The organism is Dyella sp. 01L423 (genome assembly GCF_056399945.1).
Window position 1 is genome coordinate 1 of record NZ_JBFTSI010000009.1, and the last position, 57,671, is coordinate 57,671.

47 protein-coding genes (1 of these 47 running past the window's edge) are annotated in these 57,671 nt (G+C 62.4%); 24 read left to right on the plus strand and 23 right to left on the minus strand.

All coding sequences use genetic code 11. The features are described from left to right. Positions 1-320: 320 nt before the first annotated feature. The 3 genes from AC1DMY_RS19240 to AC1DMY_RS19250 all read left to right on the plus strand — a co-directional run bounded on the left by AC1DMY_RS19240 (position 321) and on the right by AC1DMY_RS19250 (position 3,528). On the plus strand, positions 321-1,436 hold the full coding sequence (locus AC1DMY_RS19240) for an HD domain-containing phosphohydrolase (protein WP_477166474.1): 1,116 nt from the start codon (positions 321-323) through the stop codon (positions 1,434-1,436). 462 nt (positions 1,437-1,898) lie between these two features. Continuing rightward, positions 1,899-2,780 carry a hypothetical protein gene (locus AC1DMY_RS19245; protein WP_477166475.1) on the plus strand — a complete coding sequence of 294 codons (882 nt, stop codon included), beginning with the start codon at positions 1,899-1,901 and terminating at the stop codon, positions 2,778-2,780. A 511-nt stretch (positions 2,781-3,291) separates the two neighbouring features. Next, on the plus strand, positions 3,292-3,528 hold the full coding sequence (locus AC1DMY_RS19250; RefSeq protein WP_441601740.1) for a hypothetical protein: 237 nt from the start codon (positions 3,292-3,294) through the stop codon (positions 3,526-3,528). 687 nt (positions 3,529-4,215) lie between these two features. Here AC1DMY_RS19250 and AC1DMY_RS19255 read toward each other — a convergent pair. The 3 genes from AC1DMY_RS19255 to AC1DMY_RS19265 are packed head-to-tail and all read right to left on the minus strand — an operon-like array spanning position 4,216 to position 6,048. After that, a complete protein-coding gene (locus tag AC1DMY_RS19255) occupies positions 4,216-4,410 on the minus strand; it encodes a hypothetical protein (protein WP_441601741.1) in 195 nt (64 codons plus the stop codon). A gap of 36 nt (positions 4,411-4,446) precedes the next feature. Further along, the gene (locus AC1DMY_RS19260; RefSeq protein ID WP_441601742.1) at positions 4,447-4,884 is read right to left on the minus strand and encodes an ion channel; all 438 of its coding nucleotides are present in this window, start codon (positions 4,882-4,884) and stop codon (positions 4,447-4,449) included. A 60-nt stretch (positions 4,885-4,944) separates the two neighbouring features. Further along, on the minus strand, positions 4,945-6,048 hold the full coding sequence (locus AC1DMY_RS19265; RefSeq protein ID WP_441601743.1) for an AI-2E family transporter: 1,104 nt from the start codon (positions 6,046-6,048) through the stop codon (positions 4,945-4,947). Positions 6,049-8,038: 1,990 nt separating this feature from the next. On the opposite strand from AC1DMY_RS19265, the gene AC1DMY_RS19270 reads away from it, so the two are divergent. Further along, on the plus strand, positions 8,039-9,118 hold the full coding sequence (locus AC1DMY_RS19270; RefSeq protein ID WP_441601744.1) for an OmpA family protein: 1,080 nt from the start codon (positions 8,039-8,041) through the stop codon (positions 9,116-9,118). 1,455 nt (positions 9,119-10,573) lie between these two features. Here AC1DMY_RS19270 and AC1DMY_RS19275 read toward each other — a convergent pair. Next, the gene (locus AC1DMY_RS19275; protein ID WP_477166476.1) at positions 10,574-11,248 is read right to left on the minus strand and encodes a type 1 glutamine amidotransferase domain-containing protein; all 675 of its coding nucleotides are present in this window, start codon (positions 11,246-11,248) and stop codon (positions 10,574-10,576) included. A gap of 369 nt (positions 11,249-11,617) precedes the next feature. On the opposite strand from AC1DMY_RS19275, the gene AC1DMY_RS19280 reads away from it, so the two are divergent. Then, positions 11,618-12,298 carry a class I SAM-dependent methyltransferase gene (locus tag AC1DMY_RS19280; protein ID WP_477166477.1) on the plus strand — a complete coding sequence of 227 codons (681 nt, stop codon included), beginning with the start codon at positions 11,618-11,620 and terminating at the stop codon, positions 12,296-12,298. Positions 12,299-12,799: 501 nt separating this feature from the next. Here the strand turns inward: AC1DMY_RS19280 and AC1DMY_RS19285 are convergent. Then, positions 12,800-13,252 (minus strand): fasciclin domain-containing protein, encoded by a 453-nt coding sequence (locus AC1DMY_RS19285; protein ID WP_477166478.1) that lies wholly within the window; start codon positions 13,250-13,252, stop codon positions 12,800-12,802. A gap of 355 nt (positions 13,253-13,607) precedes the next feature. After that, the gene (locus tag AC1DMY_RS19290) at positions 13,608-14,294 is read right to left on the minus strand and encodes a TetR/AcrR family transcriptional regulator (RefSeq protein ID WP_477166479.1); all 687 of its coding nucleotides are present in this window, start codon (positions 14,292-14,294) and stop codon (positions 13,608-13,610) included. Positions 14,295-14,491: 197 nt separating this feature from the next. Here AC1DMY_RS19290 and AC1DMY_RS19295 point away from each other — a divergent pair, with 197 nt between their 5' ends. The 3 genes from AC1DMY_RS19295 (at position 14,492) to AC1DMY_RS19305 (ending at position 17,445) form a co-directional block, all read left to right on the plus strand. Further along, positions 14,492-14,992: a hypothetical protein gene (locus AC1DMY_RS19295; protein ID WP_477166480.1), complete on the plus strand. Its 501-nt coding sequence runs from the start codon at positions 14,492-14,494 to the stop codon at positions 14,990-14,992. A 170-nt stretch (positions 14,993-15,162) separates the two neighbouring features. Then, a complete protein-coding gene (locus AC1DMY_RS19300) occupies positions 15,163-15,660 on the plus strand; it encodes an SgcJ/EcaC family oxidoreductase (RefSeq protein ID WP_477166481.1) in 498 nt (165 codons plus the stop codon). A gap of 129 nt (positions 15,661-15,789) precedes the next feature. Further along, positions 15,790-17,445 (plus strand): serine hydrolase domain-containing protein, encoded by a 1,656-nt coding sequence (locus AC1DMY_RS19305; RefSeq protein ID WP_477166482.1) that lies wholly within the window; start codon positions 15,790-15,792, stop codon positions 17,443-17,445. Between the two features lie 6 nt (positions 17,446-17,451). Here AC1DMY_RS19305 and AC1DMY_RS19310 read toward each other — a convergent pair whose 3' ends face one another. Further along, the gene (locus AC1DMY_RS19310; protein WP_477166483.1) at positions 17,452-18,996 is read right to left on the minus strand and encodes a glycoside hydrolase family 30 protein; all 1,545 of its coding nucleotides are present in this window, start codon (positions 18,994-18,996) and stop codon (positions 17,452-17,454) included. Between the two features lie 497 nt (positions 18,997-19,493). Between AC1DMY_RS19310 and AC1DMY_RS19315 the strand changes: the two genes are divergently transcribed. Beyond that, complete coding sequence (locus tag AC1DMY_RS19315; RefSeq protein WP_477166484.1) at positions 19,494-20,006, plus strand: PepSY domain-containing protein; 513 nt, start codon at positions 19,494-19,496, stop codon at positions 20,004-20,006. A gap of 57 nt (positions 20,007-20,063) precedes the next feature. Here AC1DMY_RS19315 and AC1DMY_RS19320 read toward each other — a convergent pair whose 3' ends face one another. After that, the gene (locus AC1DMY_RS19320) at positions 20,064-22,262 is read right to left on the minus strand and encodes an alpha-N-acetylglucosaminidase (protein ID WP_477166485.1); all 2,199 of its coding nucleotides are present in this window, start codon (positions 22,260-22,262) and stop codon (positions 20,064-20,066) included. Between the two features lie 156 nt (positions 22,263-22,418). Continuing rightward, entirely contained in the window at positions 22,419-23,645 is a 1,227-nt protein-coding gene (locus AC1DMY_RS19325) for an MFS transporter (protein WP_477166486.1), read from the minus strand. 267 nt (positions 23,646-23,912) lie between these two features. On the opposite strand from AC1DMY_RS19325, the gene AC1DMY_RS19330 reads away from it, so the two are divergent. From AC1DMY_RS19330 to AC1DMY_RS19340, 3 genes are read left to right on the plus strand one after another with little or no spacing between them, the layout of a single operon-like run. Then, positions 23,913-25,562 (plus strand): serine hydrolase, encoded by a 1,650-nt coding sequence (locus AC1DMY_RS19330; protein WP_477166487.1) that lies wholly within the window; start codon positions 23,913-23,915, stop codon positions 25,560-25,562. Positions 25,563-25,612: 50 nt separating this feature from the next. Beyond that, a complete protein-coding gene (locus AC1DMY_RS19335) occupies positions 25,613-27,379 on the plus strand; it encodes a retroviral-like aspartic protease family protein (RefSeq protein ID WP_477166488.1) in 1,767 nt (588 codons plus the stop codon). Between the two features lie 10 nt (positions 27,380-27,389). Continuing rightward, positions 27,390-28,799, plus strand: a complete 1,410-nt coding sequence (locus AC1DMY_RS19340) for an FUSC family protein (protein WP_477166489.1) — start codon at positions 27,390-27,392, stop codon at positions 28,797-28,799. Here the strand turns inward: AC1DMY_RS19340 and AC1DMY_RS19345 are convergent, their stop codons facing one another. Then, complete coding sequence (locus AC1DMY_RS19345; protein ID WP_477166490.1) at positions 28,800-30,596, minus strand: family 43 glycosylhydrolase; 1,797 nt, start codon at positions 30,594-30,596, stop codon at positions 28,800-28,802. Positions 30,597-30,822: 226 nt separating this feature from the next. Between AC1DMY_RS19345 and AC1DMY_RS19350 the strand changes: the two genes are divergently transcribed. Continuing rightward, complete coding sequence (locus AC1DMY_RS19350) at positions 30,823-32,382, plus strand: GH39 family glycosyl hydrolase (RefSeq protein ID WP_477166491.1); 1,560 nt, start codon at positions 30,823-30,825, stop codon at positions 32,380-32,382. Positions 32,383-32,530: 148 nt separating this feature from the next. Further along, positions 32,531-33,673 carry a M23 family metallopeptidase gene (locus AC1DMY_RS19355; protein ID WP_477166492.1) on the plus strand — a complete coding sequence of 381 codons (1,143 nt, stop codon included), beginning with the start codon at positions 32,531-32,533 and terminating at the stop codon, positions 33,671-33,673. A gap of 121 nt (positions 33,674-33,794) precedes the next feature. On the opposite strand, the gene glnA is transcribed toward AC1DMY_RS19355, so the two are convergent. After that, positions 33,795-35,210, minus strand: a complete 1,416-nt coding sequence (gene glnA, locus AC1DMY_RS19360) for a type I glutamate--ammonia ligase (RefSeq protein WP_477166493.1) — start codon at positions 35,208-35,210, stop codon at positions 33,795-33,797. A gap of 323 nt (positions 35,211-35,533) precedes the next feature. Between glnA and AC1DMY_RS19365 the strand changes: the two genes are divergently transcribed. Then, positions 35,534-36,331, plus strand: coding sequence for an undecaprenyl-diphosphate phosphatase (locus tag AC1DMY_RS19365; RefSeq protein ID WP_477166494.1), 798 nt, complete (start codon positions 35,534-35,536; stop codon positions 36,329-36,331). 45 nt (positions 36,332-36,376) lie between these two features. Beyond that, complete coding sequence (locus AC1DMY_RS19370) at positions 36,377-37,942, plus strand: winged helix-turn-helix domain-containing protein (protein ID WP_477166495.1); 1,566 nt, start codon at positions 36,377-36,379, stop codon at positions 37,940-37,942. Here AC1DMY_RS19370 and AC1DMY_RS19375 read toward each other — a convergent pair. Beyond that, a complete protein-coding gene (locus AC1DMY_RS19375) occupies positions 37,939-39,057 on the minus strand; it encodes a serine hydrolase domain-containing protein (protein WP_477166496.1) in 1,119 nt (372 codons plus the stop codon). The two genes, AC1DMY_RS19370 and AC1DMY_RS19375, sit on opposite strands and share 4 nt — an antisense overlap. A gap of 116 nt (positions 39,058-39,173) precedes the next feature. After that, positions 39,174-40,124: a LysR family transcriptional regulator gene (locus AC1DMY_RS19380; protein WP_477166497.1), complete on the minus strand. Its 951-nt coding sequence runs from the start codon at positions 40,122-40,124 to the stop codon at positions 39,174-39,176. Between the two features lie 144 nt (positions 40,125-40,268). Here AC1DMY_RS19380 and AC1DMY_RS19385 point away from each other — a divergent pair, with 144 nt between their 5' ends. From AC1DMY_RS19385 to AC1DMY_RS19420, 8 genes are all read left to right on the plus strand, one after another. Further along, entirely contained in the window at positions 40,269-41,465 is a 1,197-nt protein-coding gene (locus AC1DMY_RS19385; protein ID WP_477166498.1) for an efflux RND transporter periplasmic adaptor subunit, read from the plus strand. A gap of 242 nt (positions 41,466-41,707) precedes the next feature. Next, positions 41,708-44,908, plus strand: a complete 3,201-nt coding sequence (locus AC1DMY_RS19390) for a multidrug efflux RND transporter permease subunit (RefSeq protein ID WP_477166499.1) — start codon at positions 41,708-41,710, stop codon at positions 44,906-44,908. Positions 44,909-45,095: 187 nt separating this feature from the next. Further along, entirely contained in the window at positions 45,096-46,484 is a 1,389-nt protein-coding gene (locus AC1DMY_RS19395) for an efflux transporter outer membrane subunit (protein WP_477166597.1), read from the plus strand. Between the two features lie 71 nt (positions 46,485-46,555). Then, complete coding sequence (locus AC1DMY_RS19400) at positions 46,556-47,245, plus strand: SDR family NAD(P)-dependent oxidoreductase (RefSeq protein ID WP_477166500.1); 690 nt, start codon at positions 46,556-46,558, stop codon at positions 47,243-47,245. Positions 47,246-47,384: 139 nt separating this feature from the next. Then, a complete protein-coding gene (locus tag AC1DMY_RS19405; protein ID WP_477166501.1) occupies positions 47,385-48,356 on the plus strand; it encodes a TolB family protein in 972 nt (323 codons plus the stop codon). A 123-nt stretch (positions 48,357-48,479) separates the two neighbouring features. Further along, complete coding sequence (locus AC1DMY_RS19410; protein WP_477166502.1) at positions 48,480-49,556, plus strand: sensor histidine kinase; 1,077 nt, start codon at positions 48,480-48,482, stop codon at positions 49,554-49,556. Further along, the gene (locus AC1DMY_RS19415; protein ID WP_477166503.1) at positions 49,553-50,326 is read left to right on the plus strand and encodes a LytR/AlgR family response regulator transcription factor; all 774 of its coding nucleotides are present in this window, start codon (positions 49,553-49,555) and stop codon (positions 50,324-50,326) included. The genes AC1DMY_RS19410 and AC1DMY_RS19415 overlap by 4 nt, the downstream gene beginning before the upstream one ends. A 128-nt stretch (positions 50,327-50,454) precedes the next feature. Beyond that, positions 50,455-51,432, plus strand: a complete 978-nt coding sequence (locus tag AC1DMY_RS19420) for a TolB family protein (RefSeq protein ID WP_477166504.1) — start codon at positions 50,455-50,457, stop codon at positions 51,430-51,432. On the opposite strand, the gene AC1DMY_RS19425 is transcribed toward AC1DMY_RS19420, so the two are convergent. From AC1DMY_RS19425 to AC1DMY_RS19470, 10 genes are all read right to left on the minus strand, one after another. Beyond that, positions 51,426-52,328, minus strand: coding sequence for an alpha/beta fold hydrolase (locus AC1DMY_RS19425; protein WP_477166505.1), 903 nt, complete (start codon positions 52,326-52,328; stop codon positions 51,426-51,428). The genes AC1DMY_RS19420 and AC1DMY_RS19425 overlap by 7 nt on opposite strands. Positions 52,329-52,397: 69 nt before the next feature. Then, positions 52,398-52,859, minus strand: a complete 462-nt coding sequence (locus AC1DMY_RS19430) for an N-acetyltransferase family protein (RefSeq protein WP_477166506.1) — start codon at positions 52,857-52,859, stop codon at positions 52,398-52,400. Next, on the minus strand, positions 52,856-53,947 hold the full coding sequence (locus AC1DMY_RS19435) for an AI-2E family transporter (RefSeq protein ID WP_477166598.1): 1,092 nt from the start codon (positions 53,945-53,947) through the stop codon (positions 52,856-52,858). Before AC1DMY_RS19435 ends, AC1DMY_RS19430 begins: the two co-directional genes overlap by 4 nt. A gap of 71 nt (positions 53,948-54,018) precedes the next feature. Beyond that, positions 54,019-54,330, minus strand: coding sequence for a hypothetical protein (locus tag AC1DMY_RS19440; RefSeq protein WP_477166507.1), 312 nt, complete (start codon positions 54,328-54,330; stop codon positions 54,019-54,021). Next, on the minus strand, positions 54,327-54,788 hold the full coding sequence (locus AC1DMY_RS19445) for an ABC transporter ATP-binding protein (protein WP_477166508.1): 462 nt from the start codon (positions 54,786-54,788) through the stop codon (positions 54,327-54,329). Before AC1DMY_RS19445 ends, AC1DMY_RS19440 begins: the two co-directional genes overlap by 4 nt. Positions 54,789-54,808: 20 nt before the next feature. Then, positions 54,809-55,174 (minus strand): ElaB/YgaM/YqjD family protein, encoded by a 366-nt coding sequence (locus AC1DMY_RS19450; protein WP_046970654.1) that lies wholly within the window; start codon positions 55,172-55,174, stop codon positions 54,809-54,811. Between the two features lie 83 nt (positions 55,175-55,257). Beyond that, complete coding sequence (locus AC1DMY_RS19455) at positions 55,258-55,413, minus strand: DUF1328 domain-containing protein (RefSeq protein WP_046970653.1); 156 nt, start codon at positions 55,411-55,413, stop codon at positions 55,258-55,260. A 130-nt stretch (positions 55,414-55,543) separates the two neighbouring features. Next, a complete protein-coding gene (locus AC1DMY_RS19460) occupies positions 55,544-56,164 on the minus strand; it encodes a YbhB/YbcL family Raf kinase inhibitor-like protein (protein ID WP_477166509.1) in 621 nt (206 codons plus the stop codon). A gap of 55 nt (positions 56,165-56,219) precedes the next feature. Beyond that, positions 56,220-57,314: a PQQ-dependent sugar dehydrogenase gene (locus AC1DMY_RS19465; RefSeq protein WP_477166510.1), complete on the minus strand. Its 1,095-nt coding sequence runs from the start codon at positions 57,312-57,314 to the stop codon at positions 56,220-56,222. 58 nt (positions 57,315-57,372) lie between these two features. Beyond that, on the minus strand, positions 57,373-57,671 hold the 3' portion of the coding sequence (locus AC1DMY_RS19470; protein WP_477166511.1) for a DUF3224 domain-containing protein. Its footprint extends 91 nt past the window's final position; 299 of the gene's 390 nt are visible here — the last part of the coding sequence; the start codon falls outside the window, past its right edge; its stop codon occupies positions 57,373-57,375.

Sequence of the window (57,671 nt, forward strand, 5' to 3'; positions counted from 1 at the left end):
AGGTGCCAGCGTCGGATTACGGATTACGCTCAATAGGGCCACGTCGATCACTCCCGTTACTCCCGCTCGTGTCGTGAGCGGAGGGTGGTAGGAGGTGGCTCAAAATTCGACGAAAATCACCCCGGGAAGTGGCTCAGGTTTGGATGAAACTCAACACTCGTAGAACTACGCAGCGTCATGCCGTAATTCTTCACTTCGAAAATCTCTCCCGGCTTGACCTACCGGCGATATCGGCTTCGCGTAACCATCGCACGCCCTCTTGGGATTCAAAGGGAGTGCGCCAAGGCATACACTTCGACGAGGTAGTCTGGAGCGTCCTCATGGATATCCCCGAGGCCATCTATCGGCCATCTGTGCTCATCGTGATCGACTCACATCAAGAGCGATCTGCATTGGCCGCGGTACTGACCCCGCTGTACGTGGTGGTGTCTGCAAGCACGGCACGAGAGGCGTGGATGTATTTAGGATCTCGCGATCTACCGGATCTGATTCTGATTGATGAGAATCCTTCGGAAGAAGCGGCCACCCAGTTCTGCCGACAGCTGAAGGGTCGTTCGGAAACACGCGACATTCCGATCATTGTCTTACACGAACAAGCAGGAACGGCAATCGCGCCTTTGACCGCTGCGCTGGACATCAATGATTACTTTTTCAAGCCAATCGAGCCGGCTTCCCTTCTAATTCGCATCGCTCACCAACTCCGCCTCAACTCCGCTGCGGCCTTTATCAAAGACAGAAGGGTCTTCCTTGAGGAAGAAGTCGACCGACATTCAAAAGAGATCTATCTCCTCAAGGAGGTCGCTTTTCTCGCCCTGGCCTCTCTCGCGGAGATTCGAGATTTTGAAACGGAAGAGCACGCCCGACGCACTCAACACTATGTGATGGCGTTAGTGGACGATTTAGCGTCTGACCCAAAGTTCGCGAACGATCTAGGCCTGGAAGAGCGTGAACTTCTCTTCAACGCGGCCCCACTGCACGACATCGGCAAGATTGGGATACCCGATGCTGTTCTCCTCAAAGCCGGTCCGCTCGCCTCGGACGAGCGTGAACTCATGGAGACTCACACCACACTGGGACGTGACGCCATTCAAAAGGCGGAGGATCAACTGGGCATCAGCGTGCCGTTTCTCGGCGTGGTCAAGGAGCTTACCTATAGCCATCACGAACGATGGGATGGTCACGGCTATCCCGAGGGTAGGATGGGTGACGACATCCCTCTGTCAGCTCGCATCATGGCCGTTGCCGATGTCTACGACGCGCTTGTCACGCGGCGCAGCTACAAAGCCCCCATGCCGCATGACCAGGTTGTGGCGTTCATTGTGGGTAGGCGATCTATCGACTTTGATCCCGACATCACGGATGCGTTTGTGCGGCTGCAGGCCAGATTCCTGATGATGTCCAAGCACTTTTCCGACACTGATAGGTCCAGAACTTAGCGATATGAAAGTTGACTGTGGTCGGTAGGATTTTAGTTGCCACTCATGCCCGCTTTCTGCACATAACCACATTCGTCGCAGCTTAAATGGAAAACATACGGAGAGCGACTGTGAATATGGCGCAGAATCGAGGCGTACTAGTCGTCGTCTTTAGTTCACCTTCGGGTCGGGAGCGGATATTTTGATCGAGCTCGACGTCGCCACTGGCTCGCCGCCTTGATATTCGACGTCGAAGATAGCCAGCTGTATGCCCTCCGACGCAAGCGATCATGGTTAGCTACCAACGAGGCATCTCCATCCGCCAGGCGAAGTAGTAAGCCAATGCCGGGGCAACCAGAACTACAACGAACACGATCACCGCAGTACGTCTCTTAGCCGCCATTTGTAGCTCCTCGTCCCGTAGATTTACTAAGACCTCCCTACGTATTAATGCAGTGGGCGTGACAGAGGAATCGCTTCACTATGTCAGGGAATATCACCCATCGCAGGTGGATTATGATCAGCCCCCTGGTTTCCCGCATCGCACGCCATGTTCCCGCACTCGGGCTAATCATCACGGCGACCCTGCTCGCATGGCCGGCACACGCCGATACTCCCGATCCATGGGACGGGAACTGGCACGGCAGTATTACGCCGTATGGATGGCTGCCTGGCGTGTCTGGCGAGACCCGCTTCCAGCTACCCAACAACGGCCCCAGCGTTAGTACCAAATCGGACAACGACCTGTTCAGCACGCTCAGCGGCGCGTTCATGCTCGAGGGCGAACTCCGAAAAGGAGACTGGGGCATGTACGGTGACATCGACTGGGTGAAGTTTAGCGATGAGAAGGGACGTTTCACATCCATCGGCAACGAGCGCATCGGTGGCAACGCCAACCTCGACACGCGCTGGGGCATCAAGGGCGGCATGGTGAATTTTGCCGGCCTCTACACTTTGGCTCACGGTGATCAGGGCTATGCTGATCTGCTGTTCGGTGGGCGCTATCTGTGGTTGAAAGGCAACCTCGACTGGAATTTCCGTGCGACTGGTAACGGCAATCGGCTGGACATCCAGAACAGCGGCCACCTCGACAATCAAACCCACGTGACCGATGCCATCGTCGGCATACGTGGTCGTTGGACCCCCTTCGACAACAGTGGCTGGTATTTCCCTTACTACGTCGACGTAGGCGCGGGCGATTCGGACAATACGTATCAGTTGAACGTCGGCGTGGGCTACGCCTTCCACTGGGGCGACCTGGCGCTTAGCTACCGCGACGTCGAGTATCACGAAAGTGCCGATGAGAAATTCCTGCGCAAAGTACAGCTAAGCGGCCCAAGCTTCAGCTACACGTGGCGTTTCTGATCGCTAGGGGATTCCGGCAAATGGCTGAAAGAGCCTTGGATGTCGCGGCTATGGGCGCCGGGCCTGCCGGCATGAGCGGGCCGTTGGCGGCGCTGCGTGATCTAGGGCCATGCAGGAGCCATCTTCATGCACCGACGCCTCTTAGCCTATCGACTGGAGACCTTACCGCCCCGTTCAAAATGGCGGCATGACCAGCGAGTGCAAAAGACCACGCTTGCCTGTGGCGAGTATTGGACCGGCTATTCAGCATGCTCCGTTGCGTTTCATTTCTATCCCCTGCGCCCATTGCCTCAAGGAGAACGGTGAGGAGCGCTGACGGCTCGAAGCCCAACGCAACCAGCTGATGGAAGACCTGCGAGACCTCGCAGAGAATAATCCCCTACGGCGATACCGATATGACCGAGTCGTCTGAAACGGACAAGGCCATCGTGAAGCTGACTTCGCCATCGTTGCAGGCTGCTCCTGAAGCGCAGCGCAAACATTTGGCATTCAACAGGACGGACGCTCACGCATGTCCAACGCCTCGGCCCAGGAATTTACCGTGCGCAATTACTTGGTACGGATCTATGCCGATCAGATGTTGATGCCGGATGGCGACGGCTGGGTAGGTGCGTGGATCATCTACAGACTGCCACGCTCTCCCTGGGACGACCCTATACGTTTCGGCGATACGGAATTGGTGGCCAGCCAAGCCATTGCCGTAAGCATGGCAAAAGACATCGCAAGTATCGTGGCAGCCGCTCTGTGACATCTTAACTGGCCTACTCCTCTCCCGCGAATTTCACCGGAGAAGGCAGATGGTCACGCACTAGAGGAAAGTCGTCATGTCACAGTCTGGTCGCTCAGCTAACAATGATGGACAGATCCCCGCGCGTTCTATCAACCACCGTACGCGAACATCGTGAGCCCCCAGCTCCAACCGCTTCAGCCACTGCGGCAAAAAGGAGAGGGCTGTGCGCTCCTCTTTCTCAGAATCAAGGCTAGTGCGCTCGCCCGTAACAGTGATGCTATCGTCCGCCTTCAGATTTTGTATATGGGGGCCCGTTTCCACGGACCTCGCGCCACCGAGACAAAAGGTGAGCTACTCCCTTTTATTCTCCAACACGGCGCGAGCTGCCGATTGGGGCCCTCTTCGACTTGGTCAATGGTGACGCTCGCCGGGAGCTCGCCGGACGGATATTGCAGGAGCGCCTCAAGAAGATTGATCGTTAGTCTATTTCTCGATCTGCAGGCAGACGTTATCGGCCTGTCACTCGTTCCATCCGTTGGTTGGACTGACATTCGCGCGCTCGTACGTGCCCCTATGGCGAGGTCCTGGTTCGCCCTCTACACATCCTGGATTGCGTACAAAAAGCCATAACGCGCAGGTCCATCCTGGGTCGGAACCAGACACATCCCCTACTAGTAACAGCGTGCATACACGACGCAAGCAGAACTAGCCAAAAATCAACACTGTGAGTAGCGCTACGGAGCTCGCGCCCGCCACCGCAATGCCCACCCAATAAAACCCGGGGTCTTCTGACCTCCTATAGGTGTGCACCAGAAGAACTACGCTGCCGGACTTGAGCCCCTGAAGCATGCCGATGAACAGCACGAGAAAGATGAAGAAGATGATCCCTTGTTCGCTCATTCTTGCAACTCCATCAGCCCTCTTTTCTCAGCTCCGCTATGGATCGGAAGCAGCCGTGCTTTTCTTAATGATATCGAGCACCGCAGCGGTCATCACGGCCGTGGATAAGCCAAACATCAGGATGCCGTTGGCCGCCTCAATTGGGCCGAGCAGGCGCCAGCCCTTGGTCATGACGATATCGCCATAACCCAACGTGACGTAGTTGACTCCCGAGTGGTACAGCGCAGTGGGGAAATCAGCGAATTCGCCAAGTAGCATGAACAGCCCAGCCCAGATGCTCATCTGAGTGAAATAGGCAAGCGTCAGCAACAGCAAGACTGTGTAAAGCAGCAATACATTGACGCTTGCCGCTTGGTGATCCCGATGGGCATGCTTGAACCGGGCATACTTACGCAGGCTTATGTTGAGGAAGAATGCCTGCAGCAGCAGGCAAATCAACATTACCGGTAGGCCGACCAGAAGATTGAGCAACACAGGCGACATCCTCCGTGTGACGACAGTGACAGACGATGGTACGAGGCATGCCCGGCTGGGTCAGACCTGCTTCGGCACCTCTGATTCGTCACCCTGCGGCTGATCCTCTACCCACTGCCAGAACAACTGGTAACCAACGGCAAGCGCCACGGGACCGATAAACAGGCCGATGATGCCGCCCGTGACCATGCCGCCCAGCGCACCAATCAGCACGACCGGCATCGGCACATCCACACCGCGACCAAGCAACAGGGGCTTGAGCACGTTGTCGGCCAAGCCGGCGACGAACACATAGACCGCGAAGATGATGGTACCCACGCTGGCACCTTCAGTCGCGAACACGTAAGCGATGGCCGGTACTGTGATCAGGGTGGCCGGGAGCTGCATGATGCCTAGCAATAGGACAGCGAGGGCCAGGAGGCCGGCGCCAGGAAGACCGATGAGCACAAAGCCAACGCCGACCAGCAGCATTTGAATGAAGGCAATGCCGATCACACCCTGTGCCACCGCCCGAATGGTTGCGGTGCACAAGCGGGTGATCTGCGGCCCGCGCCCCGGGCTAAAGATACGTGAGGCTATTTTCACAGCGCTGCGATGTCCGCCTTCACCGTAAGCCATGAGTATGCCCGCGATGATCAGTGCAGCAATGAACATCAGAAAGCCCAAGCCGGCATTCGCAAGCTTGCCCAACAAACCAAGGCTGAACTCCTTGAGCTGCGGCGCAAGCTTCTGTGCCAAGCCAGTCAAGTCGGTGGCGGCTTGTAGCCAAAAGCCATACAGCCGCTTCCCAATTAGCGGCCAGCTAGCCACTGACTCGGACGGCGAGGGGACCCGGACCTTGCCTTCCTTGACCACATCAAGCGCCTTTTCGACCGACTCGGTCATCGACGTCCCTAATAAATAGACCGGCACCATCAGGATGACGATCGCCACAAAGATGATCAGAGTCGCGGTGCGGCCATCACGATTGCCTAGTCGAGTCCTCAGCCTGCGCTGCAGCGGATAGAGGGTGATGGCAAGGATCAGCGACCAGAGCATGAGATGGAGGAAGGGGCTGAAGATCTCAAAGCAAAAGATCAGGAGCACAGCGATCAGCCCAGCGCGGATCAAGACATCGAGCGCCCCGCGGGACAGGGCCCTCTCGTACATTGACTTGAGGTACATGAGTTGACACCTGCTTCGACGGAGTTTTAGCTATCCCTGCGGGACTGCGACTTCAACGCTGAACTCGGACCATGCTCGCTAGGTTGTCCACTCGCGTGCGTGTTTAAGCATGAAGTTGGATTGCTCTTTTGGATCGACCTCAAGCCCATATCCACAGGAAAGCAGGGACATGTGGTATCGGTCCAAAGAAAGAATGCCGCCTCTGCCGGCACAACCGGCGTTTCCTAATCAGAAGCTACCCTTGACTTCTGGGCGGTGGTTGGGGATGAGGAAGACGCTCGGCACCATCATCGCCACCAGCGCGACTCGTTGCACGACGTTAGAAGTCATGGCGGTCCTGCCAAACATGATGTGGGCCTTTCCGGATCAAGGAGTCCCAACGGCAAGGACAGGCGCCGCGATTCGCTCGAGATAACGAACGAAAACGCAATATCCCCAAGCACCGTCACGCCATAAATCTTTGCGTTGATGTAGTTCTGCGTAAATAGAACTATTCACGTTCAACGAGCGTGAATGCGCAATACAACACTATATATCCAGCAATTGCTTAAGGGTAAATACGTAGTTAGCCACAATGAAATTGCGAGCGAAATCCGGCGCCGCCTACATTAATGCCTGTCTGACAAGTCCGCCATTCTGACCAGTTTGCTCCAACGCCATCATGCGGCTCCTCACATAACCTTTCGGTCGCAAGAGGGCTAAAGAACAGGGCGGCGCCTCTGCACCGCCCGTTCCCCATCGGATGACGCTCTCGCTGGGGTGAAGTGCGTTTGGGGCGTCATCGTCTGTCCCATTATCAAACCACGATCTGTGGTCGCTGGCTTGGGTAAAAGTACGGTGTCTATTTATCGGTCAGCACCAGGGACTCCAGAAACTGATCGGAAGCTGCGCTGACTTGCCCAGGAGGAGGTTTGTACTATCGGTAGTGTCGGCATTGGATCCGAAGCGGCAATCGTCGATACCCATAGCACGTTAACCTAAGCAGCTCGCGGACGCCGTGCGAGCGGCGACGACAGGTCGCCGGGAGTGTAAGTCGTGTGCGCACCTACACCGAAAGACGGACTGATTGACGTATAGACACGTCATTTGCCACGGCGGAGGATCAGGGTGGTTGTTAGTTTGAGATAGCGTGACAGGTCACGCCGTTGACGAAGAATCAATCCCTCAGCTCAGTCTGAAGAGGTCACCAATGACGATTCTACGTGGCGTGTTCGGCCCCTACACCTACGAAGGCTCGTACACCACAACCAAAACTTCTGCAGTATGGCGCGCAGTGCTATGGCGAGAAGGGAAATTTCAGGGGGAAATTGGCGGCGAACTACTAGAGGCCTCGCACGTTGAAGTCCTCGATAGCGCGTTCATCCATGCCTTGGTGCAGAGTCGCATTGCACCCTTACTCTCGCCAAAGCAGTGAAGGTCCGCTATCGCCCGTGACTTCAACCGGTGACCACGAAGGTGCCGGGGGGCCCTTTCGATCCGCTGCCGATTGCGCTTAGCAGTAGCGGCCCCGGTTTGTCCCGCAGAAGTTGTTTTAAGACTACCTAATGATCTAGCGCTCCTTCGTGGTGTTTGTCCTCTGTTGAGCGGCGACGAGGTGTTCAGCCTTGCCGGAGCCTATTTCAACCTGATCGAAGTCCGCAATCCAAGATTCCAATGTGCGAGGCCTCCAGCAATTCGTGGCCACCTTGCCCTCTGAATCTCTCGCCTCGCCAGATTGGTGGGCGCGGCACCGCGAAATACGAGTTGATGTATAGCAGCCTTCGTAAGTGCAGGGGCCGAACACGCCACTCAAGGAACGAAGCGTACGTTTGGAAATCTACCTAGCGTCGCCTGCGTATTTCTGCTGACACCGCCGCGGCTTCGAATGCGTACGCACCGGATCGCATCGAGATTTTCGCGCACGCCAAGGTCCCGGCTTCACATCAGGACAAGGAACTTACGCTCAAGATTTGGGGCTAAGCGGGCGTGGGCCCGCATGTTGGGAGCGGACATGAAGCACCAATCGAGAATCTGGAATGGCCTGATAATGGGGCTTGTAATCAGCGTCATGGTGTGGCCCCTAGGGGCCGTCGAAATCATCACCAAGCAGGACATCATCAATAACGTGGTCAAGACGAACCAACTGGTTAAGGTTGCCGACAACGCGATTTTCTTGCTCGACACATCGTCATCAACTAACAGCGACTTCGGCGATACGGACAAGCCGGTGGTCCAGGTCATGAAAAACGAGCTCAAGAGCAGGAATGCCTACCTTCCTGATCTTGGCTACGAGATGGGCATCTACATCTATACCGACTGGCAGGAGCTTTATCCCGTGCAGCTGTACAACCGCGAGAAGGTTGATGCGGCGTTGAACAAAATTCCGGATCGCGGCCGTGGCATCACGCCCCTCAACACAGGCCTGAAGAAACTCGAGGGTGTCCTCAAGCCATTAAAGGGCAGAACCGCAGTGTTTGTATTCTGGGATGGTGACTACACCGGCGATAACCCCGCCGACACCGCCAGGAGGCTGGCCAAGGAATACGACGTCTGCTTCTACGTGATAAGCAGCGCTAGGCCGTCAAGGGAAGCCACTCTCACGCAGGATGTCGCCAGCCTCAACGCCTGCTCGCGGGTCATCCCGCTGGCCAGCTTCTTCAACCAGCCCAACTTCATGAGCGGAGCACTGTTCGATGTGAAGGCTACCGAACATGTCGTCACGACCACCGATACCAAGATCGTCGGTGCCAAGGTCGACAACATCAATTTCGCCTTTAATGAAACCGAGCTTGCGGCCAAGGACAAGGCTGAGCTGGATAAGCTGGCGCAGTTCATGAACGACAGGCCCAAGTCATACGTCGTGATCGCCGGGTATACCGACAATGTTGGGACCAGGGATCACAACGAGGGCCTGTCTCGCGGCCGCGCCGAGATGGTCGCGCGCTACCTGAAGGAAAAGCACAGCATCGGCGATAGCAGAATGGTGCTGTTCTGGTACGGGCCCAACAACCCACTCGTGCCCAACGACACCCCTGCAAACCAAGCTAAGAACCGCCGCGTTGAAGTGAACGTGGGGCTTGGGGAAGGATAGTCCTGGCATAGCCTCCGGTTTGTTTTCTATTAGAAAGGCTCGCGTGGAGATCATCCGCGCGAGCTTTTTCGTAGCCGGGGCCGTCGAACCATACTTCGGTCGCAGCCAGAACCGGACCACCCGCGACGCTGGAAAGGAGCGCAGGCGGATTTCGTTGCTTGAACATCTGCCCCAGGCCATGCCCAAACGCACCATGCCGCATAAGTTCACTGGTCCCGCGATCATTGGTGGAGTTGGGCACCGTCAGCACGCAGATAACCGGTGCAAATGCGCCACCGCATCCATCTTCCCACGTCTTCGCCGATGCCTAATCGTTATGGCCCACGATGCCCAAGCCGGCGTGAAGCTTCCATGCATCGGACTTTGCTGCAGTGGTGCAGGAATGTCTCCTCTAAGCCGGGAGCTGACGCCACTAACTCCTCACTGGTCACTCGGTCCGGGAGGCAACCCTATAGCCAAAACACAATGGTGACTGACATGCAGTCATCCCGGCGTTTCGCCGGCAATCCTGCTCCGTCGGCAACGCTTCCACAAAGACCTCGACCGGCGGGCTGTACGTTTCGAGAGATGGCCATTCCCCCAGCTATCTCAGGTTTGTGTGAGCCCTTCGGTGACGCCTTGACTGGCCTACGCCTCCGCGCGAAGCTCTCCGCCGACGTGGAATGTTGGCACGCAAAAGGGGACGTCGTCATGTCGCAGTTCCGAGTCACGTTTGATGGTGCGGATTGCCTTGTTTCCATCACTGATATCCCAGATGGTGTGAGCTGGCGCGCACGCATCATGCGTAACGGCTGCATTAGTCGCGAAGTAACGGGAGTCTGTCCGGACACGGGTTCTCCGCGCTCTGAAATCCAGCCGCGTGTCGAGCAAGAGGTGCGCGAGGCTGTGGCGTGGTTGGACGGACGGCGAACAACGCGCCCGAAGTAGATCCGCGTCGCTGTGACAGCCATCTATTCAACCGTCTGGATGAGGATTTGACGCATGATTACTCACCAGCTAACCGATAGTGCAAAGAGAGCTCTTCGCCTTTTTGCCGACAGGGCGGCGGAGCGGTTGGGAAATCCGATAGTCCCGACAGAGGATCTCGCCGCCGTTACTGCGGCTGGCCTGCTTGTCGAGGTCCTCGGAGGATGGAAGGCCACCGAAGCGAGTTGTGCGCTCGGCTTGAGTTACGACTGACGGGCGGGCGGGCCGCGGACGCGCTGCACAAACTTTGGTCCCCTTTCGGCTCGCGCCGGCCTCGGCGATGCCACGATAAGTATTGGATTTTAAACACAAATACAGACTATGTGCTCACATCTGAGCCAAAGTTTGTGCCAGTAGATACCCATGCGCACAAACTTTGGCTCACAAAACCGCACAGACTTTGCGGTTCAGAACACCGGCGCCGGGACCCCAAGGCGCATGCCCTTCAGCGCCTTATGCCCGGCACGGGCTTTTCCGACGCTCGCAAACCTATTTGAACAGGGCCATGAGAGCCTGCGCGCCAGCCGTCGAAGAGGCGGGATTTTGGCCGGTCACGAGGCGACCGTCGGTGACGGTGAACACTTCCCAGTTGGCCTTCTTCTCAAACGTGGCGCCGAGCTTCAGCAGCTCGTCTTCGACCAGGAAGGGAACGACGTGGGTGAGTTGGACTTCTTCTTCTTCGCCGTTGGTGAAGCCGGTGACGTGCTTGCCCTTCACCAGTGGCTCGCCCTTGTGTTTGACGTGCCTTAGTACGCCCGGAGCGTGGCATACGAAGGCGATGGGTTTGCCGCTGTCGTAAAACGATTCGATCAACTTGATCGAGACCGGGTCTTCGGCGAGATCCCACATCGGGCCGTGACCACCCGGATAGAACACGGTGTCGAAATCTTTCGACGATACGGAGTCGAGGCGTGATGTATTGGCCAAGACCTTCAGCGCGGCCTTGTCTTCCTTAAAGCGGGTCTGGGCGGGTGTCTGATTGGTTGGGTCATCGCTCTTGGGGTCGATGGGTGGCTGCCCACCTTTGGGCGATACGACCGTCACCGATACACCGGCATCGGTAAAAACGTAATACGGCGCCGCAAATTCTTCGAGCCAGAAGCCGGTCTTTCTTCCGGTGTTTCCGAGTATGTCGTGTGAGGTGAGTACCATCAGTATCTTCATGCCGTAACCCTCGTTAGGTGCGACCAAGATTTGCCATCTCGCCCGATGGGACGACTCCTTCTTCGGGCAACCATGCTCGATGGGTCGTTTGTTCAGCCCCTGTCCTCAAAGATTGCCCCGGCTTTGCAAAGGGGTCTATCGAGCTTTGGTATCAGTTTCACGCCATCGAACTTCGCAACCTTTGCATCGCAAGATCTGAGATGCGTGCCAGGTGCGCGCGCCCAAGCGTCCGGGTGGCTGGATCGACGTGATGGCCAGACCGTCGCCAGTAGGTGCATGAGACTCAGCGCTGAAAACACGATGCGGTCGCCGTGTACCCTATCGACGCTTTCGCACCTTTCCCCATCCCCGTCTGAAGCACTGTTACCTATGAACAAACCTTCCGCCCCCCTCGATTCCGAGCACGGCGCAGCCGTCTATTCCGATCGCGTACTGAAGATTTACGACCGTTGGGTCCTCGGCTTCTCGAACAACTACGCCTGGAAATGTCCAACGGACGCCGTATTGCTGCCTTTTTTCCAGCAACACTTGAGCTCCAATCATCTGGATGTGGGCGTCGGTTCGGGCTACTACCTGGCGCATAGCGCGGACAAGCCTGGGCAGAAAGTCACCTTGCTGGATCTCAATGACAACAGCTTGAGGGCCGCAGCGTCACGCATCGCGAACTTGCAGCCAACGCTGGTCCGCGATGACGTGTTGCAGCCCGGCGGCGCACTCGGCGAGAGCAAGTTCGATTCGATCTCCCTGTTCTACCTCCTGCATTGCCTACCGGGCACCATGGCCGACAAGGCGCGCAAGGTGTTTTCCACGCTCGGCCCTCACCTGACCCCGGGCGGCGTGCTGTATGGCGCGACCATCCTCGGCGACGAGGCGAAGCACAACTGGCTTGGTCGCCGGCTCATGGGCCTGTACAACCGCAAGGGAATTTTCGGCAACCGCCATGACACACAGGCAAGCCTGCAGTCAGTGCTTACCGAACATTTCGCCAAGGTTGCCGTGTGGCGGGTTGGCAAGGTGGCGCTATTCAGAGCTGAGATGCCGCTGAGCTAAACGCGTAGCTGCGCTCTGGTAGGGGCCATGCGGGCTAGCGCGAGAACGTTTCCACAACGGCGCGTACCCATTGGCGGCGCAAGTCGGCGACTCGCGACAACCAACTCTTGCGCATCACGTGCAGCTCTTCGATCGATGGCGCGTGCCGATACGCGCCTCGTCGAAAGGGTCGGAAGAAATAGCCGAATCGGGTCACGGCGCCGAGGATCATCGTCCGGCGCCGCGTTTGAGTCTGCGCGCAGCTTCCATCGCTGCAGCAAGCTGCTGCCTCTGCGACGTCACGGGCGAGAGCTGCCTGTAGGGTTCACCGAACATGTGATCGAACAGGTCACCGATGGACTGGATGAGCTTAGCTAGCCGAGAGGGTCGGTACGTGAAGCGAAAATGGCCAGCCATGGTAGTCACCTTGAGTTTTGACGCAGCGTCCAGATGGACGCGAATCCCTGCCGATGAGTCGACAGGTGCTGTGGTGGGGACCTGCCCCACCACAACCCGTACGGGTTAGTGCTTGGTGGGTACGTTCACCGTGTCGATCGCATGGATGATGCCATTGCTCGAGGTGATGTCCGCCTTGGTAATGGTGGCTGCACCAATACGAAGCTTGTCGCCATCCTTGGTGACCGTTGCCGTCTGACCCTGCATCATCTTGGGCGTGGTGAGCTTCTCGACGTCCGCAGCCGATGCGCGGCCCGGCAGCACGTGATACTTCAGCACGGCGATCAACTCCGCTTTGTTTTCCGGCTTGAGCCAATTGGACAACACGTCCTTGGGCAGCTTCTCGAATGCCTCATCCGTCGGCGCAAAGACCGTGTAGGGTCCGGTGCCCTTCAAGACGTTGGTAAGTTCTGCCGCTTCAAGCGCCTTGCCAAGGGTGTGGAAGCTGCCGTTGGCAGCCGCTGTTTCGACGAGGTTCTTGCTGCTAACGCGAGACACGTTGGAATCGTTGGTGGACATGAGTATTTGCCTTCAGTGAAGATCCGCAAGGCGGATCCAGAGCGGACGTAGCCGCAACTCCGATAAAGATCGGAGAAATACTCAGATGGCGTTAGGGAGAGGACCGCGAGGCTGAGACGCCTGCCAAGGAGGAGACTTTCTATCCTGGCGCCCATGCAGCATGCACGTGTAGTTGTTACGTAAGGGTGATGCGGCGGGCGATCGCGTTCATGAAAGACCGTACGCTTGAGACAAGCCAAGGCGAGCCACTCTCCACATCAGCGACGGTTAGCGACAAGAGCTCCGCGCAAGGCCTGAGACAAACGCGGTCGGCGCCACGAGAGAGATAGTCGCCGCGTGCAGCGACTGCCAAGCACTAAGCGCTGCCGCTCTTGCTCTTCTTTTGGCGGGCTTTGCGCTGCTCGCTCTGTCGCTCGGCCAGACTTTGCTTCAGCAGCGCGCGAGCCATCCAATGGCTGACCTGTACGGCCTGCGTTGCGGACAGCCCGCGGATATCCCGCAGAACCAGCAGCGCTTCGATGCCCGTCGTTAGCGCCAATGCCGAAGTGAGCCGGGCGTACGAAGCGGGGCTCAGGCGGGAGCGCAATGGCTGAATCGCTGCATCGATCCACTCGACGCGACGCGTGCCCCGTGGCGGCTGGGTGTCCGTCGGTGAATGCAGCACGGTTTCGTGGATCATCGTGCGCAGCAACGCTTCGTTGGCGATCGCCAATCGCTGCATCTGCTCCACGAGAGCGTCGACACGCGCTTCGATGGCTTGGCTGCTGTTGCCCGCGGGCGCGGCATTGAGCGCATCTTCCATGGCGGGGCGCAGGCCCTCCAGGGCCGCCTCCGTCATCAGCTTTACCTGCGTGGGAAAATAGCGATACGCCGTGCGCCGCGAAATCTCCGCGGCATCCGCCACCTCTGTGACCGTCGGGCGGCCGCCCTTGGCGATCATGGCAGCCGCTGTTTCCAGCAGGGTACGCCGGGTACGCAGCTTCTGGTTGGTTCGCCCTTTGCCCAGATCGCTGGCTGCGGGACTCGTCTTGGACGTTGACATGGCGAAATTCTAGCATTAGTGTTTATGGCACTCGAGTGCCATAAAGGCATTGGAGTGGCTTAAAGCACCAGGGTGCAGAGCAGGTAAACGCCGGGTCGCAGCCGGCGCAGGGGTACTCGCTTCGCAAACGTGACACATGGAGATCGGCCCGATCCCAAAGGTTCGGGCTTGTCGAAATTCACCAGGCGGAGATAGTCATGATCACTGGAAATCAATCAAGGCCCGCAGTGCTCGCACTGCTGGGTGCGTGCGTGCTGGTTTGTGCATCGGCCCGGGCGATGGATGCCCAGGACAACGCGGGCGATCTGGTGGGCACCTGGCAGGTATCGGTGACCCTGCACAACTGTCAAACCAAGGCGCCCATCGGAGCACCGTTCGACTCCCTGCTCACTTTTGCAGAGGGAGGAACCTTGACCGAGAGCACGGCCAACGCGATGTTCTTTCCCGCCATACGCGGACCGGGCCAGGGCGTGTGGAGTCGAAGCCGCCACCGGGGCCAGTACACCGCGGCATCCATCGCCTTCATCACCATGAACGGCGCGCTGGTGAAGAGGCAGAAGATCACCCAGAGCATCGAGATGGGACCAGGCTCGGATATCTTCGTGACGCCGCAGGCCGCGATCGAGTTCTCCGACCCTGCCGGCAACGTGATTGCCACGGGTTGTGCGTCTGCGGTCGGCAGGCGATTCGAGGCCTAGTCAGCAGGAGCCGGGATAGCGTTAAGCTGAGTGGGCGCTGCTGCTCGTGGCGCCCTTCGGTTCGCCATCCATCGCTTCGAGATCGTCGGCATCCCGCAACGTAGGGACGCAGGCACGGAATCAGCAGTCGCAATTGCAGGCGTTATCAACCGGGATTCGGGAGATCGGCCATGGCACGCGCATCTGACAATCCTCATGACGACGGCCTGCCGGGCGTGAATGCCGACGGTGTCCATGCGGCAGCCGAATCAGCGATACATCAATCCCTGCTGCGCCTTGCCGATGCCTGGAACATCGGCGACGCCACGCTATGGGCTGAGGAGTATTGGCCGACGGCTGATTCGATCAATATTCTCGGTGGCCTCATGAGGGATGGTTTGGCCATCCGTGATCGGCATGCCGAAGTCTTTGCAGGCCCTTTCAAGGGCAGCCAGCTGGAAGGCGATGTGCGGCGCATTCAATGGCTGGGCGTCGACGTCGCCATCGTCGACGTCGATATTTGCGTGACCAAGTTTCGGGCCTTGCCGCCGGGCGCAAGCGCAACGTCGCCCGGCGTTCTGCAGACTCGCTTGAAACACATCTATCAGTGTCGAGATGGCGTGTGGCGCATCATTGCGTCGCAGAACACGGCGGTGGTCGCGGGAGCCAAGCCCGCCACCAACAATTGAAAAGTATCCAGACCAACTGCAAGCGATTCGGATACGAGACATCGATCGCTCTGCCGCGATCTTCAGGGTTGTCTCGCGCTCTCCTCGTCCTGGAAACCGCCAGGCGTGCCGCTACGGAATGGAACTCTCATGAAACACTGGAACTGTGCCGTGCTGCTCGCCATCGCAACGCTCGCCAGCGGACAGCTTGCGATGGGCGCCGAGCCGTCGCCGGATTTGCTCAAGCGCATCGATGGCGTATTCGCCGACTTCGGCACATCCACGCCTGGATGTGCGTTTGCGCTGGTGGATCACGGGCGCACCGTCTACGAACGTGGCTACGGCCATGCAAGCGTCGAACACGGCGTGGCGATCGATCCTCATCACACCGTGTTCGATATCGGCTCCCTCTCCAAGCAGTTCACCGCGGCCAGCGTCTTGCTGCTGGCACACGATGGCAAGCTGTCGCTGGACGACGATATCCGCAGCTTTGTACCCGAACTGCCCAACTACGGAGTCGTCGTCACGCTACGGCAGTTGCTGCATCACACGGGCGGTATCTCCGATTATCTTGAGCTGCTGGACATGGATGGCATCAATCTCGAAGACGTCGCCACCGGCGACGATGCATTAAGCGCGCTATCGCGCAAGAAGACGCTGGATTTCGCACCGGGCAGCGAGTTCAGCTACAGCAACTCTGGGTACTTTCTTCTTTCGCTGGTGGTCAAACGCGTCAGCGGCAAGCCATTCAGCGCTTTCGCCAAGGAAACCATCTTCGAACCGCTGGGCATGTCTTCAACCAGTGTGCTCGGCGATCACACACGCATCGTCGCCCACCGCGCCACGCCCTACGATTCAGACGAGCCGGGAAAGTTTCGGCTCTCTCCCTCCAACTGGGAACAGACGGGCGATGGCGGAGTACAGAGCACCGTGGACGACTTGGCGCGTTGGGACGCCAATTTCTACCATCCCCGTGTCGGCGGAGCGTGGTTGGTGGATGAGTTGCAGACACAGGGCGTGCTCCATGACGGATCGACGATTGCCTATGCCAATGGCGTGATCGTGGATCGCTATCGTGGCCTGCGCACGGTGTCGCATCGCGGCATATGGGTCGGCTTTCGCGCGGCGTCCTTGCGCTTTCCGGATCAGCAAGTCAGTGAGATTGCGCTCTGCAACGCGGGCAATGCGAATCCCGAGCAACGACTACTCGCCGTGGCGGATATCTACCTCGCCGGCATGCTGCAGCCACTGCCTGCACGGCAGCGCATGACGCTGCCCCCACAGCAGTATGCGGGCACCTATGCGAATCTCGACAAGGGAAAGCTGAGGCTCTTCAAGGTCCAAGACGGCCAGCTTTACTATCTGGATGGCTCAGGTGTCGAGGTGGAACTGGTTTATCTCGGCAACAACGCCTTTGAGGGGGCGACCGACTCACGCCTGCAAATACGCTTTCTTTCGACCCAGGCCGGAACGCGCCGCGTGGAGATCAAGCCCGCCGGTCTTCAAGCACTGTTCTTCAGCGAAGTGGCCACGGCCAAACCTTCGATCGCGGATCTTCAAGCGTACGCGGGCAGTTATACGAGCCCCGACCTCCGATCGCGGTGGAGCCTGCGGGAAGAAAACGGGACGCTGACCATACAAGGCGAACGCGGCCCCGCCATCCCCCTGGAACCGGCGTTCGACGACGCCTTCTTCGTGTCGAACGTGCTGTTTCGTTTCGAGCGGGGGAGTGACCACACGGTCACTGGCTTCACCCTGGCGCGCGACCGTGTACGAAAGCTGGTGTTTGTGCGCAGCGGGTCCTAGCTTCACTCAGCGGGACCGTTGCAACCACTCGAGTGCACGTCGCAGCCATGCGTTCGCCTGGTTCGGGTTCCACGTCAGGGTCGCCACGCTTTGCGGCGGCATGGTGTAGTCGAAACGCGTCTGGCCCTCCGCCACGGAGACGTTGCGGGCGTCCACCGTGCTGTTCACCATCACCAGCACGATTGAGCCGTCGCTGGGATTGAGGAAGGCCACGTTGTCGAGACCCTTCTCGGTGGCGGTGGAGTTGATCCGCAGGGCGCCGGGCAGCACGAATCGACTGAAGTGCGCCAACGCGTAGTATTCGTCGTTGCGGCTCACCTCGCCCGTGGCCGAGTCGATTGTCACCACGCCCTTGCAGGCGTCGCAGCCGCCAAAATGCGGGCCGTGCTTCTCATCCAGCACCAGGTTCCAATAGATCACACCGCGTGCCCACTGCCGGATACCTGCGATCAACAGATCGCGGGAGAACCACAGCAACTCGCCCTTGATGGCAGATGCCCAATCGCCGCCGGAGCATTCGGTGATATAGGCATCCTTGTCGGGGAAGGCGCGATGCACGCGGCCTTGCGCATAAGGGCTGCCTTCGTAGCAATGCCAGGCAACACCATCGATGTAGCGGGCCGCCGCGGCGTCGCCCAGCACGGCCAGTGGCTGCTCCGGCGCATTCCAGTTGTGGTCCCATTCCAGAATGCGCGTGTTCGACTTGCGGGCTGCCAGCTTGGGTCCGAGGTATTGCGCGACGATGCGTGCCCGCGTGGCCGCCGGCATCTGCATGCCGGGATACGTGATCGGTATGAAGCCGGGTTCGTTCTGCACGGTCAGGGCGAAGATGGGAATCCCATAGCCGCTATAGGCATCGAGGTACTTGAGCAGATAGTTCGCGTACGTCTCCTCGTACTGCTCCAGCAGCTCGCCACCAATCAAGTTTTCGCTGGTCTTCATCCAGGCCGGTGCGCTCCATGGCGTGGCCACGATCTGCAGGTCCGGATGGATGGAAAGGACTTCGAGCACGGTCGGTATCACGTCGCGCAAATTGTTCGTGATATTGAAGTGCTCCAACGACGGATCGGTCTGCCCGAACGGTACATCGTCCAGGGTGTAAGGCTTCAGCGAGAAATCCGAGGCGCCGATGGTCAGTCGCATCATGTGGAAGTTGAGGTTGGGCGGCGGCCCATACAGCTCGTGCAAGAGCGCACTGCGCTGCGTATCGCTGAGGTCGTTCTGCAGCAGCCACGCCGACGAGTCGGTCATCGCCGCGCCAAAGCCCACCATGCTTTGATAGGTGGTCTGTACGTCGATGACCACGTCGGCCGGTGCCGAGCCGCGGGCGCGCATCGCAATGTCGGGCTGCCGCGCCAGCTTCAGGCGACGGTCGGCCGTACTAAGCCAGAGCTCGACCGCGGGGAGCAGCGATGGCGTTGCCGGTGCGGCGTGGGCACCGACCACGGGACGCTCGAAGCGCGGCGCATAAAGGGCAGTCAGGGTCAGCAGGGCAATCAAGCCGACGGGGACAAGCGCGGCCCACCTGGATTCGGATCGATGCTCATCCATGGCGCACACAAAACCCTACGCTCGCGCTGCAGTTCAATTGGATCACGAAACTCCCGGGTTTGCGCATCAACACAAGATCCTGGCCGATCACGGCAACAGGATCGGATTCATCGCTCCAGAACCCCGGCATGAACCCGATGCCATGCGCGCAGCATAGCGAACCTGCGCCATTTTGACTGTGGCCGAGTGCATTGAATGGCCAGCGCAAAGGCTTATCGACCTGTGCGAGTCGCGCGGTTGGCTAGGCCTGCAGCCTCGTGCGTTGGTTGATGCCGGCGGGGCGCAGGCCGGGTCTTTCCCATGATGGCGCTGCACGATGCAGCCATGATTCGTTGGCACGCGTTCATCACCCTGCCCGCGCCACGCGCCGCAGAGCAGCGTACGCGCCTTCTATTCATGAATCGACCGTAAGTGTCACGGGAGGCTTCACGCGCCCTTTGACCGGGACATGCGCGCGCCGGCGGCACGATGCGGCGCCAACAGCAAAGGAGTTCATCATGATCAAGCGCATGCTTCCCCTAGTGATTGGACTGGCTGTTTCCAGTGCGGCGTCCGCGCAGACGATCCCTGCGGCGGCGCAGTCCACCACCAGTGCCACCACCCAGACGACCCAGACAACCACCGTAACGACCTGGAGCAATCAGCCTCCGACCGGTGCGTTGACCGAAGAAGCAATCAAGAGCTCCATCGCCAACGCCGGCTATAAGGAGGTCAAGGGTCTGGAGTTCAAGGATGGCGTGTGGCGCAGCGAGGCCCGCGGCGGCGACAAGAAGTGGGTCAAGCTCTCGGTCGGTCCTGTCAACGGCAAGGTATATCCGGCCGATGCACCGTCCAAGCTCAACGAGAACGAAGTCAATGCGCAGCTGGCGACGGCTGGCTTCCAAAACGTCAAGCACGTGAAGTTCGCGGATGGCCTGTGGAGCGCCGATGCCAAGAGCAAGCGGGGCAACGACGTGAATCTCCTGGTCGATCCCACCGATGGCAGCGTCGTGGCCCGATCGCACGACTGACGCGTCGTCAACATTGAGGTGACGATGAAACCCGGCGCCGCCGCCACGGCGCCGGGCTCAGTGAGGCGGAGCGTTGAGCGCCCTCTCGATCTCGTTCGCCACCTGGTAGGCGTCTCCCAAAGGCTGATCCGCGTAGCGCCGCGTTCCGTGGTTCCAACGATCACCCATGGCAAACCAATCGATCGGCTTTGCAGCGACGCCGCTGCGCAGTTCGCCGCCGAGCGCGCTGAAGTAGGTTTGCCATCGCAGGCGATAATAATCGTGCGTCAATCCAGCCCAGTCCTTGTTGCCGTAATCGTGCAGGTTGGCGCCCTCGCTGGCCTTGCGATCGCCCCAGGTGGTGAGCAGGGAGCGAGCGTCGTAGTCCAGGCGCACGCGCTCTTCGGGCGTCGATGCCCAGGATCCCACTTGCGACAGCCAGCTGCCCACCAGAAAACTTCGGTTGGTCGACAGCAGGCGATCCTGCATATCCATCAAGCGCAACCAGTATTGCGTAAGCTCCTCGAAGCGCGCGCGGTCTTTGGCGTCGTAGGCCAGCTTGATCTGCGGCAGAAGAAGACGGCTCTCGTTGGCGAGGGTCTGACGCGCGATATCCACCAGGTCGTATTGATACGTCGCGCTGCCACGCAGTGCCGGCCCGACCGACAGCATCTGCGGCAGTGCCTGCCGGAAGGCGCTGGCGCTGTAGCGCATGGCCTCGGGCGACCAGTTCGAAGCGCGATTCACGGTGAGACTGGGCTGCGCGTTGAACAGGGATTCCTGCGCTGCATCGCGTTCGCTGTTGAAGGCGACCTGATCGATGCGCAGATCGTAAGCGGTACTCAGGAGCACCTTCCATGCCGCGATGGCATGGGCATCGGCGGCGCCGTAACGGCGCTGAACATAGTCGGCCGTCCACTGCGAGATATCGACAGGCTCGCTGCGCCAGGCCATTTCGGTGAACAGGTCAAAGGCGTAGGGGTTGGTGCCCATGCCTTCGGTAAACAGCGCGGTGCCCACCATGTTGCGGTTACTGCGCGCCACCCGCTGCAAGCGTTCGGTGACGTGGCCGATGTTGGCGCCCAGCGTGGTTCGACCACCGAATTCCCAGATGCCGCCGTAGAGAAACGGCGCATCCTGGAAATCTCTCTGGCGATCGTCGCGCGGCACGCGGTCGTGATCGATGTCGATCACCAGCAGGTGCCGACGGTCAACGCCAGCCAGCAGGTCCTGGCGCGGGTTGCCCTGCCAGGCCAGCATCATCCAGCGCGCACCCGGATGGGCCGCATTCAAGGCGTTCTGCACAGCGCGGGCGGCTTCCGGCACGGGCACGTCGCCGGCGTCGCCGCCTTCCTGGAACACTTCCATGTCGTAGATGCTGCTGTCGCCGAACAGTTCGCGCTGATGTCGATAAAACGTGGCGGCCAGTTTGGCGAACATGGGGTCGCGTGGATCAAGCCAGCCAGGCCGCGTGAAACCGGCCCATTCCCCTTGCGGCACGACATGCGCCTGCGCAAATTTTTGCTGGAAATCGGCCGGAACAATGCCGTAGAAGCCCGGCAGCACCGGCGTGATGCCGAGCTCTCGCAGGCGCGCCACGATCTGGCGTGCAGAGTCGGCGCGCTGTTTCATCAAACGAGCGCTGATGGGGCCGTTGAAGCAACACAGGTTGCCCATCAACTGCCAGTTCTGGTGAGCCGGCTGGGTGATCCAGTGGCGGATCTCGTCATCGGAATAACCGATGTCGCGAAAGGTTTGATAGAGCACGCTGTCCATGCCCCGCTCCACCAGCATCGCGTTGATACCGGAAAGGGCCAGCACGTCGATTTCCCGCTGCCAGCGTGGCCAGTCCCAGTACGGCGAGGTGTAGCCGTCGACATTCTCGTTAAGCGCATAGCGAGTCGCATGACGCGCTTCGCCTTCGACAACGTGCGCGGGTAACGGAAACCTGGCGCTGCCCACGCGATCGCCGTTGGGCGAAATCTGCACCTTCGCCACGTACTTCAGATACCAGTTCACACCGAACAGCAAGGCACTTGGTGTGCTGCCTTCAACCTTGATGTGGTCGCCGGCGGGGCTGATGCGGAAGCGTTCGCGATCTCCTGCGGCCGCCAGCGTGCCGAGCTCAAATTGCGATGCTTGCTGCGGAAGCAGGCGCGCGATCACGTCGCGTTCCGGCGCGGTGTCGAAGGCAGGTGCATCCGAAGCGGCGGCGGCGGATAGTCCAAGGAGACATCCAAGGCCCGCAAGCCACATGCCTAACGCAGGGTGACGCATGAGGTATCCCGGAGACAGCGTTGGCCAGCATCGTATAACGGCACCAGCGCTCCGCGGGACGCAAGCCAGCGATCGCGCCGACACCGGTCGCCGGCGTTTACCTTGTTAGTGGATGCGCTGCGTTATCGCGGGGAGAAGTGATCCGTGCTGTGTTGCTCAGCAGGGCTCGACAGCTACTGTCGGAACGCCGCGACGATCCATCGCCATCGAAACCGACCACAGCAACAAGCCACCCAGCGCAAGACCGCTGCCCACCCAGCCGGGCGAGGTCCAGCCGTAGCCGCGCGCGATGGCGAGTCCGCCCAGGAAGGGGCCAAGCGCATTGGCAGCGTTGAAAGCGGAATGGTTGAGCGATGCGGCGAGGCCTTGGGCATCGCCGGCCACATCCATCAGCCGGGTCTGCAGTACGGTGCCAAGCGCACCGCCAATGCCAATCAGGAAAACCGTGGCACTGAGTGCCCACACATTGCCCGCGGCAAACGGGAAACAGGCGAGGATCAGCGCACTCCACAGCAGCAAGCCGCCGGCGGTGCGCATCAATGCGCGATCGGCAAACGCCGGGACAATCACATTGCCCAGCGTCATGCCGATGCCGAACACGCCCATCACCCAGGGCACGCTGTCGAGCGACATATGCGTCACGTGCAGCAGGATGTCGGCCAGATAGGTGTACACGGCAAACATGCCGCCAAACCCGATCGCGCCGATGCCCAGGGTGAGCCACACCTGCGAGCGCCTAAGCGCGCCCAGTTCGCGCAGCGGGCTGGCGTTGGCGTCGGCCGGCGTGTTCGGTGCAAATGCCAGCACGGCGCTCATGGTCGCCACACCCAACAGGGCCACCAGCGCAAAGCTCCAGCGCCATCCCACCGCCTGGCCGAGCCAGCTGGCCAGCGGCACGCCCACCACGGTGGCGCAGGTGAGGCCTAAAAACATCTGGCCCACGGCACGCGTGCGTCGATTGGCCGGAACCAGCGAGCTGGCCACCAGCGCTCCCACGCCAAAGTACGCGCCGTGCGGCAGGCCGCTGAGAAAGCGAAACAGCAGCATCCAGTGGTAGCTGGGCGAGAGTCCGGTCAAGCCGTTGAACACAGTGAACATCGCCATCAGCAGCACCAGCAGACGGCGACGGGGCATGCGCGCACCCAGCACGGTGATCACCGGCGCACCAACCACCACGCCCAAGGCATAGGCGCTGATCGCGTGGCCGGCCGTTGGCGCGTCGATGCCCAGCCCCTGCGCGAACAAGGGCAGCATGCTCATCGTGGCGAATTCGGTGGTGCCGATGGCAAAGCCACCGACTGCCAGCGCGAGGATGACCAATCCGACGTGGGGAACGCGAACAGGCGGCGTGCCCGAAGCAAGGGCGGGGGAAGAGGCAGACATGGGGACGACTCGGATCGTGGGGCGGCGCAGTGGTGCGCTGCAGCATGCGAGAGTAACGGCTAGGCGTCTGAGTTGCCAGCCTGGGCGGAGCGGATAGCTAGAAGAGGCCGATGGCGGAAGCAGACAAACCGCGGAACTGCTGCCCGTCTCTTCTGCGCGCTTCGCCGCCTCATGCTTCGCAAGAAAGCACGACGCGTTTCTGCCAAAGTCCGCGCGGGGTGGTGCAAGCGCTGGTTATCCGTGTCTGACTCACACAAAGGAATGCCCATGAAACGGCTTTGCATCGCGCTGGGTGGTTTGCTTGCCACGGCGACAGCTTGTGCAGATGCACCCCTGCTCCCGCCACGCGTGGCCGAGGCCGTGCGGCAACGCATCGATGCCGGCGAATATCCGGTCGTCGTCATCGGCGTAGTCGATGGCGATCGCAGTGCCGTCTACGCCTATGGAAAGCTTGATGGCGGTCGTGCGCCCGATGGCGACACCGTGTTTGAGATTGGCTCGGTCACCAAGACATTCACGGCGACCCTGCTGGCGCAGCAGGTCGTCGCCGGCAAGCTGCAGCTGGATCAGCCGGTCGCAACGCTGCTGCCGGGCTTCACCATTCCCACGCGCGACGGCAAGAGCGTGACACTGGGCAATCTCGCCTCGCAGAATTCCGGCCTGCCACGCCTGCCCACCAACTTTGCGCCCTCCAACCCGAACGATCCCTACGCGGACTACGACGCGGCCAAGCTGAAGACTTTCCTCGCGTCGTACAGCTTGCCGCGCGATCCGGGGGCGAGCTTTGAGTACTCCAATCTCGGCGTCGGCCTGCTTGGCTATGCGCTCGCCGTGCATGCCGGCAGCAGCTACGAGCAGTTGCTGCAACAGCAGATCCTGCAGCCACTGGGCATGCAACACAGCTCCAGCGTGCAAAGCGGCGCCCTGGCTGCGCGGCTTGCGCCGGGACATGGCAACAACGATGAACCAGTGGCCAATTGGCATCTCGACGCGCTGGCCGGCTGCGGTGCCATCGTCAGCAGCGCCGGCGACATGCTGCGCTACCTCAAGGCCAATATGGGCCTGCAGCCATCGCCACTGTATCCCGCCATGCAGTTGGCGCAGACGCCACGTGCCGATGGCCCTAGGCCTTCGGACCGGCTTGGCCTGGTATGGGTGGTGCATCACGACGCGGGCGGCGACATCATCGAACACAACGGCATGACGGCCGGCTATGCGAGCTACCTGGGATTCACAGCCGATCGTCGACATGGCGTGATCGTGCTCACCAACAAGAGCGTGACCGTCGATGACCTTGGGGAGTCCACGTTGCTGCCCGACATCGCTCTCGCCCCCGCGCACAAGCGCATCGACGTGACGGCGCAGGAGCTGGAAGCCTACGACGGCGCGTATGAGCTGCGTCCCGGATTCGAGATCACTATCTCTCACCAGGGCAATCAGATGATCGCGCGGGCCACCGGCCAACAAGCGTTCCCTTTGTATGCCAGCGCCAAGGACGAGTTCTTCGCCAACGTGACCGAGATCAGCTTGAGTTTCCAGCGCGATGAGCACGGCAAGGTGAACAGGCTGGTGCTGCATCAGCACGGCGACCGCGTTGCGCCACGCGTCGGCACACAGACGGCCGCCGCCGCGACCCCACACTCGGTTGCCTTGGACGCCACCACGCTGGCGAACTACATCGGCCACTATCAACTCGCGCCGAGCGCCGTCATCGACATCACCGTCAAGGACGGACAACCCTTCGTGCAACTCACCGGACAACCGGCATTCCCCTTGTTTGCCAGCGCCAAGGACAAGTTCTTCCTGCGCGTGGTGGATGCGCAGATCGACTTCGAACGCGACGCCGGCGGCAAGGTGGTGGCGCTGACGCTGCACCAGAACGGCGCCGACCGCCGGGCACCACGCATCGAGCAGTGAACACGGAACGTCGCCGTTCTATGCTGCGCCCATGGCCATGGGGGTGAGGCATGAGGATGCTGCGGCTGTGCTGCATGGGGATCGGCGTTCTGCTCGCAGGCCAGGCCTGGGCTGACGACTGCCATTTGAACGACTTCGGCAGCTTGCCGGTGGCCATGGTTGGCACTCGAGCCACCACCATGGTGAAGATCAATGGCACCGATACGCGCTTCATTCTCGATACCGGGGCGTTCTTCAACTTCATGTCGAGGGCCAATGCCGCATCGCTCGGGCTGAAGCTGGAACCCGCTCCCTTTGGTTATCGCATGGGCGGTGTGGGTGGCGATACGAGTATCCAGCAGGCGCACGTCAAGGAGTTCGGCATACTCGGCACCACGCTCAAGAACGTGGACTTCATCGTTGGCGGTACCGATGTGGGCGATGCGTTGCTCGGCGCCAATCTGCTCGATTTCGCCGACCTGGAAATCGATCTCGCCCACGGCAAAGTGACGCTGTTCAAAGCGGAACACTGCGAGAAAGCCTCGCTCGCGTACTGGGTGAAGGACGGCAAGTACAACGTGGCGGATCTGGAGCCGGCTGACCGGGCGTATGACCGCCGCAGCTTTCTCACGGTCACCATCAACGGCACCAAGGTGCGGGCGGTGCTGGATTCGGGAGCCGGCGCCACTTTGTTGAGCCGCGATGCGGCCAGGCGCGCGGGCATCGATGTGAAGGCCCTGGGCCTGCAAGCCGGCACCAGCACCTTCGGCATCGGCGCCAAGCCGGTCAGGACATGGACCGTGAACATCGACAGGTTTTCGGTCGGTTCGGAGACGATCCAGCACAGTCAGATGATGGTGCTCGACGGAAATTTTGGCGACAAGACAGAGATGCTGCTCGGCGTCGACTTCCTGCTGGCGCATCACATGTTCATTGCCAACAGCAAAAAGAAAGCCTATTTCACCTACAACGGCGGGCGCGTGTTTAGTTTCGCCACGGCGACCGACGACGACGTCTCCAGGCAAGCTGGCACAACCGCCGCGGAGAGCGGCTCGGCAACCAGGAGCGCGAGCGACCACGCGTTACAGGGCCAGGCGCACCTGTCCCGCGGCGAAGCGAAGGCTGCCGTGGCCGAGCTGGATGAGGCGATCCGCATGGCGCCGGATCAGGCGTCCTACTACGTCGCCCGCGCGCACGCCCATATGGCGGACAAGCAGCCCGAGGCCGCGCTCGCTGACCTCGACAAAGCGTTGGACCTGGATCCAAAAAACCTCGACGCGCTGCAGATGCGCGCCGAACATCGCTACGCCAACAAGGACCTGGCGGGAGCGGCCAGCGATGCGGCGGCGGCAGCCGCACTGGCGCCCGCGGGTTCGGCCCGGGCGCGTTCGATTGCTTCCCTCTACATCTGGCTCGACCAGCCCGCCGCCGCGTTGCCCTTGCTCGACGATTGGATTCGCCTGCATGACAACGACGCCATGCTGGGATCCGCGCTCAACGAACGTTGTTGGGCGCGCGCGCTAAGCAACCAGATGCTGGAGGAAGCCTTGAAGGATTGCCGCAAAGCCATCAAGCGCGATGGCGCCGATCCGGCGTATCTCGACAGCCTCGGCCTGGTCCAACTGCGGCTGGGACATTATCCCGAGTCGATCAAGGCCAACGAACAAGCCGTCGCGCTGGGCCCGGGTTCCGCGTGGTCGCGCTACGGACTTGGCCTGGCAAGAATCCGCAGCGGTCAGGCGGAAGCAGGCAACGCCGACCTGATCGCCGCTCGCGCCCTTGATCCGCAGATCGAACGACATGCCAGCAAGTTCGGCTTGGCCGTACCGCAACCCTAAGGATGCGCGCATGACCAACGCTCTCCCTACCTGGATTCGCATCGCCCGGTCGCGTGCCTCGGTGTTGACCCAACCGCTGGTGGAAGCGGTGATGACCATGCTCGCCGTATTGGCCACGCTGCTTTGCACCCTGGCCATCGCACCCGGCAGCGGGGCGGCCGTGCTGGCGGTGGTGCTGAGCCTGTCGCTGTCGCGCAGTCACCTGGATCGCGACCTGCGCGGTCGGCTGGAAGCGGCGGTCGTGCTGCCGCTGGTGGGCTTTGTGGCGATCGGGGTGGGCATGTTGCTGCGGCAGATGCCATGGGTGGGCGCGCTGGCGTTTGTCGCCGGATTGTTCCTGTCGATCTGGTTGCGAAACTTCGGCTCGCTGGCACGCCGCGCAGGCCGATTGATTGCCCTGCCGTTTGTCACCTTGCTGACCGTGCCGCATGTGCACGCCGCCAGTCGCGGCGTGCTGCCCGCCTTGCTGGTGCCGATCGTGGTGGCCTTGCTCTCGCTGCTCTGGGTCACGCTGTTCCATGCGCTGGCGCGTCGTCTGGGCCTGCTGCCGCCGATCACAGCGCCAGCGCAGGTGGATGCGAAGCCTGCGCAGGAAAGCAAGCTACGGCCCACCGCCAGCACGCGTATGGCCATCCAGATGGCCGTGGCCCTGGCGCTTTCGTTCCTGGTCGGCTACCTGTGGTTTGCCGATCGCTGGGCGTGGATCGTACTCACGGCCTTCATCGTCCACAGCGGCAACCGCGGGCGACTGGATGTGGCCTACAAGAGCGGCCTGCGCGTCCTCGGTGCCGCCGCGGGTACCGTACTGGCGATGTCGCTGAGCTTTCATGCCCCAGCGAGCTCGACCACCACCGGTGTATGGATACTCGCAGCGTTGTTCTTCGGTGTATGGCTGCGCCCGCTCGGTTATGCGTGGTGGGCGTTGTTCGTCACGCTGGCATTGGCCCTGCTGCAGGGCTTCGAGCCGCAGCCGCCAGGCATGCTGTTGTGGCAGCGGCTCGAGGAAATCGTCATCGGTGCCGTGATCGGCCTGGCTTCGGCGTGGTTCGTGTTGCCGGTGCGTTCTACCGATGTACTACGCCGCCGGCTGGCGGATGCGCTTGCGGCGATGGCGGAAGCCACCGATCCGGCGACGCCGGAACGCAGCCCTGCACGCGTGGCCAAGGCGCTGGATGAACTGGCCGACATGGCCGCGCCGTTTCGTGCAGCGCGGCGATTCACCCAAGGCTTTCGTGCCGTCCAGCCCGCCGATTGGGTGGATACGCTGCTGGCTTGCCGCGCACCCGCCATCGACGTGATTGCGCGAGGCGAAACGCCGGGACGGCTGCGCCAGGCCATCGGCGCGGCACGCAAGTCATTGCGCGAACCCGACGCACTCCTGCCGGCGCTGCAGCAGTTGCGCCAGGCGCTGGCGGGCTGATCAATCGCCCGCAGGCAGGTTCTGCACGCGCGACAGCACAGATACGCCGTGCTCGTCGAACGCTTCCACTGCGACCACGTAGTTCACGCCCTTGTTCAAGGAATGCAGTACGAGGCGAGTGGGTTGATCGGCAAAGCGCTGATAGGTCGAATGCAGCCGATCGGCCGCCAGCCCCCAGCGCACGTTGTAGCCCACGGCACCGGGTACGGGCGTCCACACGATCTCGGCGTCGCGCGTGTCGCCCAGGCGCTTGGCCGATAGCAGCGCTGGCGCCGCAGGTGGCGCACCGTCGGCGTTGCCGAAGACACGCAGATCAGCAATCGCCAGCGTGTGCGCACCCACATGCTTGTGCTCATAGCGCAGATAGCGCACGCGCTCTGCCTGATCGAGTTCGACGTAGGCGTTGGCGCGATCGCGCGTTTCGTGTGACAGATCGGCCAGCGTGCGCCAATGCGTGCCGTCGCGCGATCCTTCCAGCACGAACTGCGTGACGATGTCGGGCGCATCGCCGTAGCGACCGGACTGGTAGTCCGCGAAATTCACCTGCACGGCGCGCACCGTGCGCTCGCCGCCCAGATCCACCGTCAACGTCTGACCTGCCGTATTGCTCGCAGCAAGCCAGAACGTGCGCGGATTTTCATCCGTCGCTGCCGAGGCGCGATGCCCTGGCTGCGACGACGATGCAGTGGCGTTCTTGCGATAGGACAGCAGCATCCAGCCGGTGAAGGTGTCTTCGCCGTCCTGCAGGGGATGGTCGGGCATGCGATGCGGAAAATCGCCGAAGCGCGTATCGATCCACATTTGGCCGTCCGAATGGAAGCCGGCCGGGTAAAGCCCGATGCGTCGCTCGAAGGTCCAGTTGGATCCTATCCACGACGTGCCGGTATTCCACACATTGCCGTGGGCATCCTCAAAGGTCGAGCCATGACCCACGCCGGTGACAAAGCCACCGGGCTTCTCGCCAACGGGGTTGTATGGCGCATAGCGAAACGGGCCGAGCGGCGCATCGCCCACCACCACACCCGTGCCGTAGACATTGAACTCGGTGCCTGGCGCCGCGTACTGCAGGTAGTAGCGGTCGCCGTGGCGATTCATCCAGGCGCCTTCGAGAAACGGCTTGGTCGCTTCGTCGGTGTGATCCTGGCCGAACCGTTCCCAGCCATGGCGGGCGGCGTCGAGTTGCAGCAGCGGCTGCGGTCGCGTGGCGAAGGCAAGTCGCTTGCCTTCGCCCTGCGCGACGTCGGCGAACTTCAGATCGAGCTGGGCGCCATAGAGGGGATGGACATTGGACGAGTCCCAATACAGATAAACCTTGCCGTCTTGGTCCTGGAACAGCGCCGGATCCCACGGACCGGGTGGCAGCTCACCGGGTTTCATCGTCGCTTCGCCCGCGCTGGAGACAGCGCCGGGAATCGCTGGCAGCAGGCGCGTCCAAAAGGTCCAATGGCCGTGCGCGGGGTCCGTGGATACAAGCAGCGGCCGCGGCTCGGTGGCGGACTGCATGAGGAATAGCCGTCCATCGGCGACCAGGGTGGCCGGTGCCACTTCGCTGTCGAAGGGCCAGTGATCGGGCTTCACGAAATCCCAGTGCAGCAGGTCGGTGGAGTGCCAGTAACCGTCGGCGAGCGTCATGAAGAGGTAGTAGGCGTCGCCGTAGCGCACCACCGCCGGGTCGGCACCGGTACGGTAGGAAATGCCCTCGTTCATTTGCTCGAAGTTGTAGCGGTAGTCGATATCGACCGGGTTGGCCCAGGTCTGCGGCGCGGCGGATGCGGCGGTCGTGGCCAGCCATGCCATGCAGCAAAGCATGGCCATCCGAAGAGGGGCAAAAGCCTTGGAAAAAGGGTCTGACATCGGATGCATGCTCATGCTGCAGCGCAGCGGCGCCGGATTCTGTGAACTTCCCTTATTGATCAGGTGACCCGGTCTGTAAGAGACTCCGTCACCATCGCCGTAAACGTTTACATCGTAGCCGCCCGATCACGGCCGGCCAACCCACTCCCCGTTGATCGAAGGACTCGTCATGACTACCCCGTCGCCGCTCCGCCGCCTTGCCCTGCGCACCTGCGCCGCGGCCTGCCTCGCCCTGCTCGGCTCGGTGCACGCAGCGCCCGCGGGAAGCGATTCCGTGCAGCTGCAGGTGGACGCGACGAGCAAGGGCACGCCGCTGCCGCACTTCTGGGAAAACATGTTCGGCTCCGGCCGCGCCGTACTCGCGCTGCGCGATGACTACCGCAAGGATCTCGAAGCGGTGAAGGGCGCCACCGGCTTCAGCTATATCCGCTTCCACGGCATCTTCGACCGCGACATGGGTGTGGCCTATCGCGATCCGCAGGGCAAGCTGCAATTCAATTTCAGCTACGTGGACCAGGTCTATGACGGCCTGCTCGCCCGCGGCGTGAAGCCGTTCGTCGAGCTGGGCTTCATGCCGCCGGAAATGAGCACCGACCCGGCCAGCCATCACGACTTCTGGTATCACCCCAATGTGATGCCGCCGAAGGATCCGGCCGAATGGGACGCGCTGGTGCGCGCCTTCCTCCAGCACGAGATCGAGCGCTACGGCATCGAGGAAGTCTCCAGCTGGTACTTCGAAGTGTGGAACGAACCGAACCTCGCGTTCTGGGGTGGCAAGCCCGAGCAGTCCACCTACTACGACCTGTATGACCGCTCGGCCCGCGTGGTGAAGTCGGTCGACAAGCGCCTGCGCGTGGGCGGCCCGGCGACGGCACAAGCCGCATGGCTGCCGGACTTCCTCAAGCATGTGAAGCAAAGCGGCGCGCCGATCGACTTCGTCAGCACGCATGTGTACGGCGACGACACCGCCGACAACGTGTTCAAGACCAAGGAGAACATTCCGCGTCGCGACATGGTGTGCCGTGCGGTGGACAGGTCGCACCAGGAAATCCTCGCCTCGCCGTTCCCGAAGCTGCCGTTGATCTATAGCGAATACAACGCCTCGTACGCCAACCTGCCCAACGTCACCGACACGGTCTACATGGGTCCGTGGATGGCCAACACCATTCGCGAATGCGCCGGCAAGGTGGAGCTGATGAGCTACTGGTCGTTCTCGGACGTGTTCGACGAACAGGGCGTGGTGAAGAGCCCGTTCTACGGCGGCTTCGGCCTGATCGCCGCCGACCGCATCGAGAAGCCGGCATTCAACGCGTTCGCCATGCTCCACAAGCTGGGCGATACGCAGCTGCCGCTGAAGACCGACAGCGCGCTCGCCACGCGCCGCGCCGATGGCACCGTGGTGCTGGCGCTATGGAACTACACCAAGCCGCTGGGTGACACCGCCGACTACACGCCAGGCGTGCCGACCGGCACCGCCAAGCACTTCGACGTGGACCTGAAGCATCTGGGCAACGCCACGCAGGCCACGGTGTGGCGCCTGGACCAGGATCACGGAAACGCCGTGGCCGCGTTCGACAAAATGGGCCGCCCGGCAACCCCGAGCCGCGAACAGATCACTCAGCTACGTGAGGCGGGCAAACTCGCCGCTCCGGAACAGGCCACGCTGCAGAACGGCCGCCTGAGCATCGATATCCCGCCGCAGGGTCTGGTGGTGGTGGAGCTGCACTAACCGCCAACAAGCGTGTGACGCCGCCATCCCCTCGTGGCGGCGCCACACGCTGCTTTACCTCGCCGCACCGGGCGCAGTGACCTCTGGCATTGGCGTCCCACCTCCCGCAGATCAAAGCTCGCGCTGCTATCCAGCCTGGATGACGGCCATGCGTTTCTGGCGCGAGTCTCTCTTCACTTGGCTCATGTTGCTTACGGCGCCAGCCGTCATGGCGCAACGTGCGCCGCTGCATCAGTCATTCGACCTGCGCGTGCCTTGGACACCCGAGCCGGTGGTGGTCGCGGGCAAGGCGTCGCTGGTGTACGAGCTGCATCTCACCAATGAGGCGCAGGCGACGCTCACGATCCAGCGCATTGACGTCCTCGACGATCAACAACACCTGCTTGCCGAGCTCGCGGGCAGCGAACTCACGGCAGCCATCGGCAGGGCCGATCGCGCGAAAGGTGAGGAGCGCCTGCATATGGCGCCAGGCATGGCGGCTGTGGCGTATCTCTCCGTTCCTCTTGCCGACACCGCCGCCGTGCATCTGCGCCACCGTGTGGTTTATGCGGATCAGGAGAATCCGCACCTCACCACCGAGGGCGGCGGCGTCTCATCAGCCAGTCGCGCACCTGCGCAACTCGGTCCGCCCTTACGTGGCGGCCCATGGGTGGCGATCTACGATGCCCGTTGGGAACGCGGCCATCGCCGCGTGCTCTACACCATCGACGGCAGCGTCAAAGTGCCTGGGCGCTTCGCCATCGATTGGATTCTGCTCGGACCGCACGGTGGCTTCGCTAAAGACAAGGGCGAGTTGCCCAAGCAATGGTTCGGCTATGCCGCCGACGTGATGGCCGTGGCCGATGCCACCGTGGCATCCACCGGTGAAGGCATCGCCGAGCCGGCAACGCTCGCGGAAGGCGCCGCCCACAAAGTGCCGCTTGAAAATGCTGCCGGCAACTATGTGGCACTGGATCTGGGCAATGGACGCTACGCGTTCTACGAACATCTCAAGCCCGGCAGCATCCGCGTGAAAGCTGGCCAGCGCGTGCATCGTGGCGACGTCATCGGGCAACTGGGCTTTACCGGCGAGTCCACAGGCCCGCATCTGCACTTTCACGTGAGCGACGCCAACGCACCGCTTGCTGCCGAGGGATTGCCGTATGGGCTGCAGTCGTTCCGCGTGCTCGGCGCTTATGCATCGATCGAGGACTTCGCGCACGGCAAGCCGTGGACGCCCATGAAACCCGCCGTGTCCGCTAGCGGATTCCCTGCGGCCCTTGCCGTTGTGGATTTCAGCAACGGCCACTGACGAAAAGCCGCATCACGCCATGGTCGATGGCTGGCAATGGCATGGCGAGATGCATAGCGACTGAAAAAACGAAGGGCGCCGAAGCGCCCGTCGTCTCTGTGTGTTTCGCTACAACTCGCGATCAGAGCGCGTAATACATCTGGAATTCCAGCGGATGCGTGCTGGCGCGGTAGCGGGTCACTTCCTGCATCTTCAGCGCGATGTACGCATCGATGAAGTCGTCGGTGAACACGCCGCCGGCCTTGAGGAAGTCGCGGTCCTTGTCGAGCGCGTTGAGCGCTTCGTCGAGGCTGGCGCACACCTGCGGGATGTTCTTCTCTTCTTCCGGCGGCAGGTCGTACAGATCCTTGTCGGCCGGTGCGCCCGGGTCGATCTTGTTGATGATGCCGTCGAGGCCGGCCATCATCAGCGCGGTGAACACCAGGTAGCCGGAGTTCATCGGATCGGGGAAGCGCACTTCGATGCGGCGGCCCTTCGGGCTGGACACGTACGGAATGCGGCAGCTGGCCGAACGGTTGCGGGCCGAGTAGGCCAGCATCACCGGCGCTTCGAAGCCCGGCACCAGGCGCTTGTAGCTGTTGGTGGTGGAGTTGGCGAACGCGTTGATCGCCTTGGCGTGCTTGAAGATGCCGCCGATGTACCACAGCGCCGTCTGCGACAGGCCGCCGTACAGATCGCCCGCGAACATGTTGTTGCCGTCCTTCGCCAGCGACTGGTGCACGTGCATGCCGCTGCCGTTGTCGCCGACGATCGGCTTGGGCATGAAGGTGACGGTCTTGCCGTTCTGGTGGGCGACGTTCTTGATGACGTACTTCATGGTCATCAGTTCGTCGGCCTTCTTCACCAGCGTGTTGAACTTCACGCCGATCTCGCACTGGCCGGCATTGGCCACTTCGTGGTGATGCACTTCAACGACCTGGCCCAGCGACTCGAGCACTTTGCACATGTCGGCGCGCAGGTCGCCCAGCGAGTCGACCGGGCTGACCGGGAAGTAGCCGCCCTTCACGCCCGGACGGTGACCCGTGTTGTTGTCGTCGTACTTGTAGCGCGAGCTCCACGCGGCTTCTTCGGAGCCGATTTCGTAGAACACGCGGCCCATGTCGTTCTGCCAACGCACGGAATCGAAGATGAAGAATTCCGGCTCCGGACCGAAGAACGCCGTGTCGGCGATGCCAGTGGACTTCAGGAACGCCTCACCGCGCTTGGCGATGGAACGCGGGTCGCGGCCGTAGGCCTGCATGGTCGACGGCTCGAGCACGTCGCAGTGCAGGATCATCTGGGTGTGGGCGCTGAACGGGTCGAGGTAGGCGGTGTCCGGATCGGGCATCAGCACCATGTCCGATTCGTTGATGCCCTTCCAGCCGGCAATCGACGAACCGTCGAACATCTTGCCGTCCTCGAACGTGCCCTCGTCGATGGCATGGGCCGGGAACGTCACGTGGTGGTGCTTGCCGAGCATGTCGGCGAAGCGGAAGTCGACGAATTCGACCTCGTGTTCCTGGATCAGGTCGAGCACTTTCTGGACGGGGGACGACATGGACAACCTCGACGGGCGAAAAGGTGAGTAATCGACAGGCGTCTGAGCAAGCCGCGTGCCAAGGGGAATGAGCTTTTTATATCAATGGTTTAATTACTGCAAATCGATGGTGACGCCACTAGATTGCACGATGATGAAACATCGATAAGCACCATCTTGGTGCAACCATAACCGGCCTGGCGTTCCCGCGTTTATATGATTTGCCGTGCGGCGGAATCAGCCGCATCGGATACAACGCGCCCCAAAAACGCCACGCCGGTCGCTTAAGCTATGCCGCTTTGCGCCGGTATGGAACCGGGGCCGACCTCACCGCCGGAGTCTCCGTGAGCGACATCATCAACGTCATCCTGCTTGGCATCATCGAAGGCATCACCGAGTTTCTCCCCATTTCCAGCACGGGTCACCTGCTGATCGCCGAGAAGTTCGGCCTGGGCGAGCGCTCTGACTTGTTCAACGTGGGCATTCAGGCGGGCGCGATCCTGGCGGTGACCTTCATCTACTGGAGCCGCATCTGGCAGTTGTTCACGCAGTGGCGTGACCCGGCCAACCGCGATTACCTGGCCAAGCTGTTCGTGGCCTTCATGATCACGGCGGTGCTCGGCTTCATTGCGGTGAAGCTCGGCTTCAAGCTGCCTGAAGCAGTGACGCCGGTAGCGTGGGCCTTGGTCATCGGCGGCATCTGGATGCTGGCTGCCGAACGGCTCGCCGCCCGCCAGCCCGATCGCACGCAGGTGACCTGGCGCGTCGCGATCCTGGTCGGCATCGCGCAGATGATCGCGGGCATCTTCCCGGGCACCTCGCGTTCGGCCGCCACCATTTTTACGGCGATGCTGTTTGGCACCAGCAACCGCGCGGCCGCGACCGAGTTCGCGTTCCTGGTGGGTATTCCCACCATGTACGCGGCCACCGGCTATGAATTGCTGAAGGTGCTCAAGGATGGCGGCGTACACCACGAAGACTGGACCGCTTTCGGCGTCGGCTTCGTGGTCTCGGCCATCGTCGCCTTCGTGGCAGTGAAGTGGCTGCTTGGCTATATCCGCAGCCATCGTTTCACGCCGTTCGCGATCTACCGCATCGTGCTGGGCATCGCCCTGCTGTTGCTGATTCCCGCAGGCGCCTGAGCAAACCGTGCGAGGATCACGTCGGCACACTGACCTCCTCGCCGCATGAGCGCCACGCGTTACCGACTGCTGGATCTTTCCATCGACGTCACGCGCCAGCGCGTGACGCGCGATGGCGCGACGCTCGATGTCCAGGGGCTCTCGTTTCAGTTGCTCGCGTGCTTGCTGAAGCACGGCGTGGACGTGGTGGACTTCGACACGCTGATCGCCGAGGTCTGGGCGCCCGCCGTGGTGAACGAGGAAACCGTTACGCAGCGCGTGAAGTTGCTGCGGCAGGCGCTGGGCGACGACGGCCGCGCCCCGCGTTACATCCGCTCCGTGCGCGGGCGCGGCTACCAGTTGTGCGACATGCCGGTGGCCGAGGAAGCAGCAGCACCCACCGCGACCCGCGTACCGCGTCGATGGATCGCACTCGCCATGGGCCTGTTCCTGCTCGCGGTGGCGGGCATCGCCTGGTGGCTCACGCCCCAGCGCATCCACAAGCCATCCGCCACGCAGGAGCTGGTGCAGCGCGCGAGCTACTACGCGGGCATCGGACAACGCGACAACAACGAACGCGCCATCGCGCTTTATCAGCAAGCGCTCGCGTCGACGCCGCGAAATCCCGATGCGCGGATCGGCTTGAGTCGCGCGTACAGCGCGCGCGTCTGTCTCTACAACTTCCCCTACCAGTGGGCGCAGCAGGCGCAGAAGCTGGCCGACGACGCCGTTGCTGGCGAACCCTCCCGCGCTTCCGCCTGGTCGGCGCTCGGCTATGCACGGGATTGCCTGGGCGATATCGATGCCGCCATCGAGGCCTACCAAAAAGCCCTGGCACTCGACGCCGGCGATGACGCCACGCGTGCCTCCGCCGCCTACCTCTATCAGGAGCGCGGGCGCATCGACGAGGCGCTGCACGCCAACCTGGACATGCGCGGCGACGCTACACACGTGCGCTTCCGCGAGGTGCAGATCGCCCGCGAGATGGCTCTGCTTGGATTTGACGACGAGGCCGAGGCACGTCTGGCGCGCAGCTTCCAGCTTTATCCCGATAACGTGTTTTCCAATATCGCGTGGCCACGTCACCTGTTCCTGCACGGCCGCCCGGTGGAAGCGCAGCAGGCACTGGATGAAGCGCTGACGCGCAACACGCCGCACGTGGAGCTGTACGTGCTGCAAGGCGAACTCGCGCTGCTGCGCAACGATCGCGACGCGGCGCTTGCCGCTTTCGTGCATGCCCGGCAACTTCGCCCGCAGATGGGTCTGCCGGGCACGCTGGAGGGGCTCTACGGAAAGGACGCACCAAGCGCCGGCTGGCTCACCGCGCGCGTCGACGCAGTGCGTGACGAAGCGTCACGCCATACGCTGTATCCCGGCGAATTGCTCGAACTGGCGATGCTGCTGCAGGCGCAAGGCCAACGCGATGCCGCCCTCGATGCCGTGCAGACCGCCGTCAAACAGGGCTACAGCGACGCGGCGTATCTGCAGGTGTCGCCGTTGCTCAAGCCGCTGTCGTCCGATCCGCGCTACGCGGCGGCGATCGGCGTGATCAACCGCCGCGTGGCCGAACAGCGCCAGCGCGTGCTGGCGGCGACATGGTGCCCGCCAGAACTGAAGAACGCGTCGCGCTAAGGCAATGCCATCAGCACGTATTCGCGAAAGATCTGCTGCGATTGCTGGTGCGCGTTGCGCTGGTTGTAGGCGGTGCTGGTGATCACCGCGACCAGTTGTTGCGACGGCATCACCAACACATAGTTGCCGCCATTGCCGGACATGGCCCATGCCACCTGCTCACTGCCGTGCACGGGAAAGCGGAAGCACCACCACAGGTAACCGTAGTCGGCATCCTCGCGCGCCTGCGCATGAGGGGTGAGCATCTGCTTGATCCAGGCGGCAGAGATCACCTGGCGCCCATGCCAGCGTCCATCGTCGAGCGCCAGTTCGCCTACCTTGGCCAGGTCGCGGCTGCGATAGCGCGTGCCGCCACCGCCCATGCCGATACCCAGCGGCGACTGGTTCCATTGCACCGCAGTGATGCCCAAGGGCTTTTCCAGTACATCCGCGGCGAAGGCGGCGAGGCCTTTGTGCGTGGCGCGTTCCACCACCGCACCCGCCGTGAATGCACCAGGCGTGCAGTAGGAGAACGCGCGGCCGTAAGGGCTGTCCTTCGGTCTTGGCATCCACGGCGCGAAGCCTTTGATGGGCAGGTCGAGCGCAAACTGTAGCCAGTCTTCGGTGACGTACATGCGCTCCTCGTTGCCGCTTGAGAACTCGTTGTCGTCATTGCATTCCCACAAGGAACTCATGGTAAGCAGGTCTTCGAGCGTGATGGCCAGCTTGCGCGGGTCCGGGTGCTGCACCGGCTGCTTGTCGGGGAAGAAGTCGTAGACGCGCGCCTGCACGCTGGGGATCAAGCCGCGGTCGATGGCTGCGCCGACCAGCAGGGCCGTCACGCTCTTGCTGGCGGAACGCACGTCGTTGAGCCGCGAGGCGTCGCTGCCGTTGAAATAACCCTCGTAGACCAGCTTGCCATGCTGGGCGACGACGACGCTCGTGATGCCTTTGACGCTGCCGTCGGAGAGCTTCCCCTCCATGGTTGCGAGGGTTGCCATGTCCCAATGGGCGGCGCGGGCATCGGCAACCACCCAGCCATCATCGCGGCTAGCTGGCGGCTGATAGTCGGCGCAGGCAAGGGCAGGAACGGCCAGCAGCAGCGCCAGCAACCATCGGTGGGAACGATTCGACATGGATGAGCTCCGTGGGAAGACGGAGCACAGCCCAACAGGTCACCGAATGAAGCGCCTGAAATGCGTATGAAGAATTCTGAAAGCGCACAGCTGTGCGCTTCCACAGGGTTGCGCGGTCAGGCGCTGAGCCGCTCCGGCACCGCCGCCATCACCGGCTTCTTGTGCTTGCCCGGCTCGCTGGTCTGCTCGAACACTTCGCGCACCCACTCGATAAAGGCCTGCACGCGGGCGGACAAGTGCTTCTTCTGCGGGTAGACGATCCATACCGGCTTGCCGGTAGAGGTAGTGTCGGTCATCACCAGCTCGAGTTTGCCGAAGTCGAGCATGCAGGCGGCGATGACATGCGGCGCCTGGGTGATGCCCAGTCCGGCGACCACGGCCTGGATCACCGACTCGGCATCGTTGATCAGCAGATGCGCGTCGATATCCACGGCGACCTGGCCGCTCGGCGTCTCGAACTGCCACTGGCGCGGGCGGCCGTTGGGCATGATGTAGTTGATGCAGCGGTGATCCTTCAGATCCTCGATGCTCTGCGGCGCCCCATGCTTCACCAGGTAGTCCGGCGAGGCGATCATCACGTTGCGCAGGTAGCCGATCTTGCGGGCGATCAGGCTGGAATCTTCCAGTGGCCCGACCCGGACGGCGCAATCGATGCCTTCCTCGTTTAGGTCGTAGGGGTAATCGCACATCGACAACTCCAGACGAATGTCCGGATAGCGCTGCTCAAATTCCGCCAGCCTGGGGATGATCACGGTACGGCCCACGGCGGCCGGCACGCCGATGCGCAGCTTGCCGGTCGGCTTGCGCTGGGCGTAGCCCAGGGCCTCGGTCGCCTCGGTCAGATCAGCAAGGATCTCCTTGCAACGTGCATGGAACGAGGCCCCATCGTCGGTCAAACGCAGCGAACGCGTGGACCGGAACAAGAGCCGGGCACCCAGCTGTTCTTCCAGTCGGGACACGGCGCGGCTGACACCGGAGGGGGTCATGCCCAGTTGGGCGGCGGCCGCGGCAAAGCTCTTGGCTTCGACGACGCGGACAAACGCTGAGATTGCGGCAAAGTCTTCCATAGGCTGGATTTTCACCCCATTCGTGACTCGCAGTCACTATTGCGTTGCATCAAAAAGCATTTATTGAACCAGATAGTACACCTAATCTTCCGCACCTGATCGTCGGGGTACCCCCACGTCGACGAGTTCATTCCGGGAGCGCACATGAAAAACCGATGGATCCTCGCCATTCTTGCCCTCGCCGTGGTGGGCGGCAGCTGGGCCCTGTTGGGCCATAGCGCCGATACCCACGCCCAGGCCGGACCGCCGCCCGCCCCCGCCGTCACCGTGTCCCAGGTCCTGGTCCGCCCGGTGGACGACGCGGACGAATTCACCGGCCGCCTGCAAGCGGTCGACACCATCCAGCTGCGGCCCCGCGTCAGCGGATATGTGGACTCGGTGCACTTCAAGGAAGGGGCGATCGTGCGAAAAGGCGATCTTCTTTTCCGCATCGATCCGCGTCCCTACCAGGCCGAAGTGGACCGCCTGAGCGCCAACCTAGGCCAGGCCAAGGCCGAGCAGGTGCTGGCCCAGTCCAATGGCGAGCGTGCCCAGCGCCTGCTCGACCAGCATGCGATTTCCAAGGAAGAAGCCGATCGCCAGCAGACTACGGCGCAGAGCGCCAAGGCCCAGGTGGCTTCCACCACGGCTGCCTTGGATGCCGCCAAGCTCAACCTGAGCTTCACCGAAGTGCGCGCACCGATCGATGGTCGCGTGAGCAATGCGCTGGTGACACCCGGCAACCTGGTGACCAGCAACGACGTGCTGACCAGCGTGGTGAGCGTCAATCCGATCTATGCGTACTTTGATGTCGACGAGCACAGCTATCTGAAGTTCGATCGCCAGCGTCGCGAGCATGGCGCCGCGCCGCAGATCTCGATGGCGCTCGCTGACGAAAAAGGGTTTCCCCACACGGGCCGCGTCGACTTCGTCGACAACCAGCTACGCGCCGGCAGCGGCACGATCCGCCTGCGCGCCGTGTTCGACAACGCCGACGCCGGCTACACGCCCGGCCTCTACGTCCGCATCCAGCTACGCAGCGACAGCCGCCAGCCGCGCGCCCTCGTGGACGACCGCGCCGTCGGCGCCGACCTTGGCAACAAGTACGTGTACGTGGTCGACAAGGACCGCAAAGTCGAATACCGCCGCGTCGTCACCGGCCCGCTACTGGACGGCCTGCGCGTGGTTACCGAAGGTCTGGACGCCAAGGACACCGTGATCGTCTCGGGCATCCAGCACGTGCGTCCGGGCGTGGAAGTGAATCCGACCAAGGTGGCGATGGAGACGCGCAGTCTGGATCCGAGCAAGCAGATTGCGATGGCGGGCAGCGCTTCGGGCAAGAACGCTGCGCAGCAGAAGTAACGCTCCCCAGCCCGTCATTCCTGCGAAAGCAGGAATCCAGTGACTCTGCTTTGACTCACAAAGGCACTGGATCCCTGCTTTCGCAGGGATGACGGGTAGGAAAGGCAACGAGTAACACATGAACGCCCTCGCTCCTTTGAGCCGAGGGCCAGGGACGCTTTGTCTGCGCACCACGCAAACAAAGCGCCGGAAGTCCCCGCCTCGCGGGGCATTGGTGCCAGCGAGCAACCAGGACGAATGCAATGAAAATCGCACAATTCTTCGTGGACAGGCCGATTCTGGCCGGCGTCCTCTCCGTGCTGATCCTCATCGCGGGCAGCATTTCGCTGTTCAAGCTGCCGATCAGCGAATACCCCGAAGTCGTACCGCCTACCGTGGTCGTGCGCGCTTCCTATCCCGGCGCCAACCCCAAGGTGATCGCCGAAACCGTCGCCACGCCGCTGGAAGAACAGATCAACGGCGTCGAAGGCATGCTCTACACCAGCTCGCAGTCCACCAGCGACGGCGCGATGACGTTGACCGTCACCTTTGCGCTGGGCACGGATCTGGACAACGCCCAGGTGCAAGTGCAGAACCGCGTCGCGCAAGCGCAGCCGCGCCTGCCCGAGGAAGTGCAGCGTCTTGGCGTGACCACGCAGAAGAGCTCGCCCGACCTCACCATGGTGGTGCACCTGATCTCGCCCGATCAGCGCTACGACATGCTGTATCTGTCGAACTATGCGCGCCTGCATATCAAGGATCAGCTCGCCCGCCTCGATGGCGTCGGCGACGTGCAGATCTTCGGCGCCGGCGAATACTCCATGCGCGTGTGGCTCGATCCGCAGCGCCTGGCCTCGCGCCAGCTCACCACGGGCGACGTGGTGCATGCGATCCAGGAACAGAACATCACCGTGGCAGCGGGCGCACTGAATGCACCACCGGGCCCGACCAACTCCGCCTTCCAGCTCAACATCAACACGCAGGGCCGACTGATCACCGAGGAAGACTTCCTCAACATCATCGTGCGCAAGGATGCCGATGGCTCGTTCACGCATCTGCGCGACGTGGCCCGCGTGGAACTGGGTTCGAACAACTACGCGCTGCGCAGCCTGCTCAACAATCAGCCGGCGGTGGCGCTGCCGATCTTCCAGCGTCCGGGCTCCAACGCCATCCAGATCTCCGATGAAGTCCGCGGCCTGATGGCGGACCTGAAGAAGGATTTCCCGCAGGGCGTGGATTACCAGATCGTCTACGACCCGACCGTGTTCGTGCGCGGTTCGATCGAAGCGGTAGTGCATACGTTGTTTGAAGCCATCGCGCTCGTCGTGCTGGTGGTGATCCTGTTCCTGCAGACGTGGCGTGCCTCGATCATCCCGCTGGTCGCCGTGCCGGTGTCGTTGATCGGAACGTTCGCGGTGATGCTGATGGCGGGCTTCTCGCTCAATGCGTTGTCGCTGTTCGGCCTGGTGCTGGCGATCGGCATCGTGGTGGACGACGCCATCGTGGTGGTGGAGAACGTCGAGCGACATATCGAGCACGGCTTGTCGCCGAAGGAAGCCACGCGCAAGGCGATGAACGAAGTGACCGGACCCATCGTGGCCACGGCGCTGGTGCTGTGCGCAGTGTTCGTGCCGGCGGCGTTCATCAGCGGCCTGACCGGTCAGTTCTATCGCCAGTTCGCGCTGACCATCGCGATCTCGACCGTCATCTCCGCCTTCAACTCGCTCACCCTCAGCCCGGCGCTGGCTGCCTTGCTGCTCAAGGACCGCGATGCGCCGAAGGACAAGCTGAGCTTGCTGATCGATCGCGCCTTCGGCTGGCTGTTCCGTCCGTTCAACCGCTTGTTCATCAGCAGTGCGAACCGTTACGTCGGTGGCGTGAAGCGCATCCTGCGTTCGGGTTCGATCGCGCTGATCATCTACGGTGGGCTGGTGTTGCTCGGCCTGTTCGGCTTCGCCCATGTGCCGACCGGTTTCGTGCCGCCGCAGGACAAGCAGTACCTGGTGTCGTTCGCGCAGTTGCCGGATGCCGCCTCGCTTGATCGTTCGGAAGACGTGATCCGTCGCATGAGCGATATCGCGCTCAAGCAGCCGGGCGTGGAAAGCGCCGTGGCGTTCCCGGGTCTGTCGATCAACGGCTTCACCAACAGCACCAACTCCGGCATCGTGTTCGTGACGCTCAAGCCGTTCGAGGAACGTCGCGATGCGTCGTTGTCGGCCGGTGCGATCACCGCCGCCCTGCAACAGAAGTACGCCGGTATCCAGGACGCCTATATCGCGATCTTCCCGCCGCCGCCGGTGAACGGCCTGGGCACGATCGGTGGGTTCCGTATGCAGGTGGAAGATCGTTCCGACGCGGGCTTTGAGGAGTTGTACAAGCAGACGCAGAACCTGATCCAGGAAAGCGCCAAAGTGCCGACGCTGGCAGGTCTGTTCTCCAGCTATCAAGTGAGCGTGCCGCAGATCGATGCGGACGTGGATCGCGAGAAGGCCAAGGCCGAAGGCGTGGATCTGGCCGATGTCTACCAGACCATGCAGGCGTACCTCGGTTCGCTCTACGTGAATGACTTCAACCGCTTCGGTCGCACCTATCAGGTGAACGTTTCCGCCGAGCCGGGCTTCCGTCATGAGCCGCAGGACATCCTGGGCCTGAAGACGCGCAGCTCGACCGGCGAGATGGTTCCGCTGGGTTCATTCCTCACGGTGAAGCAGACCGTGGGCCCGGATCGTGTGCAGCACTACAACGGCTATCCGACCGCCGAGATCAATGGCGGCGCGGCGCCGGGCTTCAGCAGCGGCCAGGCACAGGCGGCGATCGAAAAGCTGGCCAAGGACAACCTGCCCAATGGCATGACGTTCGAGTGGACCGAGCTGACCTACCAGCAGATTCTGGCCGGCAATACCGCAGTGCTCGTGTTCCCCTTGTGCGTGCTGCTGGTGTTCCTGGTGCTGGCCTCGCTGTACGAAAGTCTGCTGCTGCCGCTGGCAGTGATCCTGATCGTGCCGATGGTGCTGCTGTCTGCGATCTCCGGTGTGTGGATGACCGGTGGCGACAACAACATCTTCACCCAGATTGGCTTGATCGTACTGGTGGGCCTGGCGTGCAAGAACGCGATCCTGATCGTGGAGTTTGCCCGCGAAGCGCAGATCATCGAAGGCATGGACCGCACCCAGGCGGTGTTGGAAGCGGCTCGCCTGCGACTGCGCCCGATCCTGATGACCTCGTTCGCTTTCATCATGGGCGTGGTGCCGCTGGTGACCTCGCACGGTGCGGGTGCGGAGATGCGTCATGCGATGGGTGTGGCGGTGTTCGCCGGCATGCTGGGCGTCACCTTCTTCGGCCTGATCTTTACGCCGCTGTTCTATGTGCTGGTGCGCGGCTGGGGCGAACGCAACAGCGAACGCCGCCGCGCTCGCAAGGCCGCACGCCTTGCGCAGTCCAGCAACCTTATCGAGGAGCGTTGATATGTCCTTCTTCAAGAACCTCAAAACCTCACTGCTCTCTCTCCCTGCGAGGGAGAGGGGCCAGCGGAACGACACGCTTGAGTCGGGCATTGGCCATATGGATTTCGCCCTGGCCGATGACTGCGCCTGCGAACCCGTATCCCGCCACAGCACCGCCAAGAAAGTCACCGCCATCGCCGCCGCCATCATGCTGTCCGGCTGCGTGAGTGTCGGCCCCGACTATCACGCGCCACAGGAAAAGCCGGTGGCCCTGCAAGGTGTCAATGCGCAGGAGTCGACCCAGACGTTCCAGGCGCAGTGGTGGAAGCAGTTCAACGATCCGACGCTGGAGGCACTGATTCAGCGCGCGGCGGCGAACAGTCCCGACCTGAAGATCGCCTATGCGCGCCTGCGTGAATCACGCGCCTTGCTCGGCGTGGCGAAGTCGCAGCAGATTCCCGATGTGGAAACCGTGGCGAACTATTCACGTGCCCGCGAACAGCAGCCTGGCTTCACCGATCAGCGCACCACCATCACCAGCTATCAGGCCGGCTTCGATGCCAGCTGGGAAATCGATCTGTTCGGTGGCGTGCGTCGCTCGGTGGAAGCCGCGCGTGCCGACGCCGGTGCCAGTGAAGCGTCGCTGCAGGATGCACAGGTCACGTTGTTCGCGGAAGTCGCGCGTTACTACTTCGACCTGCGCGGCGTGCAGCTGCGCATCGACGTGGCCAATCGCGACATCGAGAACCAGCGCGAATCGTTGCGCCTGATCCACGCTCGTTCCGATATCGGTACCGGCTCGGAGCAGGACGTGGCGAGCGCGACCGCGCGACTGAACTTCGTGGAGGCTCAGCTGCCCACCCTGCAGACGATGGCCCAGAACGACACCTCGCGTCTTGCCGTACTGCTGGGCGAGCGTCCGGGCGAGCTGGATATCGATGTCTCACCGAAGGGCTTCAAGCCGATCGATGTGGCGCTGGATATCGGCAACGCCGGTGACGTGCTGCAGCGCCGGCCGGACATCCGTATCGCCGAACGCGAACTGGCCGCCGCCAATGCGCGCATCGGCGTGGCCAAGGCCGACTACTACCCGCATATCCAGCTGGGCGGTTTCCTCGGCTTCCTTGCGGGCCGCAGCAACGATTTCGGCGGGGCGCAGTCGCGCGCCTGGTCGATCGCGCCGAGCATCAGCTGGTCGGGCCTCAATGTGCAGCGCGTACGTTCCAACGTGAAGGCCAGCGAGGCCCGTTCCGATGCCGCTCTGGCGAGCTATCAGCGCACCGTGCTGCAGGCAGTGGAAGATGTGGACAACGCCATCGTCGGTTACAACCTGCAGCGTGAGCGCGTGCTCAAGCTGCAGGATCAGGTGACCAATAGCCGGCATGCGGCCGATCTGGCGCGCATCCGTTACAACGAAGGCGCTGCCGACTTCCTGCTGCTGCTCGACGCCGAGCGCACGCAGCTGGAAGCGGAGGACTCGCTGGCCGATGCGCAGGCCGCGATCAACCTGCGCGCCGTGTCGGTGTACAAGGCGCTGGGCGGTGGCTGGCAGGCTTGCGCCACCGAGCGTTGCGATCAGCTGGCCGCGACGCCATGAACGCGGTGGCGTTTCCGGGGAGGCCTTCACGACGTCGCGCGGCGGCGGCCGACCCGGAGCCGTCACAGCGTGTGGCGCTGATCAGCGGCGCCAATCGCGGATTGGGCTTTGAAGTATCGCGTCAGCTAGCCGCCGAAGGCGTCACCGTACTGCTTGGCGCACGCCGTCCGCTGGCCGGCGAAAAGGCGGCGCGGCAACTGCGACGCGAAGGCGGCACGGTGGTATCCGTGCCGCTGGATGTCACCTCGCTCGAGTGCGTGCGCGAACTGGCCGCTCGCATCGAGGGCGAATACGGTCGGCTGGATATATTGATCAACAATGCCGGCGCGTATTTCGATGTCGACAACCAGGCATCGTCGGTCGATCTGAGCCTGGTCCGGCAGGCGCTGGAAACCAACCTGATCGGTGCCTGGCAATTGACCGAGGCCATGCTTCCGCTGATGCAGCGGCATGGCTATGGTCGCATCGTGAATGTCTCCAGCGGCTGTGGCGCCATCGACAGCGACGGCGCGAGCTGTCCCGCCTATCGCGTGTCCAAGGCCGCCCTCAACAGCCACACGCGCATGCTCGCCGCGGAACTCGCCGGCAGCGGCATCCTGGTCAATGCGGTGTGCCCCGGCTGGGTCGCCACCGACATGGGTGGCCACGGTGGAAGGCCTGTCGCCGATGGTGCCGCCGGTATCGTCTGGGCCGCCATGCTGCCGTCGCGCCCGGCCGTCAACGGCGGCTTTTTTCGCGACAGGCAGCGCATCGACTGGTAGCGCATAGCGCCGGTGGTCCATGGTGAGAGACCGCTCGTGTCTCCCACCACACCGGTCGTCACAAAAGCGGCGACGCCATCCCGCGATCGCTCTAGCTTGTGCGTGCTGAAGGGCTCACGTTGGCCCGGGAGTGCGCACCATGTGGCAACAGATGATCTGCGTCGTGCTGCTGGCGATCTGGCCATTGCTGCCATCTTCATCGATCGAGCCATCGACGGCCGCGCCGACTGTATTCGTTCCGGGCGGCGACCTGCATGCCTCCGATGACGCCTCACCCGCATTCACACCGGACGGCGGCACGGTCTATTTCATGCGCGGATCCGACCATGGCGCCATGGTGATGACGTCGCACCGCGTCGACGGACGCTGGTCGACGCCCGCAGTGGCGCCATTTTCCGGCCAGTGGCGCGACGGTGACCCAGCGATGTCGCCGGACGGTTCGTTTTTGCTGTTCGCCTCCAACCGGCCCGCCACCAAAGACGGACAAGCACTCGACGCTATCCGCAAGGGCCAGCGTCTGGTCGGCCAGGGCATGAACCTGTGGCGCGTCGACCGCAAGGGCGATGGCTGGAGCGAACCGGTACGCCTGCCCGACGTCGTCAATACCTGCACCAGCACGTTCGCACCCAGTATTGCGGCGGACGGCAGTGTCTATTACATCGGCTGCGCACCCGATGGCGTGCTGCGTCCGCTGCGCGCAGCGTACGAGCACGATCAATACCAGCCACCCTATGTGGTGGCCGTGGGCGACAAGGATGCACAGATTCGCGATGTCGCGATTGCGCCCGACCGATCGTTCATGGTGTTCAGCATCAAGCACGAGCCCTCGCAGCCGTATCGGCTGGCGATTGCCTTCCACACCGACGACAACTGGAGCACACCGCAGGACCTCGGCGACGAGGTGAACGGTGGCACGCACAATATGGGCTCTCAGCTGGGCTGCGACCATCGCACGCTGTATTTCTCCAGCGATCGCGCGCTGCCTGCGTCGCTTTCAGGGAAAGCATCGAGCGCCAACGCCGACCATATCTGGCGCGTCTCGCTCGCTCCCTGGCTGGCCAGGCTGGGCGATCGCCTGGTGGCGGCCGCCGCAGCCTGCATGGCAAGTTGAGGATGGCTTGAGCGAGGCCGCACTAACGATGTCTTCAGGCACTGTTGCCGTACATTACGGACGTCCAGACTGGGGGAGTTCACTGCAGCGGCTCGTGCCTGCGAGGTTCCGGTGTCCGACCTGATGACTGCGCCACGCTGGAAGATCTGGGCACTCGTGTTCGTCTTCTGGACCCTGCTCGGCCTGTCCTACACCGCCAGCTCGGTGATCTCGATGATCAGCGAGGGCGAGGTGTTCACCTGGACACGCCCGTTCACCTGGAATCTCACCAACGCCTACCTGTGGATGCTGCTCACGCCCGTCGTGGCCTGGCTGGGAAATATGGGCGGTCGAGGCAGCTGGCGCCGCTTCTGGGCGGTGCACTTGCCCGCCAGCATCATGCTCGCGGCATTGCAGGTGATGCTGGTGCTGTCCATCTACTGGACGCTGTGCGGGCCGCCCCTCTCGCGACCGAACATCAGCTTCAGCGCGTTCTCGCGCATGCAGTTCGCCTATAACTTCCATCTCAGCTGGCTTACCTACGGTGTGATCCTGGTAGTGCTGCGCGCCATCGATTCGCAGCGCCGGTTGCGCGATGAGCGCCTGCGCAGCTCGCAACTGGAAACGCAGCTCGTGCAATCGCAGCTGCAGACTTTGCGTGTGCAACTGCAGCCGCACTTCCTGTTCAACACGCTCAATGCGATTTCGGCGCTGGCGCTGGCAAACCCCGTGCAGGCGCGGCAGATGATCGCGCGGCTGAGTGACTTTCTCCGCCTCACCCTGGAAGAGCGACACGCGCAACAGGTGCCGCTATCGCGCGAAGTGGAATTCCTCACCTGCTATCTCGGCATCCAGCAGGTGCGCTTCCAGGATCGTCTGAGCACCCACATCGATGTTTCCGCCGACACCCTGCGAGCACTGGTGCCCAACATGATCCTGCAGCCGCTGGTGGAGAATGCGCTGCGCCACGGGCTGCTCGAGAAGACGGAGCGCGGCACGCTGCATATTTCCACGCGCCGCGATGGCGACAATCTGTTGCTGCGCGTGGACGACGACGGCATCGGCCTGCCGCCCGGCGGTCCCAAGGACGGGCTGGGCCTGGGCAATACGCGCACCCGGCTGGACATGCTGTTCGGCCAGGACGCGACCTTGGAACTGCAAAGCAAGCCCGAGGGCGGCACACGGGTGGAACTGCGCTTTCCGTTCCGGGAGGCCGCATGACCGCGCCGCCCATCCGCACGTTGATTGTCGACGACGAAGTGCTGGCGAGGCTGGCCATCCGGCAGGCGCTCGCTTCGCACGTGGATGTGGCGATTGTGGGTGAATGTGGAAACGCGAACGAAGCCAGGCAAGCGATCGAAGCGCTGGAACCGGACCTGATGTTCCTCGATATCCGCATGCCGGGCATGGATGGCTTCCGCCTGTTGCACGGACTCAAGCGCGACAGCCTGCCCATGGTGGTCTTCGCGACTGCGTACGGGCAGCATGCATTGCGCGCCTTCGACGCGAATGCGATCGACTACGTGCTCAAGCCGATCGACCAGGAGCGCTTCGACCAGGCGATGGAACGCGTGCGGCGCCATTGGCAGGGACTGCACGCCTTGCCCGTCCCGGCCACGCCTACGGCTTCGGGTGCAGTGCAGGCGCCCGCATCGCCCTATCTGCAGCGGCTAAGCGTCCAGCACGGCGAACATATTCGCGTGATCGCCGCCAGCGACATCGACTGGATCCGCGCGGACGGCAATTACGTACATATCCATGCCGGCAGCGCGACTTATCTTCATCGCGAGTCGCTGCGTCATCTGCTTGCGGTGCTCGATCCGACCTGCTTTTTGCGCATACATCGCGGCATCGTGGTGAACGTGGAACGCATACGCGAAGTGCACCCCCTGTTCCAGGGCAGCGCCGAAGTGGTGTTGCAGGACGGCACGCGGCTTAGCCTCAGCCGTCGCTTCCGCCTGCATGCGCGTCGCGCCCTGGGCATGGCCTGACCGCCGACGCACCTGCGTCGACCGCTCATCACGCCGCTCTCGCCGCCAGTCACAAACCTGCTGCAGCTCGCATACCTGTGCTCCATGGTGAGGCGGACCCACCGTCCCCCTCTGCTGGAGCATCGTGCATGCCGTCGCAACTGTTCATCCCGGCCGGCCTGTTGGCCCTCGCCCTGATTGCCGCCAACGCCGGTGCGGGCGAGTTGGTCGGGCCAGGCGTGATCTCCACCGGCTTGCAGGAAACTTCGGCGGCCGTCAGTCCCGATGGCAAGTCGCTGTATTTCATGCGCTCGGATTTTGCCGAGAAGGACGACACCATTCTTGTCTCGCATCGGCGCGGCCAGGACTGGACCACGCCCGAGGTCGTGTCGTTTTCCGGCCAATGGCACGATTCCGAACCGGCGCTGTCACCGGATGGCAAGCGCCTTTACTTCGTCTCCAATCGGCCTGTGCATGAAGGCGACGTGCCGGTGATGGCCGAAATGGGCGGCCAGACGTTTGCCGGCACCAACCTCTGGTACGTCGAACAACTGGCGGACGGCCGTTGGGGCAAGCCCGTGCATGTCGATGGCGCACTCAACGACGGCGCGATGATCTACAACCCTTCGGTCGCGTCCAATGGCGACATCTACTTCTCGGCGCACCGCGACGATTCGGGCAAGGCGTATCAGATCTATGTGGCGCACCGCACCACCAACGGCTACGCCAAGCCGGAGCGCGTCGAGCTGGGCGATCTCGAACATAACCGCATGGATCCTTGCGTCGATCCGCAGCAACGCTTCCTGATCTACGCCGGCAACGAAGGCGATTCGTTGGGCAGCGCGGACTTGTACATCGCCTTTCGCGAGCCCGATGGCCGCTGGGGCAAGCCGCTGCACCTGGCTGGCGACGTCAACAGCACCGCGCTGGAAAATGCGCCCTCGCTGGGCCGCCAGTTCGGCGAGCTGTATGTCTCGAGCAGCCGCCAGAGCACGGTGAATTTTCCCAAGCCGAAGGACGATATCGCGTCACTCCAGCAACGATTGGGCGAACCACTCAATGGTTCGCGCAACCTGTGGCTGTTCGACATCAGCGATGTGCTGAAGGCGCATGGCATCGATCATTGACTCGGCGCGGGCGCGATGGCCGTCAACCATGCACCGACCGCCTCGCGCACCGTCGCCAGCGACGCGGGATCGGCGGCCCACTGATGGGACATGCCGGCCAGCTGGCGACACTGCAGTCGCGATACTTGATCGCCATACAAGGGCTTGAGGCCAGCGCACAGCGCCGACACCGCTTTCCCGCCAAGCACCGAATCGTTCGCTCCTTGCAGGAACAGCAGGGCGGGACGATGTCGCGCGATATCGGCGGTGTGTGCGGCGGCGTCGGTCTGACGCGCCAGTTCGCGCGACGCGGGCGACCACGCATAAGTCTTCCCCGTCGCCTGCTCATAGGCCTGCACCGAGTCACTCAGACCCGTTGATGGATTGAGCAGAACCGCGGCGCCGATCGGCACCTTGCGCTGCGATAACGCGTAGAGCGCCGCTGCACCGCCGGCGGAAAAGCCCACCACGCTGACCGGGCTGCCAGCCTTCATGCAGCCATGCTGGACCAACGCCGCGATCACGGCCGGCAACTCATCCTCGGCGCCAGCGACCACAGGTTTAAAGACCTCCAGCCCAACGTCCTCGCTTTGGCGGCGCGCCAACTCTTTCATGCCGCCAGCGGGTGCACGTGCGCCGAACAGCGGCAAGCCCAGATACACCTTCACCGCATCGACATCATCGAGAGGCAGCGCATCCATCATCGCGCTCTCGCTCGCCGGCGGGCCGAAGCCGTGCCAGAGGATGATCGGCGCGCTGTCGATATGCGCTGGTATGCGCAGGATGGCGGGCACGCCGTTGAACGTGGCTCGCGTGACTGTCGGAGCGACCTGGCCCGCCGTCTCGCACCGAGGGTGCACGTCGGCCGCCGTCGCGGCCCATACCGTGGAAGAACCGCCAATGAGAAGCAGCGCCATGGCGCCGAGCCGGACCGCGAACGAAACGTGCATAGCGTTTACCCGCGTCGAAGTAATCCTACGGCGACGCTACAACGGCTTGCGGTAGACAATAAACCCTGACTTCTCGGCTAGCTGGTCATAAAGCTGCATGGCCGTCGCGTTGGTTTCGTGGGTCTGCCAGTACACGCGCGCTGCACCGGCCTGGCGTGCCCGGGCATACACCCCTTCGATCAACGCGCGTCCGACACCCATGCCACGCGCCGTCGGCACGGTGAACAGATCCTGCAGATAGCAGCTATTGGCCCGGCTGATGGTGCTGCGATGGAACAGGTAGTGCGCCAGTCCCAGCAACTGGCCATCGCGTTCGGCCACCAGTGCATGCATCGGTTCGTCGTCCGCGAGAAAGCGCGACCACGTCTCACGCGTGACGTCTTCCGCCAGCGCGGTTTCGCCGCTGCGACCGTAGAATGCGTTGTAACCATCCCACAGCGGTTTCCAGGCACTGAAGTCCCGCGCGTCGACCGCGCGTATCGCAAACGAAGCCGTCAACGCTGCACCATGCGTGCAAACCAGCGCCAACCGCGCACGCGTTCGGCCACCAGCTTGGCGCTGGTGAGCATCGGCACCGCCAGCAGCGCGCCCGGTATGCCCCACAACCAGCCCCAGAACAGCAGCCACAGCAAGATCGCGATCGGGCTCAGGCGCATGCGATGCCCCTGGATCAGCGGCGTCACCAGGTTGCCTTCAAGCGCCGTGATGCCGGCGAAGGTGAGCGCCGGCAGCAGGGCTGCGCCCGGCTCGTTGAAGTTGAGCAAGCCGACCACCGCCAGCACGGCCGTGGTGCTGATCGCGCCTACGTAGGGAATGAAGTTGGCCAGCATCGCCACCGTGCCCCACAGCAAGGGATCGGGCATGTGGTAAAGCCACAGCATGCCGGCGGTGACCGCGCCGAGGCCAAAATTGATCAACGTGGCGGTGAGGATGTAGCGCGACACCTCGTACTGGATGCCGCGTACCACGTGCACGGCATGTCGCTTGTAGCCGAAGTTGGGCGAGGCCTCGACCAGCCGCCGCAGCATCAGGTCACCGTAGACCAGGAAGAAGAACACCAGCAACACCACGGTGAGCACGCCGGCCAGGACCTTCGGCGTGGTCGCCACTATGTCCCACACGGTAATGGAGAGCGGCGACTGCGCCGAAGCCTGCACCTTCGTGGGCCCCGTGAGGCCTTGGGTGGCGCGGTTGGCCGCCTCGAGCGGCTGGGTAAAGTTGCGCAGTTTCGGAATAAAGCTGCGTATCGCCGTCGGTGCTTCGTGCACCCAACCGAGGGCGGGCTGGGTGAGCGCGCCCACGCCGAATCCGATGGCCGTCATCAGGCCGATCATCAGCACGCTGGCCGCCAGCCAGCGCGGTATCCCGATGCCCGAGCAACGCGCCACGATCGGATTGAGCGCAAGGCCGATGAACGAGGCGAGCACCAGCGGTATCAGCAGCTGCTTGGTGATGGTCACCGTATACATCAGCGCCAATGCCAGGAAGATGTTCAGCACGACACGGATGCTGCGCAGATGCCGGCGCGCACTCTGCGTGCGCTGCACCCGCAGCAGATTCAGCCGCGGCTCGCGGCTGGGCACCATCGCGTCGACGGGTACCTCCGGTGGCGCCGCGTCACCTTCAGCGACGGGCGGCAGCGATGAGATCGGCGTGTTCATGTGAAGTCGCCGGTGTCCTGCGTGAAATCGCCGGCGTTCTGCGTGAACTCGGCCACCAGCCGCATGGCCTGGCCCACGACTTCGGCGGCGGTGCCGCTCAGCAGCGCGCCCAGACCCGGCACGCGCAGCGGATGCACGTTGAGCTTGCCCAGCACGAAACCCGCGCCCGCGGCCAAGCCTACGGTGGTGAGCGGATGACGCTGTCCACGCGCCAACAGGGCTTGCGCGGGTACGGCCAGCTCCTCGCGGGCGTCCTGTGCACGGTCCTGCGCTACACGTACCGCATGCAATTGCTTGAAGAGGCTCACGGCACGTCCTCCGGGTTGCGGCCCTGCGGACCGGGGCGACGCAGGGTGTCACGCATCATCGCACTCCACTCGCTCCGCGTCGCGGGCAGCGTCATCCAGTGCATGCAGCGACGGAACAACAGCATCGCGCCAGCTAGAAACAGCAGCTCCACCAGCGATAGTGCGGCCAACGCCCACGCCCACGAGCCGAACCACTGCGCCAGCAGCCAGCCGATCAGGCCCAGCAGGGTCAGCCCCATGCCTACGGCCGCCACCGTGGCGACCAATCCGGCGATGAGCAGCCAATGGACGGCGCTGCGCGCCAGTCCCAGTTCGGCGGACAACAGCTTCAGTTGCGCCCCGAACAACTTTTGAAAAGCCCGACCGAGACGGCCGATATCGTCCAGCAGGCCCGGTGGCGCAGGAGGTGGCGTCTCGTCAGGCGCGGCGGGCGCGTCTTCGCGTCCGGTCTGGTCCATCCCCTGTCCTCAGTCGTCTATCAGCGACGGAGTATGCGGCCAAGCAGCCAGCCGGCGCCAAGGGCGATGGCTACGGACTGCACGGGTTTTTCGCGCACATAGTCGCGGGCACGGTCCAGCCATTCATCGGCGCGGTCAACCGCCTCGTCGTAGACCTCACGGCCACGCTGGCGATATTCGTCGGCCTTCTCGGTCGCGCGGGTGGCCGTATCGGCGGCCTTGTCGGTGGCGCGATGCAAGCTGTCCTCGACCTTGTCGGCCGCGCGATCCACCGCTTCCTTGGTGTTGGTCACGGCGCTGGTGGTCGCCTGCTTGATGCGCTCGGCACGTTCCTCGATGCGCTCGGCAGCGGTGTTTTCCTCGTGCGCCTGGACTTGCTTGTTCATGACGTTCTCCGTTGAAGCGGACATGCAATGGTCTTGAATCGGTGCCGCGAAGCGCATCGGGGTTCAACCCGATGCGCTGTCACTCAGCTCGCACGCCTGAAAAAGGCGATGACGGCCAGGATCAGGAAGACGATAAACAGGATCTTCGCGATACTGGCAGCGGTGCCGGCAATGCCGGTGAAACCGAACAAGGCAGCAATGATGGCTATGACCAGGAATACCAGGGCGTAGTGGAGCATGGGGCGATCCTCTCAGCGGACATGACATCGTCCTGCCGACCATTCACCCACAGCCCATGCCTTGCGAGCGTGAAAATGATCTCAGCGCCAGCCGCCCTTTGGTCGCCGTTCACGCTGGCTACAAGGTCGTCTAGACGGCTGCTGGATTGATCGTATAGCTGCCCATCAGCTCGGCCTCGGCCAGCACATGGCCGTCCATCGCCGTGCGCAACTCGTTGACGGTGAAACCATCGGCCAGCTTGAGGCTTTCCACGTCCAGAGCGTACAGGCGGAAATGGTAGTGATGCACGATGGAGTCATTCCACGGCGGGCACGGACCATCGTAGCCGAGATATTCGCCGCGCATGTCGGCATCGCCAGCGAACCAGCCGGTGTAGTCGTTCACGCCCTGCACGCTGCCCGGCGGGCCATACGGCGCGCGCTTGCCGCGCGGCACGATGCCGTCACTGCAGGCGCCCTCGGCGAGCTCGCCGCATTCCACCGGGATATTGGCCATCAGCCAGTGCACGAATTCCACGCGCGGCAAATCGGCAGGCACGGTGCGCCCTTGCTGGTTCACGTCGTCCGGCTTGCTGGGCACGTCGAAATCGAAAACCGCCAGCACGAAGGAACGCGTGGCATGCGGTGCATCCTTCCACGCCAGATGCGGGCTGAGGTTGTCGGCCAGGGCAAACGGTTCGCCGCGCTTGCCGAAGGCCAGTCGGGTCGGCATCGCCTGACCGTGTTCGAAACTATCGCTACGCAGTTGCAAGATCGTTCTCCGGGTTCAAAGCGAGTGGGTGCAGCGTCGCGCAAACCGCGCCGCCTCAGGGGTTTTGGTAAGTCACGCGGTAGAGAGCGCCGGCCAGGTCATCGCTCACCAACAGGCTGCCATCGGGGAGCGGCTGCACGTCGACCGGCCGGCCCCAGGTCTGTTCGTTCTGCTCGAAGCCATCGAGCAGCGGATCATAGGCGGTCACTTTGTCGCCGCTGAGATGCACGACCATCACGCGATAGCCGGACTTCTTGGTGCGATTCCACGAGCCATGCTCCGCCACGATGATCGCGCCCTTGTAGTTGGCGGGGAACTGCGAACCCTCGTAAAAGCGCATGCCCAGCGCCGCCACGTGCGCACCGAGCTTGTAGACCGGCGCGGCGTAATCCTTGCAGTTCTTGCCCTGGCCGAATTCCGAATCCAGCGTGTCGCCCTGGTGGCAATAGGGATAGCCGAAGTGCTCACCCACGTGCGACAAACGATTCAACTCATCGCTGGGCATGTCGTCGCCCATCAGGTCGCGTCCGTTATCGGTGAACCACAGCTGCCTGGTCTTGGGCTGCCAGTCGAAACCCACCGTGTTGCGGATGCCGAAGGCGACATCTTCCAGGCCGCTGCCATCGGCGTTCATGCGCGTGAGCTTGGCGTAGTCCTTGTCTTTGTCGCACATATTGCACGGCGCACCGATCGGCACGTAGAGCTTGCCGTCGGGACCAAACGCGATGAATTTCCAGCCGTGATGCGTCTCGGTGGGAAACTTGTCGTAGATCACTTCGGGCTTCGGCGGATCATCGAGATGATGCTCGATGTCGCGCAGCACCAGGATCTTGCTCACCGCCGAGATGTACAGGTTGCCATCCTTGAACGCGACGCCCACCGGCAACTGCAAGCCACTGGCGATCACGCGCACCTTGTCCGCGCGGCCGTCGTTCTTGCTATCGGTGAGCGCGTACACCTTGCCCGCGCTATTGGAGCCGACGAACACCGTGCCCTTGGCACCCAGCGTGATCTCGCGCGCGTTCGGCACCTGGTCCGAGTACACGGCAACATGGAATCCCTTGGGCAAGGTGAGCTTGTCCAGCTGGGGCGCTGCCATGGCGGTACTGGCCACCAGGCATCCCAGCAAACCCAGCATCAACTTGCGCATGACGGCACTCCAGCGGGAGTGTTGAAGCGTAGCGCCATCGCGGCGACGGGGAAACGTTTCACGTCAGGCTGTATTCGAGGTCGTAGGAATGCACGCCGTTGGCAACGGTGATGGTGAGCGCGCCTTCGATGCCCGCCAGTTCGTCAGTGCCCGAATCGGGCACGATGGTTACCGACAGCTGCGGCGACCCGCGATGCATGCTGCCGCTGTGTTGCAGTGCGAAACGGCCGTGGCGCCCCTGCAGGCTGCCCTCGACCCATTCCATCGCCACATAGCCGGCCGAACCGTCGATCGGCGTGCCGACGGCGAGCATCGTTCCCTTGCTATGGGCCTGCAGGTCGCCCTGGAAGTGCTTGT

Excerpts from the sequence above, each read along its gene's own strand:
- AC1DMY_RS19240 (WP_477166474.1), top strand. The coding sequence starts at position 321 with ATGGATATCCCCGAGGCCATCTATCGGCCATCTGTGCTCATCGTGATC.
- AC1DMY_RS19245 (WP_477166475.1), top strand. The coding sequence starts at position 1,899 with ATGTCAGGGAATATCACCCATCGCAGGTGGATTATGATCAGCCCCCTG.
- AC1DMY_RS19250 (WP_441601740.1), top strand. The coding sequence starts at position 3,292 with ATGTCCAACGCCTCGGCCCAGGAATTTACCGTGCGCAATTACTTGGTA.
- AC1DMY_RS19255 (WP_441601741.1), bottom strand. The coding sequence starts at position 4,410 with ATGAGCGAACAAGGGATCATCTTCTTCATCTTTCTCGTGCTGTTCATC.
- AC1DMY_RS19265 (WP_441601743.1), bottom strand. The coding sequence starts at position 6,048 with ATGTACCTCAAGTCAATGTACGAGAGGGCCCTGTCCCGCGGGGCGCTC.
- AC1DMY_RS19270 (WP_441601744.1), top strand. The coding sequence starts at position 8,039 with ATGAAGCACCAATCGAGAATCTGGAATGGCCTGATAATGGGGCTTGTA.
- AC1DMY_RS19275 (WP_477166476.1), bottom strand. The coding sequence starts at position 11,248 with ATGAAGATACTGATGGTACTCACCTCACACGACATACTCGGAAACACC.
- AC1DMY_RS19280 (WP_477166477.1), top strand. The coding sequence starts at position 11,618 with ATGAACAAACCTTCCGCCCCCCTCGATTCCGAGCACGGCGCAGCCGTC.
- AC1DMY_RS19285 (WP_477166478.1), bottom strand. The coding sequence starts at position 13,252 with ATGTCCACCAACGATTCCAACGTGTCTCGCGTTAGCAGCAAGAACCTC.
- AC1DMY_RS19290 (WP_477166479.1), bottom strand. The coding sequence starts at position 14,294 with ATGTCAACGTCCAAGACGAGTCCCGCAGCCAGCGATCTGGGCAAAGGG.
- AC1DMY_RS19295 (WP_477166480.1), top strand. The coding sequence starts at position 14,492 with ATGATCACTGGAAATCAATCAAGGCCCGCAGTGCTCGCACTGCTGGGT.
- AC1DMY_RS19300 (WP_477166481.1), top strand. The coding sequence starts at position 15,163 with ATGGCACGCGCATCTGACAATCCTCATGACGACGGCCTGCCGGGCGTG.
- AC1DMY_RS19305 (WP_477166482.1), top strand. The coding sequence starts at position 15,790 with ATGAAACACTGGAACTGTGCCGTGCTGCTCGCCATCGCAACGCTCGCC.
- AC1DMY_RS19310 (WP_477166483.1), bottom strand. The coding sequence starts at position 18,996 with ATGGATGAGCATCGATCCGAATCCAGGTGGGCCGCGCTTGTCCCCGTC.
- AC1DMY_RS19315 (WP_477166484.1), top strand. The coding sequence starts at position 19,494 with ATGATCAAGCGCATGCTTCCCCTAGTGATTGGACTGGCTGTTTCCAGT.
- AC1DMY_RS19320 (WP_477166485.1), bottom strand. The coding sequence starts at position 22,262 with ATGCGTCACCCTGCGTTAGGCATGTGGCTTGCGGGCCTTGGATGTCTC.
- AC1DMY_RS19325 (WP_477166486.1), bottom strand. The coding sequence starts at position 23,645 with ATGTCTGCCTCTTCCCCCGCCCTTGCTTCGGGCACGCCGCCTGTTCGC.
- AC1DMY_RS19330 (WP_477166487.1), top strand. The coding sequence starts at position 23,913 with ATGAAACGGCTTTGCATCGCGCTGGGTGGTTTGCTTGCCACGGCGACA.
- AC1DMY_RS19335 (WP_477166488.1), top strand. The coding sequence starts at position 25,613 with ATGAGGATGCTGCGGCTGTGCTGCATGGGGATCGGCGTTCTGCTCGCA.
- AC1DMY_RS19340 (WP_477166489.1), top strand. The coding sequence starts at position 27,390 with ATGACCAACGCTCTCCCTACCTGGATTCGCATCGCCCGGTCGCGTGCC.
- AC1DMY_RS19345 (WP_477166490.1), bottom strand. The coding sequence starts at position 30,596 with ATGGCATGGCTGGCCACGACCGCCGCATCCGCCGCGCCGCAGACCTGG.
- AC1DMY_RS19350 (WP_477166491.1), top strand. The coding sequence starts at position 30,823 with ATGACTACCCCGTCGCCGCTCCGCCGCCTTGCCCTGCGCACCTGCGCC.
- AC1DMY_RS19355 (WP_477166492.1), top strand. The coding sequence starts at position 32,531 with ATGCGTTTCTGGCGCGAGTCTCTCTTCACTTGGCTCATGTTGCTTACG.
- glnA (WP_477166493.1), bottom strand. The coding sequence starts at position 35,210 with ATGTCGTCCCCCGTCCAGAAAGTGCTCGACCTGATCCAGGAACACGAG.
- AC1DMY_RS19370 (WP_477166495.1), top strand. The coding sequence starts at position 36,377 with ATGAGCGCCACGCGTTACCGACTGCTGGATCTTTCCATCGACGTCACG.
- AC1DMY_RS19375 (WP_477166496.1), bottom strand. The coding sequence starts at position 39,057 with ATGTCGAATCGTTCCCACCGATGGTTGCTGGCGCTGCTGCTGGCCGTT.
- AC1DMY_RS19380 (WP_477166497.1), bottom strand. The coding sequence starts at position 40,124 with ATGGAAGACTTTGCCGCAATCTCAGCGTTTGTCCGCGTCGTCGAAGCC.
- AC1DMY_RS19385 (WP_477166498.1), top strand. The coding sequence starts at position 40,269 with ATGAAAAACCGATGGATCCTCGCCATTCTTGCCCTCGCCGTGGTGGGC.
- AC1DMY_RS19390 (WP_477166499.1), top strand. The coding sequence starts at position 41,708 with ATGAAAATCGCACAATTCTTCGTGGACAGGCCGATTCTGGCCGGCGTC.
- AC1DMY_RS19395 (WP_477166597.1), top strand. The coding sequence starts at position 45,096 with ATGCTGTCCGGCTGCGTGAGTGTCGGCCCCGACTATCACGCGCCACAG.
- AC1DMY_RS19405 (WP_477166501.1), top strand. The coding sequence starts at position 47,385 with ATGTGGCAACAGATGATCTGCGTCGTGCTGCTGGCGATCTGGCCATTG.
- AC1DMY_RS19410 (WP_477166502.1), top strand. The coding sequence starts at position 48,480 with ATGACTGCGCCACGCTGGAAGATCTGGGCACTCGTGTTCGTCTTCTGG.
- AC1DMY_RS19415 (WP_477166503.1), top strand. The coding sequence starts at position 49,553 with ATGACCGCGCCGCCCATCCGCACGTTGATTGTCGACGACGAAGTGCTG.
- AC1DMY_RS19420 (WP_477166504.1), top strand. The coding sequence starts at position 50,455 with ATGCCGTCGCAACTGTTCATCCCGGCCGGCCTGTTGGCCCTCGCCCTG.
- AC1DMY_RS19425 (WP_477166505.1), bottom strand. The coding sequence starts at position 52,328 with ATGGCGCTGCTTCTCATTGGCGGTTCTTCCACGGTATGGGCCGCGACG.
- AC1DMY_RS19435 (WP_477166598.1), bottom strand. The coding sequence starts at position 53,947 with ATGGTGCCCAGCCGCGAGCCGCGGCTGAATCTGCTGCGGGTGCAGCGC.
- AC1DMY_RS19445 (WP_477166508.1), bottom strand. The coding sequence starts at position 54,788 with ATGGACCAGACCGGACGCGAAGACGCGCCCGCCGCGCCTGACGAGACG.
- AC1DMY_RS19450 (WP_046970654.1), bottom strand. The coding sequence starts at position 55,174 with ATGAACAAGCAAGTCCAGGCGCACGAGGAAAACACCGCTGCCGAGCGC.
- AC1DMY_RS19455 (WP_046970653.1), bottom strand. The coding sequence starts at position 55,413 with ATGCTCCACTACGCCCTGGTATTCCTGGTCATAGCCATCATTGCTGCC.
- AC1DMY_RS19465 (WP_477166510.1), bottom strand. The coding sequence starts at position 57,314 with ATGCGCAAGTTGATGCTGGGTTTGCTGGGATGCCTGGTGGCCAGTACC.